The organism is Actinomyces sp. HMT897 (assembly GCF_016626125.1).
Classification (GTDB): Bacteria; Actinomycetota; Actinomycetes; order Actinomycetales; family Actinomycetaceae; genus Actinomyces.
The window spans coordinates 228,310-285,980 of sequence record NZ_CP067336.1; the positions used below are offsets into that span (position 1 = coordinate 228,310).

Here is a 57,671-nt window from a genome sequence, read left to right on the forward strand (position 1 = left end):
ACGACGCGCGCACGCCCCAGCAGGATCCGCACGAAGGTGCGGTAGCGTCGGCGCGCCCCGTGCTCGGCGCTGAGGACCGCCACCCCCTCGCGGGGGAGCTCCTGGCCCAGGCGCGCCGCGAGGGCCTCGGCCTGGGCGGTGGTGGGCACCAGGACCAGGACGCCCCGGCCCGAGGCCAGCGTCGTACGGGCCGCCTGGGCCAGCAGCTCCTCCCAGGGATCCACCTGGGGCCCGCCGGGCAGCACGCAGGCCACGGCGCGCGGGGCGCCCCCGGCGGCCAGGGCGGCCAGGAAGCCGGGGCCGCCGTCGTAGGCCCGCCAGCCCGTGGGGCTGGGGGCGGGCAGGCCCCAGTCAGGTAGCGCGGGAGGGTCGGCGGCGCGCTCGGTGGCCTCGGCGTCGGCGTGGCGGGCGGGGACGGCCAGGCGCACGACGTCGGCCCGGGTCCCGGCGGCACGCTCGGCCACCGCCTCCACCAGGGTCCGGGTGGCCCGGGTCAGGACCGGCAGGTCGGAGACCACCCGCCGCAGGGGGGCGAGCCTGCCCGCGTGGGTGGTGGTGTCCCCCCGCTCCCACACCCAGCCGTGGATCTCCTGGCCCCCCAGGCGCACCACCACGCGGGTGCCGACCTGGGCGGCGGCGTCCAGGCCGGTGGGGACCAGGTAGTCGAAGGTGCGGTCCAGGTGGGGCACCGGGGAGTCCAGCAGGACGCGGGCCACCGGGTGGGACACCCCGGCCAGGGCCACGGGGCGGCGGGCGGGCGCGGGGGCCGCCAGGAGCACGCCCTGCTGCGCGACCTCGCTGCTCACCGGGGCACCACCACGGGGTCTCAGACGGCGTCGGCCAGGGCCCGGGCCCGGTCCGTGGCCTCCCAGGTGAAGCCGGGGCGGCCGAAGTGCCCGTAGGCGCTGGTGGACCGGTAGACGGGGCGCAGCAGGTCCAGGTCACGGACGATGGCCGCCGGACGCAGGTCGAAGACCTCCTCGATGGCCGCCTGGATGCGCTCCACCGGCACCGTGTGCGTCCCGAAGGTCTCTACGTACAGGCCCACCGGGCGGGAGGAGCCAATGGCGTAGGCCACCTGGACCTCGCAGCGCCGGGCCAGGCCGGCGGCGACGACGTTCTTGGCCACCCAGCGCATGGCGTAGGCCCCCGAGCGGTCCACCTTGGAGGGGTCCTTGCCGGAGAACGCCCCCCCGCCGTGGCGGGCCATGCCCCCGTAGGTGTCCACAATGATCTTGCGCCCGGTCAGGCCCGCGTCCCCGGCCGGCCCGCCGATGACGAACTGGCCCGAGGGGTTGACCAGGACGTCCCCCTCGTCCCAGGCCAGCTCCGTGCCCGCACGGGCCTGGGCCTCCAGGACGGGGCGGATGACCTCCCGGGTGAGGGCCGCGCGCAGCCAGTCCTGGGAGCGGTCGGGGTCGTGCTGGGTGGAGACCACCACCGTGGCCAGGCTCACGGGCCGGTCCCCGTCGTAGCCGACGGTCACCTGGGTCTTGCCGTCAGGACGCAGGCCGGGCACGACGCCGCGCCTGCGGACCTGGGCCAGGCGCTCGGCCAGGCGGTGGGCCAGGTGGATGGGCAGGGGCATGAGCTCGGGGGTGTCGGTGCAGGCGTAGCCGAACATGAGCCCCTGGTCCCCGGCCCCCTGACGGTCCAGCGGGTCGGCGGTGCCGCCCTCGCGCACCTGGAGGGCCTTGTCCACGCCCGCGGCAATGTCCGGGGACTGCTGGCCGATGGACACCGACACCCCGCAGCTGCGACCGTCGAAGCACACGTCCGAGGAGTCGTACCCGATGCGCACGATCTCGCTGCGGACAATGTCGGGGATCTCCACGTAGGCCTCGGTGGTCACCTCCCCGGCCACGTGCACCAGCCCGGTGGTCACCAGGGTCTCCACGGCGACGTGGGCCTGGGGGTCCTGCGTGAGGATGGCATCGAGGATGGCGTCCGAGACACGGTCACAGACCTTGTCTGGGTGCCCCTCGGTGACGGACTCAGAGGTAAAAAGGCGCAGGCTGGAGTTCACGCACGCAGTCTAGCCGGGGGCACCGCCGCCGGTAAGACCCCGGGCGCGAGGGGCCGGGAGGAGGACGGGGCGCGGGCCCCTTTTAGGAGCGCCCGGGCAGGTAGCGGGCCAGGAGGCCGACCAGCGCCTGCGCCACCTGCTGCTTGCTGCCCCGGGCGCGGGCGACCTCGTGGCCCTGGGCGTCCAGGACCACGACGGCGTTGGGGACGTCCCCGAAGCCGAGGTTCTCCCCCACCGCGTTGACCGCCAGCAGGTGGGCCCCCTTGCGCCGGGCCTTGGCCGCCCCGTGGGCCAGGACGTCGCCGTCCTCGTCACCGGTCTCGGCGGCGAAGCCCATGACGACCAGCCCCGCCCGGGGCGGGTCCTGCACGAGCCCTGCCAGGACGTCGGGGTTCTCCACCAGGGTGATCACCGGCGGGGGCTCCTCGGCCGGGCGCTCCCCGCCGCCCTCCGGGACGTCGCCGCGGGGCAGGGTGTGCTTCTTGATCTTGGTCGCCTGGGCCCGGGCGGGCCGGTAGTCGGCCACGGCGGCGGCCATGACCACGGCGTCGGCCTGCGCGGCGGCCTGGCGGACCGCCGCCTCCATCTCCACGGCGGTACCCACCTGCCGGACGCCGACCTGCGCGGGCAGGTCGGCCAGGACATCCTGGCCCACGTAGGCGGCCACCAGGGTGACCCGGGCCCCTGCGCGGGCGGCGGCGGCGGCCAGGGCCACCCCCTGGCGCCCGCTGGAGCGGTTGCCCAGGAAGCGCACCGGGTCCAGGGGCTCGCGCGTGCCTCCCGCGGAGACGACGACGTGGCGCCCCCGGAGGTCCTCTCCCCCCTCGGCACCGGCGTCACTCCCGGCCGGCCCCCCGAGGAGGTCGAGGGCCTGGGCCACGACGTCCTCGGGCTCGGGCAGGCGCCCCACGCCGGAGTCGGCGCCGGTCAGGGGCCCGCTGGCGGGGTCAATGACCCGCAGGCCGCGACGGCGCAGGGTGGCGACGTTGTCCACGGTGGCCGGGTTGAGCCACATCTGGGTGTGCATGGCCGGGGCCAGGACCACCGGGGCGGTCGTGGTCAGGACGGTGGCGGTGAGCAGGTCGTCGGCCCGCCCCGCCGCCAGGCGGGCCAGGAGGTCGGCGCTGGCCGGGGCGACCAGGACCAGCTCGGCCCACTGGCCGACCGCCACGTGCTCCACGGCCTGGGGGTCGTCGAAGAGGCCGGTGGACACCGGGTGGGCGCTCACGGCCGCCAGGGCGGGGGCCCCGATGAACCTCAGGGCCGCCGCGGTGGGGACGACCCTGACCTCGTGGCCGGCCCGGCGCAGCAGGCGCACCAAGGCCGGGGCCTTGTAGGCCGCGATCGAGCCGGACACGCCCAGGACCACGTGCCGCCCCCGTCCCTGGCCGGCACCCGCCTCCGGGCCCCGGGAGCGCGGCTCAGAACCGGACGTCATCGGGGTTGACGGTCTCCCCGTCCACGCCCCCGTCCAGGGAGCCGCCGGAGTCCATGGAGATCGTGATCTCGGGGAACGCGTCGTCCTCCTCGGCGGCCCTGCGCGCGGCCTCCAGCTCGGCGCGACGGGCCCGGGCGGCGTCCCCGGTAATGACCTGGAGCTTGTCCGCGGCGATCTCCCGCAGGGCGACGCTCAGGGGCTTGTCCTCGATGTCGGCGTCCACGAGGGGGCCGTAGAAGTCGAACTGGTTGTCGTTGAGCTGCTGGGTGTAGGAGTTGATCTGCCGTGCGCGCTTGGCGGCCTCCACCACGAGCCCGTACTTGGAGTCGACCTTCTCCAGGAGGTCGTCAATGGGTGGGTTGGTAATACCCTCGGGCTGGGGAGAGGTACCGAGCATGTGCGTTCCTTCCGGGTGTGGGCCGAGCGTGTCGGCAGACGCTGCGTCGGGACAGTCTAGTCCGCCAGGCCCAGGATACGCTCCAGCTCGTCGGTGGCACGCGACACGGTGTCATTGACCACCACCTGGTCGAACTCCCCCTCAGCGGCCAGCTCGGTGCGCGCGGTGGCCAGGCGGCGCCCCTGCTCCTGCGGGGACTCGGTGCCCCGCCCGACCAGGCGGGAGACCAGCTCCTCCCAGCTGGGAGGGGCGATGAAGACCAGCCGGGCACCGGGCATGCGGCGGCGTACCTGCCGCGCCCCGTCCAGGTCGATCTCCAGCAGGGCGGGCCGGCCGGCGTCCAGGCGCTGCTGGACCGGGCGGCGCGGCGTGCCGTAGCGGTGGGCGCCGTGGACCACGGCCCACTCCAGCATCTGCCCGTCCGCGACCAGGCGGTCGAACTCCTCCTCGGAGACGAAGTGGTAGTCGACGCCGTCAACCTCACCGGGGCGGGGGGCGCGGGTGGTGGCCGAGACCGAGACGAACAGATCCGGGTGCCGACGCCGCAGCTCGGCCACGAGGGTGCCCTTGCCCACCGCGGTGGGGCCGGCGATGACGGTGAGACGGGACGGGGAGGGGACGTCGCTCATGGGACCATCATGGCCCAGCTACCGGGCCCGCGAGCGCGGCCGTGCCGGGGGCTGGGACGCCCCCGGCACGGCAGGATCGGCTGCGGCTCCTAGCCGAAGCGGCGGACGAGCTCGGCACGCTGGTGGGCGCCTAAGCCGCGCACACGCCGGGACTCGGAGATCCCGACCTCCTCCATAATGGTACGGGCCGTGGTGGCGCCCACACGTGGCAGGGACTGGAGGAGGGCGAGGGCCTTCATCTTGCCCAGGACCTCCTCCTGGTCGGCCTGCTCCAGGAAGGCGGAGAGCCTCATTGAGCCCCCCTTGAGCGCCGCTTTCACCTCCGCCCTGCGTGCGCGTGCCGCGGCCGCCTTGGCTAAGGCGTCGGTCCGTTGCTCAGGTGTCAATGTGGGTAATGCCATGACCTGCTCCTTCTCATTGGGTACGGTGGCCCGATACGATGTTAGGTTACGGCCATGTGAGGGGCACCGCATCTCGAGGGCGTGTTTTCGGGACAGGTGGTGAGGCGCTCCACCCGGTGCGCCGAGGACGCCGGGGCTAAGGGCGCCGGGCCGGCGTGTCGGGGGCGCCGGGCCGCGCGGCCCGGCTCAGGGCCGCAGGACGGCGCCCACCCGGGCGGCCTGCCGGGTGGCCTCGGCGCGTATGGCCCCCGGGTGGGGGCCGGCGCTCAGCACGGCGCGGGATGTCGAGGCCAGGACGTGGCGGCGGGCCGCCCCGAAGACGGCCTCCAGCTCGGCGGCGCCGGCCCCCTGGGCGCCCACGCCCGGGGCCAGCAGCGGCCCGCCCACGGCGGCCAGGTCGATCCCCAGGCGCGTGACGGCGTCGCCCACGGTGGCGCCGACCACCAGTCCCACGCTGCCCAGTGTCCCGGCGGCTACCGCGGCGGCGTTGGCCCGGGCCACCCCGGTGGCCACGGCCGCGGCCACCGCCTGCCCGGAGGCGTCGCGGGCGTGCTGGACGCCGGCACCCTCGGGGTTGGAGGTCAGGGCCAGGACGAAGGCGCCCCGGCCGGTGCGCTCCGCCGCCTCCAGGGCGGGGGCCAGGGAGCCCAGGCCCAGGTAGGGCGAGAGGGTGACGGCGTCGGCCGCCAGGGGGGCGTCGTCGGCCAGGTAGGCCTGGGCGTAGCCGGTCATGGTGGAGCCGATGTCCCCGCGCTTGACGTCCAGGACGCACAGGGTGCCGGTCTGGCGCGCGGCGGTCAGGACCTCCTCCAGGACCGCTATGCCGGCGGCCCCGTGGCGCTCGAAGAAGGCGGACTGGGGCTTGAGCGCGGCCACGTGCCCGCCCACCGCCTCGATGGTGCGCAGGGCGAAGTCCCGCAGGCCGGCGGGCGTGTCCGGCAGGCCCCAGTCGGCCAGGAGGGAGGGGTGGGGGTCGATGCCCACGCACAGGGGCCCGTGGGCGTCCATGGCGGCCTCCAGGCGGGCCCCGAAGGGGCGTGGGGGCCGCCCCGGCACGGGCGTGTGGTGTGTCATAGCCATTCCTCCTGCTGGTGTCCTGCGCGTCGGGCCGCGCGGGCGGCGTCGTGCTCCTGGAGGCTGCGGACGGTGTTCCAGTACTCGCTGGGCCGCAGGCGTACCTCAATGGCCTGGACGGCGGCCTGGAGCTCCTGGACGGTGGTGATAATCGGCTTGTCGGCACCGGTGGTGGCGGCGCGGATGGAGTAGCCGTCCGAGCGCGGTCCCTGCCCCTTGGGTGTGTTGACCACCATGTCCACGGCCCCGGACTCGATGAGTCCCACGATCGTCTGCTCCCCGTGGGGGCCCACGCCCTCGCTGAGCTTGCGCACCACGGTGGCGGGGATGCCGTTGCGTCGCAGCACCTGGGCGGTGCCGGTGGTGGCCAGGACGGTGAACCCCAGCTCGGCCAGGCGGGCCACCGGCAGGATGACCGCCCGCTTGTCCCGGTCGGCCACGGAGACGAAGACCGTGCCCTCACTGGGCAGGCCGCCGTAGGCCCCTGACTGGGACTTGGCGAAGGCCCGGGGGAAGTCCACGTCGTAGCCCATGACCTCGCCGGTGGAGCGCATCTCCGGGCCCAGGAGGGTGTCGACCACCCGGCCGTCGGGGGTGCGGAAGCGCTTGAAGGGCAGCACCGCCTCCTTGACCGCGATGGGGTCGAGGGGGTCGGAGGCGGCGGCGTCGTCGGCGGGCAGGAGGCCGTCTGCCCTCAGTGAGGCGATCGAGGAGCCGGCCATGAGCAGGGCGGCGGCCTTGGCCAGCTGGACCCCGGTGGCCTTGGAGACGAAGGGCACCGTGCGGCTGGCCCGGGGGTTGGCCTCGATGACGTAGAGGGTGTCGCTCATGAGGGCGAACTGGATGTTGATCAGCCCGCGTACCCCCACCCCGGCGGCAATGGCCTGCGTGGAGCGGCGGATCCGGGCGATCTCGGTGTCCGACAGGCTCATGGGGGGCAGGACGCAGGCGGAGTCCCCGGAGTGGATGCCGGCCTCCTCAATGTGCTCCATGACCCCGCCCAGGAACAGCTCGGTGCCGTCGTAGAGGGCGTCGACGTCGATCTCGACGGCGTCGTCCAGGAAGCGGTCAATGAGCAGCGGGCCGGTGCCGTAGGCGCCCCCGGGCTCGGCGGCGGCGCGGTGCAGGTAGTCCGTCAGGCCCGTCACGTCGTAGACGATCTCCATGCCGCGCCCGCCCAGCACGTAGCTGGGGCGTACCAGGACCGGGAAGCCGATGGAGCGGGCCACCGCCAGGGTCTGCTCGTCGCTGCGGGCGGTGCCGTGGGCGGGGGCGGGCAGGCCGGCGCGCTCCAGGACCACGCCGAAGAGCTGGCGGTCCTCCGCGGCGTCGATGGCCTGCGGGCTGGTGCCCAGGACGGGTACGCCCGCGGCCTGGAGGCGTGCGGCCAGGGACAGGGGGGTCTGCCCGCCGAGCTGGACCACCATGCCGGCCACGGGTCCCGCGGCCAGCTCGGCCTCGTAGACCTCCATGACGTCCTCGAAGGTCAGCGGCTCGAAGTAGAGCCGGTCGGAGACGTCGTAGTCGGTGGAGACGGTCTCGGGGTTGCAGTTGACCATGACGGTCTCGTAGCGGTGCGCCAGGGCCATGGTGGCGTGGACGCAGGAGTAGTCGAACTCGATGCCCTGGCCGATGCGGTTGGGGCCGGACCCCAGGATAATGACGGCCTCCCGCTCGCGCGGGGCGACCTCGGTCTCGGTGTCGTAGCTGGAGTAGTGGTAGGGGGTGCGGGCGGCGAACTCCGCCGCGCAGGTGTCCACGGTCTTGTAGACCGGGCGCAGGCCGAAGGCGTGGCGGACCTCACGGACCGTGTCCTCCCCTATGCCCCGCAGCTCGGCGACCTGGGCGTCGGAGAAGCCGTGCCGCTTGGCCCGGGCCAGCACCTGGGGGGTCAGGGCGGGGGCGGCGGCGACGTCCTCGGCGACCTCCTGGAGCAGGAGCATCTGGTCCAGGAACCAGGGGTCGATGCCGGTGGCCCGGGCCAGCTCGGCCACACCGGCCCCCCCGCGCAGGGCCCGCTGGACCTCCAGGAGGCGGTGCTCGGTGGGCGTGGCCGCGCGCCTGACCAGGTCGGCGGTCTCCTGGGGTGTGGGGGCGGGGCCGGACCAGGAGAGGACGGAGCCCTTCTTGTCAATGGAGCGCATGGCCTTCTGGAGGGCCTCGGTGAAGGAGCGGCCGATGGCCATGGCCTCGCCCACGGACTTCATGGTGGTGGTCAGGGTGGGGTCGGCCCCGCGGAACTTCTCGAAGGCGAAGCGGGGGACCTTGACCACCACGTAGTCCAGGGTGGGCTCGAAGGAGGCCGGGGTGGAGCCGGTGATGTCGTTGGGGATCTCGTCCAGGGTGTAGCCCACGGCCAGGCGGGCGGCGATCTTGGCGATGGGGAAGCCGGTGGCCTTGGAGGCCAGGGCCGAGGAGCGCGAGACCCGGGGGTTCATCTCGATGACCACGACGCGGCCGCTGGCCGGGTCCACGGCGAACTGGATGTTGCAGCCGCCGGTGTCCACCCCGACCTCGCGTATGACGGCGATGCCGATGTCGCGCAGGCGCTGGAGCTCCCGGTCGGTCAGGGTCAGGGCGGGGGCCACGGTGACGGAGTCCCCGGTGTGCACGCCCACGGGGTCCACGTTCTCTATGGAGCACACCACCACCACGTTGTCGGCGGTGTCGCGCATGAGCTCCAGCTCGTACTCCTTCCAGCCCAGGATGGACTCCTCCAGGAGCACCTCGGTGGTGCGCGAGTCGGCCAGGCCCTGGCCGGCGATGCGCTCCAGGTCGGCCTCGTTGTAGGCGATGCCGCTGCCCAGGCCCCCCATGGTGAAGGAGGGGCGCACCACCACCGGGTAGCCGCCCAGCTCCCTCACCCCCTGGCGGCACTGCTCCATGGTGCGGGCGATGACGGACCGGGCCACCTGGGCCCCGCAGCGCTCGACGACGGCCTTGAACTCCTCCCGGTCCTCCCCGGCGTTAATGGCCGCCGCCGAGGCTCCAATGAGCTCCACGCCGTAGCGCTCCAGGACCCCGGACTCGGCCAGGGCCACGGCCGTGTTGAGGGCGGTCTGCCCGCCCAGGGTGGGCAGCAGGGCGTCGGGGCGCTCCTTGGCGATAATGGCGGTGACGGTCTGGGGGGTGATGGGCTCCACGTAGGTGGCGTCGGCCACGTCGGGGTCGGTCATAATGGTGGCCGGGTTGGAGTTGACCAGGATCACCCGGATGCCCTCGGCCCGCAGGACGCGGCAGGCCTGGGTGCCGGAGTAGTCGAACTCGCAGGCCTGGCCGATGACAATGGGCCCGGAGCCGATGACCAGGACCGAGGAGATGTCGGGGCGGCGGGGCATGTCAGCTCTCCTCGGGGTCGGTGGTACCAGGGGCGCCGGCGGGGCCGGTCGGGGTGGCGCCGCCCGCGCGCCCGGCCCGGGGCCGGGGGTGGGCGCGCATGAGGGCGACGAACCGGTCGAACAGGTGCTCGGCGTCGTGGGGGCCCGCGGCGGCCTCGGGGTGGTACTGCACGGAGAAGGCCGGCAGGTCCAGGGCGCGCAGCCCCTCCACGACGCCGTCGTTGAGGCCGACGTGGCTGACCTCGACGCGCCCGTAGCGTCCGTGGTCGTAGGGCGCCACCGAGGGGGCGTCCACCGGGGCGTCCACCGCGAAGCCGTGGTTATGGGCGGTGATCTCCACCCGCCCGGTGGCCCGGTCGAGGACCGGCTGGTTGACGCCGCGGTGGCCGTAGGCCAGCTTGTAGGTCCCGTACCCCAGGGCCCGCCCCAGGAGCTGGTTGCCCAGGCAGATCCCGAAGAAGGGAATGCGCTCGTCCAGGACCCCGCGCAGCAGCTCGACCTCGTCCACCGCCGCCCCGGGGTCCCCGGGGCCGTTGGAGAAGAAGACCCCGTCGGGGTCCACGGCCAGGACGTCGGCCAGGGTGGAGGACTGGGGCAGGACGTGGACGCGCACGCCGCGCTCGGCCATCTGCCAGGGGGTGCGGTTCTTGACCCCCAGGTCAATGGCCGCCACGGTGGCCACCGGCTCCCGGCCGGCGAAGGCGCCGGAGGGCTCCACGACGTAGGCCCGGGGCGTGGAGACCTCGGCGGCCAGGGCCGCCCCGGTCATGGGCGGGGCGGAGCGCACCAGGTCCAGGCACACGTCCAGGGCCGCCCGCGAGGGGCCGCCGGGGTCCGCGGCCCCGGCGGGCAGGGCCGCCCCGGAGAAGATCCCGGCGCGCATGGCGCCGCGCTCGCGCAGGTGGCGGGTCAGGGCCCGGGTGTCCACCTCGCACAGGCCCACCACGCCCTGGGCGTCCAGCTCGTCCTCCAGCTCGCGGCGGGCGCGCCAGCTCGAGGCCCGGCGGGCGGGGTCGCGCACCACGAAGCCGGCCACCCAGACGCGGCCGGACTCGGGGTCCTCGTCGTTGACCCCGGTGTTGCCGATGTGGGGGGCGGTCATGACCACGATCTGGCGGTGGTAGGAGGGGTCGGTGAGGGTCTCCTGGTAGCCGGTCATGCCGGTGTTGAACACGACCTCGCCAATGGTGCGGCCCGTGGCGCCGTAGGCGCTGCCGACCAGTACGTAGCCGTCCTCCAGGACCAGCAGGGCCGGGCCGCGGCGGCTCACGCCTCCTCCCGCGCCACCGGCTCGCCCGCCAGGACGGTGGGGCGGCCGTGCAGGAAGGTGGCCACCACCTGCCCGGGCAGCTCCATGCCCGCGTAGGGGGTGTTGGCCGAGCGGGTCCACTGGGCGCGCGGGTCCACGGTGCGGCGCACACCGGGGTCCACCAGCGTGATATTGGCCGGCGCCCCCACCTCGAGCCCCTGGCCCTGGTCGGTCAGGCGGCCGATGCGGGCAGGGGCCGAGGACATGACCCGGGCCAGGTCGCGCCAGGTCATGCGCCCGGGGGCCACCATGGTCTCAATGAGCACGCTCAGGGCCGTCTCCAGGCCGGTCATGCCGAAGGCGCCCGCCGCCCACTCGCAGTCCTTGGACTCCAGGGGGTGGGGGGCGTGGTCGGTGCCCACCACGTCGATGGTGCCGTCGGCCAGGGCGGCGCGCACCGCCTCGACGTCGGCGGCCGTGCGCAGCGGCGGGTTGACCTTGTACAGGGGCGAGTAGGAGCGGGCCAGCTCGTCGGTCAGCAGCAGGTGGTGGGGGGTGACCTCGGCGGTGACGTCAATGCCGCGGGCCTTGGCCCAGCGGATAATGTCCACGCTGCCGGCGGTGGACAGGTGGCACACGTGCAGGCGGCTCCCCACGTGCCCGGCCAGGAGCACGTCGCGGGCGATGACGGACTCCTCGGCCACGGCCGGCCAGCCGCGCAGGCCCAGCTCGGCGGAGACCGCCCCCTCGTGCATCTGGGAGCCCTCGGTCAGGCGCGGGTCCTGGGCGTGCTGGGCGATGACGCCGTCGAAGGCCTTGACGTACTCCAGGGCGCGACGCATGAGGACGGGGTCGGCCACGCACCTGCCGTCGTCGGAGAAGACCCGCACGCGGGCGGCGCTGTGGGCCATGGCGCCCATGTCGGACAGGTGGCGTCCCTCCAGGCCCGCGCTCACGGCGCCCACGGGGTGGACGTCCACCCAGCCGGCCTCCCGCCCCAGGCGCAGCACCTGCTCGACCACCCCGGCGCTGTCCTGCACCGGGGTGGTATTGGCCATGGCGAACACGGCCGTGTAGCCGCCCACGGCGGCGGCCCGGGTGCCGGTGAAGACGGTCTCGGCCGACTCCCCCCCGGGCTGGCGCAGGTGGGTGTGGATGTCCACCAGGCCGGGCAGGGCCACCAGGCCGTCCAGGTCGTGGCGCACCGTGCCCGCGGGCGCCTGGGCGGCGGCGTCGGGGCCGATCGCCGCAATGCGGCCGTCGGCGGTCAGGACGTCGGCGGGGTCCTCGCCGTAGGGGCGGACCCCGGTCAGGAGGTGGGCGGTCACAGCTGGTTCCCTTCGTCAGCCAGGAGGAGGTAGAGGGCGGCCATACGCACCGACACGCCGTTGCCGACCTGCTCGATGACGCGCGAGCGCGGGTCGTCGGCGGCCTCGGCGGTGATCTCCAGGCCGCGGTTCATGGGCCCGGGGTGCATGACAATGGCGTGGTCGGGCATGGCCCGGCGCCGGGTGAGGTCCAGGCCGTAGGCGCGCGAGTACTCGTCGGGGCTGGGGAAGAACCCCCCGCCCGCCGCGCTCATGCGCTCACGCTGGACGCGCAGCATCATGACGGCGTCGGGCCGGACGGCCTGGATGGTGGCGTCCAGGTCGTAGGAGACCGAGCAGGTCCAGTTCTCCATGCCCACCGGCAGGAGGGTGGGCGGGGCCACCAGGGTGACCCGGGCGCCCAGGGTGGTCAGCAGGTCCACGTTGGAGCGGGCCACGCGCGAGTGCAGCACGTCACCGACGATGACGACCTCGGCCCCGGCCAGGTCCCGCCCCTGGGGGGCGGGGCTGCCGTCGCCCGCCCCGGTGCCGGGGACGTACCAGCGGCGCAGGGTCATGGCGTCCAGGAGCGCCTGGGTGGGGTGCTGGTGGGTGCCGTCCCCGGCGTTGAGGACGGGGACGTTGATCCACCCGGCGTGGGCCAGCAGGTGGGCGGCCCCGCAGGCGCGGTGGCGGATGACGACGGCGTCGGCCCCCATGGCCATAATCGTCTGGGCGGTGTCCTTCAGGGACTCCCCCTTGGAGACGCTCGAGCCCTTGGCGGAGAAGTTGATGACGTCGGCGCTCAGGCGCTTGGCGGCCGCCTCGAAGGACAGGCGGGTGCGGGTGGAGTCCTCGAAGAAGAGGTTGACCACCGTCCTGCCGCGCAGGGTGGGCAGCTTCTTGACGGCGTGGCGCTGGGTGGCGGCCATGGCCTCGGCGGTGTCCAGGACCATGACGGCCTCGTCGTGGGTCAGGTCCCTGGCGCTGAGCAGGTGCCTCATCGGGTGGCCTCCCGGGGGTCGGTGGCGGGCAGGATGGTGACCGAGTCGGCCGGGGCCCCGAGCTCGGTCAGGGCGACGACGACCTTCTCGGAGCGCGACGTCGGCAGGTTCTTGCCCACGTAGTCGGCGCGGATGGGCAGCTCCCGGTGGCCGCGGTCCACCAGGACGGCGAGCTGGACGGCGCGGGCCCGCCCGATCGAGCCCAGGGCGTCCAGGGCGGCGCGGATGGTGCGCCCGGAGTACAGGACGTCGTCGACCAGGATGACGGTCCGCCCGTCGATACCGCCCTCGGGCACCCAGGTGGGCCGGGGCACGCGGATGGGGTGGCGTCCCAGGTCGTCGCGGAACATGGTGATGTCCAGGGTGCCCACGGGCACGGCCGGTGCGGCGGTGTCGGACGCCGCGGCCTGGCTGGCGGTGGCCAGGGCGCGTGCCAGGCGCTGGGCCAGGGGCACGCCGCCGCTGGGGATCCCCATAATGACCAGGTCGCTGACACCCCGGTTGCGCTCAATGACCTCGTGGGCGATCCGCAGCAGGGAGCGGGCGACCTCCGGCTCCCCCAGGATCCTCTTGCCCTCCGGCGGTGCGCTCCCGGCGTCTGACAGCTCGGCCATCTCCGGCCTCCTTCCCCGCCTCTCAGGACGGACTTAAAGGGCGTGTGCCAGGGGTCAGGCTACCGCGACCTGGTCCGCTGCGCGCGCCGGAGCGGCAGGGGCGGTGCCGGTGGCGCCAGCGCGGCCGCCTTAGGAGCGCGCCGGCGCCACCTGGTGGGCTACGGGCCAGGGCCGTGCCCCTGGGCCGCGCGGGCGCTCAGGCGTAGGGGACCTGGGGCCCGGTCCCGGTGCCCAGGGCGCGGATCCTGGCGATCAGGACAATGTGCACGACCAGGAGCACGATCCCGGCGACGGCTGTCGCGGCCAGCATGGCGTCCCCCGAGGAGCGGCTGTCCTCGTAGAGCCCGATGGTGAAGATAATCATGACCGCCGGTACACCCTGGAGGACGGAGACGGTCAGAAGGCCGCCCATGAGGCCTCCTGCACCGGCCCAGTGCGCGGGCTGGCGCCCCGCGCCGGCGGCCCTCACGCACGCCGTCAGGGCCAGGCCGAAGGAGACGGCCCAGGCCAGGAAGACCGCCGGGGGCACGACAAGGATGCTCAGGACAATAAACATCCCGGTGGCGAACGTGGCGCCTCTCGACCCGGAGCCGCCGGTAACGGCCATGAGGACCATGCCCAGCACGGTCAGATCCTGGATCACGACGGAGACGGTCCCGGTGACCACCGCCCCCAGCCCCAGCCCGCGGGTGGTCCGTCTGCCCCTCTCGGCGACCTCCTCGGGGCTGGGCGGGGCCACGAGCACGTACGGCTGCACGTAGGGGACCCCGCCGGGGCCGTAGGGACCGGGCCGCCCGTAGGCAGGCGGCGTCGGTAGGTGATAGGCCGTGCCGGGAGACGGCGAGCCGGGGCCGGCGTAGGCAGGTGGCGTGCCCGTGTAGGGCTCGACGGCGTTGTACGGGCTGGCGGTGGGAGAGCGGGACGCGGTTCCGTAGGCGCCGGGCTCGTACGGTGACGGGGACTGTCCCATGCTTCGGCTCCTTGAGGACGTACGCCGCCCTTAAGCGGCAGGACGGGGGCTACGGGGACAGCCTAGACGCTGACCGGCCTTCCCGTACGCCGCCCCGGGTCAGTGGTGGCCGGCGAGCAACTGCGCCAGGCTGAGCGGCCGGCGCCCGGTGAGGCGCTCGACGTCGTCCGTCACGCGGTCGAGGGCGCCGGAGGCGATGGCGGTGTAGGTGGACACCCAGGCGTCGACCTCCCAGTCGGGGGCGCCGTAGACCGAGCGGGAGGCGTAGGCCTCCTCAAGGGTCTGCTCACGGTAGACGGTGGGCCGGCCGGTGGCCCTGGTGATGACGGCAGCGGCCTCGGCCAGGGTGAGGGCCTCGGGGCCGGTGAGCTCGTAGACGGCGCCGTCGTGCCGGCGGTCCCCGGCGACGAGGTCGCCGATGACGGCGGTGGCGGCCCGGGCGACGTCGGCCCGTGCCACCGTGCCCACGCGCCCCTGCCCCGCGGGCCCGGCGATGACGCCGTCGACGGCGAGCTCGGGGAGGAAGTCGGCGTAGAAGGAGTCGCGCAGGAGGGTCAGGCCTACTCCCGAGGCGCGCAGGTGCTCCTCGGTGGCCCAGTGAGTGCGCGCCAGGGTGAAGACGGCGTCCGGCGCGGCGCCAAGGAAGCTCGTGTAGACGACGTGACGCACCCCGGCGGCCGCGGCGGCGTCAATGAAGGTCCGGTGCTGGGCCAGGCGGTCGGCGGACTCGGAGGCCGAGACCATGAGGAGGACGTCGACGCCTGCCAGGGCGGCGGTGGCGGCCTGGTAGTCGCCGTAGGCCGCCACGGCGACGTCCTCGGCCCACCCCGGGGCGCGGGAGGCGTCACGCACCACCAGCCGGGGGACCGGTCCCCTGGCCCGCAGCTGCTCGGCGACCGCACCACCGACCTTCCCCGTGGCGCCGGTCACCGCGACCAGGGGTGATGGGGACTCGTGCTGGGGCAGGCTCATGCGGGCTCCTGTCGGGGGCTGAACGAACAAGGTCCTGGGGTGGCAACAAGGGGACGCACCGCCGTTATTCCCCTCCCGCGGGGCTGGCGACCCGTGTGGCCGGCGCCCGGCCCCACCGGGAGCGGTGCGGGGCGCCGGGGCGGGCCGGTGCGGTGCGGGACCGGCGGCGCCGGGGCTACGGCGGCGGGCCCTCACCGGGCCCCTAGCGCAGGGTGTCGGCCAGGTCGCCGATACGCCCCAGCAGCCCGGCCAGGAAGCGCGGGGAGTCGTCGGTGGAGAGCATCCTGGCCAGGGTCAGGGCCTCGTCGACGGCCACCGGGACGTCCACGTCGTCGTTGTAGACGATCTCCCAGGTGGCGACCCGGGCGATGGCCCGGTCCACGGCCGGCATGCGCTCCAGGACCCAGCCCTGGGCGTAGGTCTCGATGGTCTCGTCCACGTCCACCAGGTGGTCGGCCACGCCGGCGAGGATCTGCCGGGTGTAGGCGGGGGCCTGGGTGTGGTTGGCGGAGAAGACGGCGCGCTCGGCGGCCAGGGCGCGCAGGCGCGCGGCCGGGCCCGCGTCGGCCTCCTGCCCGGGCTCCCCGGACAGGTCCTCGGCCTGGCCGCCCGCCAGCAGTCCCCGCTGGTCGGCCTCGAAGAGGACCTCGACGGCGCGGCGCCGGGCCTTGGTCCGGGCCGTGACCGGGTGCTTGACGGGGCGGGTGCCGGCCCGCGCGGGGCCGGTGGGCTGCTGGGAGGGCATTAGTCCGTGACGCGGGAGATGTAGGAGCCGGAGCGGGTGTCGACCTTGACCCGGTCCCCGGTGTTGAGGAACAGGGGGACCTGGATCTCGGCGCCGGTCTCCAGGGTGGCGGGCTTGGTACCGGCGTTGGAGCGGTCGCCCTGGAGGCCCGGCTCAGTGTGGGAGACGGTCAGCACGACGGCGGCCGGCAGCTCCACGAACAGGACGGTCTCGTCGTGGAAGGCCACGATGACGTCCTGGTTCTCCAGCAGGAAGCGGGCGGCGTCGCCCACGGTGTCACCGGGGACGTAGATCTGGTCGTAGGACTTGACGTCCATGAACACGTAGTCGTTGCCGTCCTTGTACAGGTACTGCATGTCACGGCGGTCCACGGTGGCGGTCTCGACCTTGAGGCCGGCGTTGAAGGTCCTGTCCACGGTCTTGCCGCTCAGGACGTTCTTGATCTTGGTGCGCACGAAGGCGGGGCCCTTACCCGGCTTGACGTGCTGGAACTCAACCACCTGCCACAACTGGCCCTCAAGGTTGAGAACCAGGCCGTTCCTCAGGTCGTTCGTCGTTGCCACGAGCGGTTTCCTCACTGTCGCGTTGCGTCTGGGACGCGCTGATCCTACCGCGCCCGGGTCCGGGGCCCGGGCGGGCCAGGGGTGAGTGTGCTCCCACCTCACATCCCCGCGCAGGGGTGGCGGGCGCTCATGAGCTCGCGGGCGGCGCGCGCCCCGCGCAGGGCGGTGATGGTGGCCAGGCGCTCCTCGGCGTAGGGCAGGGAGACGGTGCGCAGGTAGTTCACCAGCACGTCCTGGCCCTGCTCCTCCAGGGCGGCGATGAGGCTGCGGATGTCGTCGGGGTGGCGGTTCTGGCTCATCTTGGCCTTGCCCCGCACCCGCTCCGTGTCCACGGACACCACCACGATGGCCCGGGCCATGCGCTCGAGCTTGTCCTGCCCCACCGGCTCCAGGCAGTCCCCGTCACCCATGTGGTGGGTCAGGGTGCTGGCGGCCTGGAGGGCCGCCTGGGGGCTGGCGTCGACGTTGACGGCTCCGCTGACGTGCAGGGTGATGTAGTCCCAGGTGGGGACGTTGGGCTTGACCTTGTTGGTGGCGTACCAGTGCGGGGAGACGTAGGCGTCGGCCTCGTCGAGGATGACCAGGCCCGGGGCGGTGACGGGCGTGCGCGCCTGGGGGTTGTTGCGCACCAGGTGGGTGACCAGGCGCCCGCGCTCCTTGTCCAGGTAGAAGGGCACGAAGGTGGCCTCCGGGCCGAAGTCGTGGACGGTCACGAGGTTACCGGCGCGCGGGTGCTCCAGGAGGGTGCGGGCGTAGTCCTCGGGGAGCTCGAAGTGGCGGGGGACGTACATCAGGGCTGCCTCCTACAGGACGACCTTCTCGCGGACCAGCTGGGCGGTGCGGCTGGCCGACAGCCCGGTGGTGTCCACCATGGCATCGGCCAGGTCGCGGCACAAGGCCTCGCGCTGACGCAGGAGGGTGACGAAGGTCCTATGCACCGGCCCCAGGGCCACCGAGCGCGGGGCGTCGAGGCCGTTACGGCGTGCCAGGGCCCGCGCCTGCGCGGTCAGGGCGACCACCGTCCCGCCCCGGGCGCGCAGGGCGTCGAGCGCCCGGAGCACCGCGGGGCTGGTCAGGCAGCCTGAGCCCAGGGCCAGGGCGTCACCGGGGCGCGCGCCCTCCAGGAGCTCGACGGCGGCCCGGGCCTCGGCCTGCCGGTAGACCTCCTCGGCCACGACCACGTGGGCCAGGGCGGGATCCACTGCGAGCCTGGCGGCGGTGACGGCCTCCAGGTCGCGGCAGCGGGCCCCGGGCGCGACGAGCTCGGCGGCCACGGACCGGCACCCGGCCCCCGGCGGTCCAATGAGGACGAGCGCGCCCCAGGGCGCGTCCTGGGGCGTCTCCCGGGGCGCGTCCTGGGGCGTCTCCCGGGGTACGCCCCGGTCCCCGGCGCCCCCCCTGCCCCTCCCGGCGCCGGTTAGGGCGGCGAGGCCGCCGGCCGGGTCGCTCACGGCCTGCTCACGGCCTCGTGGGCGGCCCGCAGCAGCTCCTCCCCGGGGGCGTCCAGGCGCACGGGGCGGGCCACGGCGTCGAGCAGGACCAGGCGCAGGCGCCCGGAGCGGACCTTCTTGTCGCTCATCATGGCGGCGTGGAGCTCCTCCCAGCGCCCGGCCCCCTGCGGGAAGGACACCGGCAGGCCCACGGCCGCCATGGCCCGGCGGTGCAGGTCCAGGGCGGCGGCGTCCAGGCGGCCCAGGCGGTGGGAGACCTCGGCGGCGTAGACGCAGCCCACGGCCACGGCCTCACCGTGGCGCCACCGGTAGCCGGTGACCTTCTCCACGGCGTGGGCGTAGGTGTGCCCGTAGTTGAGGATCTCCCGCGGCCCGGACTCGGTCAGGTCCCGGCCCACCACGGCCGCCTTGACGGCCACCGCCCTGGCCACGAGCTCGGCCAGGGCCGGCGAGCCCGCGGCCAGGACGTCGGGGCCGGCCAGGACCTGCTCCAGGACGAGGGGGTCGGCTATGAGGCCGCACTTGACGACCTCCCCCGCCCCGGCGCGCAGCTCGGGCAGGGGCAGGGTGTCCAGGGCGGCCAGGTCGCACACCACGCCGGCGGGCGGGTGGAAGGCCCCCACGAGGTTCTTGCCCGCGGCGGTGTCGATACCGGTCTTGCCCCCGACGGCGGCGTCGACCATGGCCAGCAGGGTGGTGGGCACCTGGACCACGGGCACGCCCCGCAGCCAGGTGGCCGCGGCCAGGCCCGCCAGGTCCGTGGTCGCCCCCCCGCCCAGGCCGACGACGCAGCCGTCGCGCCCCATGCGGAAGCGGCCCAGGGCCTCCCAGACCTCCTCCAGGACGCCCACGGTCTTGCAGGCCTCCCCGGCGGGGACCTCAATGCGGGTGGCGCGCAGCCCGAGGCCCTCCAGGAGGGCCTCGTGGTGCTCGGCGGCCCCACGCAGCACCGGGGGGTGGACGACGGCCACGCCCCCGGCCCCGGCCCCCCGGGCGTGCGTGACCGCGCAGGCCACCTGGGCGCCCAGGTCGCGGCCGATGAGGACCTCGTAGGGCCAGGCCCCCCCGACCGGGAGGCGCACGGTCTGCCCGCCCCGCAGCCGGTCGAGCTCCCGGGGGTGGTCGTCCAGGGTGGGGACGCGGTCGGGCCCGGCGGGCGGGCTGGCGGGCAGCACGGCGGGCGGGTGAGCGGCTGGCCGGGCGGGCGGGCTGGCAGGCAGCACGGCGGCCGGGCGGGCGGGCGAGGGCAGGGTGACCGGGGACGGGGTGGCCGGCGCGCCCGACGGGGGCCGGAGGGTCCCGGGCCCGGCGGGCGAGGGCCGCGTGCGGCCCGTGGCCACGGCCAGGGCACTGGCCGCCCGCCCGGGCTCGGCCCCCAGGGTGACCAGGACCAGGGCGGCGACCTGCTCGGGGCTCAGGCCGTCGGTCGGGACCGTGTGGGTGGCCACGGAGGCGTACAGGGGGGCGCGCTGCCGGTGGAGGGCCTCCATGCGCGCCAGGACCCCGGCGGCGGTGTCCTGCGCCCCCTGGCTGGCGGCCTCGGCGGTGTCGGAGTCGGCCCCGGCGCAGCGGCCCGCCATGAGGGGCCGGCCGCTGCCGTCACCCACGTGGCGGGCGGCGGTGGCGGGCGCGGCCAGGAGGTAGACGACCGTGCGCCCGGCCAGCAGGGCCCGGTTGGCCGGGCGCAGGACGGCGCCGCCCCCCAGCGCCAGCACGCCCTGGGCGTGCTGGGGGGAGGTCAGGACGGCACGCATGGCCTGCTCCTCGCGGTCCCTGAAGCCCTCCTCCCCCTCGGCGTCAAAGATCTGGGGGATCGTCAGGCGCGCCCGGCGCCGGATCTCGGCGTCGGTGTCGGTGACCTGCACCCCCAGGGCCGTGGCCAGGAGGCGCGCCACCGTGGTCTTCCCGGCCCCGGGCAGGCCCACCAGGACCAGCGGCAGGTGCTCGGCGGCGACGCTCACGCGGGGCTTGCGGTAGGGGTAGCGGCTCATGGTGCTCCTTAGCGGTGGGCCCCGGCGGGGCGGCTCAGGCTGGTCGAGGGCGCGGGGACCGGTACCGCTGGCGGTGGGCCCCGGCGGGGCGACTCAGGCGTCCCAGCTGGTGCGCCGGGCGCAGTGCTCCAGGTAGGAGCGCAGGTTGCGGCGGGCCTCGCCCAGGCTGTCCCCGCCGGTCTTGTCCATGAGGGCGTCGGCCAGGACCAGGGCGGTCATGGCCTGCGCGATCACCGACCCGGGGACGACGGCGGTGGTGTCGGAGCGCTGGTGGACGGCGGTGGCCGGCCGGCCGGTGGCCAGGTCCACGGTGCGCAGGGCGCGGGGCACGGTGGAGATGGGCTTGTAGGCCACCCGCACGCGCACGTCGGCGCCGTTGGACATGCCGCCCTCGATGCCGCCCGCGTGGTTGGCGGCCCGCTGCACGGTGCCGGGACCCAGGTGGAGGATCTCGTCGTGGGCGACGCTGCCGCGCAGCCCCGCCTGCGCGAAGCCGTCGCCGATCTCCACGCCCTTGACGGCCTGGACGCCCATGAGGGCGGCGGCCAGGCGGGCGTCCAGGCGCCGGTCGGCGGAGGCGTAGGTGCCCAGGCCCACCGGGACGCCGGTGGCGATGACCTCCACGACGCCGCCCAGGGTGTCCCCGTCCTTCCTGGCGGCGTCGATCTGGGCCACCATGGCGGCGCTGGTGGCGGGGTCGGTGCAGCGTACCGGGTCGGCGTCGAGCCTGTCGGTGTCGGCGGGCACGGGGGCCGGGACGTGCGGCGGGAGGGTGACGGTGCCGACCTGGACCACGTGGGAGACCAGGGCGATCCCGGCGACCTGGTCCAGCAGGGCCTCGGCGACGGCGCCCAGGGCCACCCGGGCGGCGGTCTCCCGGGCGGAGGCCCGCTCCAGGACCTCACGGGCGTCGGGCAGGTCGTACTTCAGGACGCCGGCGAGGTCGGCGTGCCCGGGGCGGGGCCTGGTCAGGGGCCGGTTGCGGGCGACCTCGCGCGCGTCCCCCCTGCCGGCGTCGCGGGCCAGGACCGCGGGGTCCACCGGGTCCACGCTCATGACGTCCACCCACTTGGGCCACTCGGAGTTGCCGATGACCATGGCCAGGGGGCTGCCAATGGTGCGCCCGTGACGCAGGCCGGACAGGATGGTCAGCTCGTCGCGCTCAAAGCCCTGGCGGGCCCCCCGGCCGTGCCCCAGGCGCCGTCGGGCCAGGGCGGTACGCACCGTCTCGGTGGTGAGCGACACGCCCGCGGGCAGTCCCTCCATGACGGCGGTCAGGGCCTGGCCGTGGGACTCCCCGGCAGTCATCCATCGCAGCATGGGACGATCATCCCACACCCGGGGGGCCCGCCACGGCCTGGGCGTCCGGCCCGGCCGCGCCGGCGGACACCTCGGCACCCCGGCCCTCCCCCAGGGCGTGGAGCAGCGCGGCGCGCATGGGCCCCAGACGGGGGGTCCGTCCGGTCATGAGCTGGACCTGGGGCGCGGCCTGGTGCAGGAGCATGAGCCAGCCCGGGGCCACGACCCCGCCCCCGGCCTGCCAGGTGGCGGCCAGGGCCGTGGGCCAGGGGGCGTAGACCACGTCGAGCAGGGCCCCCGGACGCGGTCTGCCGCCCAGGGCCCGCGCCAGGGGGGCGCCCAGGGTGTCGGCGGCGTGGGCGGACAGGGTGGAGACCACCAGGTCGGCCGCCGCCAGCTCGTGGGCCACCGCGGCGTCGGAGGCCGGATCCCCCGGGGACCAGGTGAGGGTGCGGATCCCCAGGCCCATGCGGTGGGCGGCCGCCGCGGCGCGCCCGGGGCCAGCGTGACGGCGTGCCGCCACCAGGACGTTCGTGACCCCCAGCTCGGTCAGCGCGGCCAGGGCGGAGGAGGCGGTGGCCCCCGAGCCCAGGACCACGGCCCGCGGGCCGGGGACGGTCCCCTGGTGGGCCAGGACCTCCCGCAGGGCCCCGACGATCCCGGCGACGTCCGTGTTCAGCCCCGTCAGGAGGGCCCGTCCGCCCCCGTGGCGCTGGGCCACCACCGTGTTGACCGCCCCCACGGCCCGGGCCAGCGGATCCACCGCGTCCAGCAGGCCCGTGACCGCCTGCTTGTGGGGCATGGTGACCGACAGGCCCTCCCACACCGGCCCGCCCCGGGCGGGGGCCGCGACCTGGGCCAGCAGGTCGGCCAGCTGGTCGGGGGCGAGGAGGCGGGCCGTGTAGGACCAGGTGCTCAGGCCCAGGTCGGCGTAGGCGGCGCGGTGCAGGACCGGTGACAGGGAGTGGGCCACCGGGGAGCCGATGACGGCGGCCCGGTGCCCGGTGCGGTCGGCCGACGCCCCGGCCGCCTCCTGCCCCCGGCGTACCTCAGCCGTCACCGTCGGAGTCCTGGCTGGGGGGCGGCGTGCCCTGGCCGCTGCCGCACATGTCCTTGTGGGCCTCGCAGTACTCGTCGAGCTTCTTGCTGTTGGCGACCTGCTCGTCGTAGGTCGCGGCGAACAGGGTCTTGCCGGTGCCCAGGTCCACGGTCACGAAGTACAGCCAGGGGCCCTCCTGCGGGTTGAGGACCGCGCTAATGGCCTTCTCCCCGGGGCTGCCGATCGGGCTGGGTGGCAGCCCGGGGTACACGTGGGTGTTGTAGGCGTTGGAGGGGTCCTCGATCTCCGCCTTGGTGGGGATGCCCCCGGTGCGTCCCAGCCCGTACAGGGTGGTGGAGTCCATCTGCAGCTTGCCCATGGTCTCCCCCCCGGTGTCGGCCAGGCGGTTCTCGATCACCCGGGCGACCTGGCTGTAGTAGTCGGAGGAGGAGACCTCCCGCTCCACGATGGAGGCCTTGGTGAGCACCGTCTGGTAGGACTCCGCCGGGACGTGGAGGGCGTTGAGGCGTGACACCGTGGTGGAGACCATGGACTTGACCAGCTCGGTGGCGGTGGCGTCCGCGGTGACGTCGTAGGTGGAGGGGGCCAGCCAGCCCTCCACGTTGCCGCCCGCCACGGCAGGCAGGCCAATGGCCGCGGTGTCGGCGAAGGCCTCCTCCACCTGGGCGTCGGTGAAGCCGCCCACCCGCATGAGGCTCTCCTTGACCTGGCGCTTGGTGGCCCCCTCGGTGACGGTCAGGGTGTGGTCCTTGCGCGAGGCGGGGTCGAGCAGGCTCGCCACCGCGTAGGCCGCGGACATGCCCCTCCTGAGCGTGTAGGTGCCCGACTGGATCCCGGAGGCGTTGGAGTTGGCGTTGTAGGCCTTGACGAAGGCGCCGACCGAGGCGACCACCCCGGCCTCCTTGAGGATGCTGCCGATCTGGCTGCCCCCGGCCCCGGCGGGGAGGGTGACGACCACCTTGTCGGCGCTGTCGCCCGCGCCCTCGTAGTCGCTCATGTCCTCCTGGGGGATGGTGTCGTGCAGGAAGTTGAAGGCCTGGTACCCGGCCACGCTGACCACGCTCAGGACGAGGACCAGCACCATGACGCTGACCAGGCGACGGCGCAGGCGCTTCTTGCGCCGGGCCCGCTCCTGGGCCTGGCGCTGCTCGCGCAGGCGGCGCGTGCGGGCCCCCTCGACCCGCGTCCTGGGGCGGGGCGGCGGCTCGGAGGCGAACAGGTCCGAGGCGGGGTCCTCGGCGACCTCCCGGCCGGCCCCGGCCTCGGCCTCCTGACGTTCCTGGAGACGCCGGGCCCGCCGGCTGGTAGCGGGCCGGTCCCCCGCCGGGGGCAGGCCCGAGGCGGGGGTGCCGGTGGTCTCCCGGCCGGCCCCGGCCTCGGCCTCCTGACGCTCCTGGAGACGCCGGGCCCGCCGGCCGGTGGCGGGCCGGTCCCCCGCCGGGGCGGGGGCCGGGCTGGGGGCGCGCGGCGGGTGCTGCTCCCCCGCCGGGGCGGGGGGCTCACCGGTGTGGTGGGTACGCCGCTGGTGGCGGTCCCCCGCCGGGGCGGAGGACCTCCCGGAGGCGCGACGACCGGAGACCTCCTCGTGATGTTGATCACGACGACGTTCTGCGCGGCTCCGTCGCCGTCGCTTCACGTCCTGGCCATGCGGGTTCACGATCTCGTTGAAGAAATCGTCGTTGCTCACGGTCTGACTCCCGGGGTCGGCGGGACAAGCTCACCGGTGGGTGCGCCTGTGTTTCTCTCAGCCTCAAGGGCCTGGTTCAGGATGACGACAGCGGCCGCCTGGTCGACGACCTGGCGGAAGCTCCTCTCGTGACGACCCGACTCGTGCAGGACCTGGTGGGCGGTGACGGTCGAGAGCCGCTCGTCTACCAGCCGTACGGGAACGGGGGGGATGAGACCAGCTAGTCTACGCGCCCAGCGCCTGGCGTCCTTGGTGGAGGAGGTGCTGCGTCCCCGCAGGCTCACGGGCAGGCCCACGACCACCTCGACGGCGGCGTACTGGGCGACGATGTCCGCCGCCTCCTCCAGGTCCGCGCCGTAGCGGTCGCGCCTGAGGGTCAGGACGGGCACGGCCAGTATCGCCTCGGCGTCGCAGCGTGCCACGCCAATGCGTACCCTGCCCACGTCGAAGGCGATCCTGACCCCCCTGCGCATACCGGCCCCTCAGGCCCCGAGCTCGTGGGCCACCGCCTCCAGGGCCGCGTCCAGCGCCCCGGCGTCCTGTCCGCCGCCCTGGGCGACGTCGTCCTTGCCGCCGCCGCCACCGCCCAGGACCCTGGCGGCCACCCGCACCAGCGCCCCGGCCCGCTGCCCCTGGTCCCGGGCCGCCTGGTTGGTGGCGACCACCACCAGCGGCCGCCCGCCGGCCAGGCCGGCCACCACCACGACGGCGGGGTCGGAGCGGCCCATGCGGCCGCGGGCGTCCAGGGCCAGGGAGCGCAGGGCGTCGACGGAGCCGACCTGGCCGACCGCCAGGGAGGCCAGGCGCACCCCGCCCACGTCGCGGGCGGTGGCCACGACCTCGTCGGCCCGGGCGGCCAGGGCGGCCTGCTCGGCGGCCGCGAGCCTCTTCTCGGCCTCCTTCAGGCGGCCCATGAGCGCGGCCACGCGGTCCGGCAGCTCCTCGGCGCGCCCCCCCACCAGGGCGGAGAGCTGGGAGACCAGGGCGTGCTCCCTGGCCTGGAAGCCGTAGGCGCCGTCCCCGACCAGGGCGTCAATGCGCCGCACGCCCGAGCCGATGGAGGACTCCCCCACCACGGTGACGCGCCCGATACGGCCGGTGGTGGGCACGTGGGTGCCGGCGCACAGCTCCTTGGACCAGTCCCCCCCGATGGAGACCACCCGGACCCGCCTGCCGTACTTCTCACCGAACAGGGCCATGGCGCCGGTGGCGCGGGCGGCCTCGATGTCCATGACCTCGTCGGTGACCGGCAGGTCCTCGGCGAGCTTGGCGTTGACCAGCTCCTCAATGCCCTCGACCTGGTCGGCGGCCAGGGCGGAGCCGTGGCGGAAGTCGAAGCGCAGGCGGGAGGGGGAGTTCTCCGACCCGGCCTGGGTGGCGGTGGAGGAGACGACCTCGTGGAGGGCCTTGTGGACCATGTGGGTGGAGGTGTGGGCGCGGGCGATCGCCAGGCGGCGGACGGTGTCGATCTGCGCCCAGGCGCGCTCTCCCACGGTCAGGGTGCCCTCGGTGAGGCGCCCGCGGTGGACGGTCAGCCCCTTGACGGGGGCCTGGACGTCGTCGACCTCGACCGTGCCCCCCTCGGCCAGGCGGATGACGCCCTGGTCGGCGAGCTGGCCGCCCATCTCGGCCCAGAAGGGGGTGCGGTCCAGGACGACCTCGACGTGGGCGGGGGCGGTGGCGGCGGGCTGGGGGACGCCGTCCACCAGGAGGCCCGCGACGGTGGCCTCGGCGCTGGAGTCGGTGTAGCCCAGGAAGACCGAGCCCCCGTCGAGCTCCTTGACCAGGTCCTGGAAGACGCGGATGTCGGCGTGACCGGCCTTCTTGGCCCGGGCGTCGGCGCGGGCCCGCTCCCTCTGCTCGTCCATGAGCGTGCGGAAGGCGGCCTCGTCCACGGCCACGCCCTGCTCGGCGGCCATCTCCAGGGTCAGGTCGATGGGGAAGCCGTAGGTGTCGTGCAGCTCGAAGGCGGAGCGCCCTGACAGCAGGGGCCTGCCGGCGCCCTCCTCCTTGGCCCGGGCCACCGCCGTGTCCAGGATGGTGGTGCCCGCGGCCAGGGTGCGTCGGAAGGCCTCCTCCTCGCCGAAGGCGACGTCGGAGATGGCCGACCAGTTCTCCTCCAGCTCGGGGTAGGAGGCCTTCATGGCGTCCTTGGAGGCCGTCAGCAGGGTGGGCAGGGCGGCCTCCTCCACGCCCAGCAGGCGCATGGAGCGCACGGCGCGGCGGATGAGGCGGCGCAGCACGTAGCCGCGCCCGTCGTTGCCGGGGCGCACGCCGTCACCGATGAGCATGAGGGCGGAGCGCACGTGGTCGGCGACCACGCGCATGCGCACGTCGTCCAGGTAGGCGTCGCCGGCCTCGGGGCCGGCCCCCAGGCCGTAGGTCCGCCCGCTCATGGCCTGGGCGGCGGCGATGACGGGGTAGACCTCGTCGATCTCGTACATGTTGGGCTTGTCCTGCATGACGAAGGCGAGGCGCTCCAGGCCCGCGCCGGTGTCGACGGCGGTCCGGTCGAGCCTGCCCACGAGCTCGAAGTCGTGGCCCCGGCCCTCACCGCGCACGAACTCGTCGAAGACGAGGTTCCATATCTCCAGGAAGCGGTCGCCCCGGGCGTCGGCGACGGGGCCGCCGTCGGGGCCGTAGGCGGGCCCGCGGTCGTAGTGGATCTCGCAGCAGGCCCCGGCCGGGCCGGGCTGTCCGGTGGACCAGGAGATCTCGGCGAAGGGCAGCTTCTGGACGTGCTCGGCCAGCACGCCGACCACCCGGGTCCAGTGGTCGTAGGAGACCTGGTCCTCCTCCCAGATCGTCATCCACAGCCGGTCCCCGTCCAGGCCGTACCCGCCCTCGTCCCGGCTGCCGGTCAGCAGGTCCCAGGCGTAGTCGATCGCCCCCTCCTTGAAGTAGTCCCCGAAGGAGAAGTTGCCGTTCATCTGGAAGAACGTGCCGTGCCGGGTGGTCTTTCCCACATTGTCGATGTCGTTGGTGCGGATGCACTTCTGCACGCTGGCGGCCCGGGGCCAGGGGGCGGGCTCGGTCCCCAGGATGTAGGGGATGAAGGGCACCATGCCGGCGACCGTGAAGAGGATCGAGGGCTCGGGGGAGATGAGCGAGACCGAGGGCCGCACCTCGTGGTCGTGCGCGGCGAAGTAGTCCAGCCAGCGTGAGCGGATCTCGGAGGTTCGCATGCTCGTCCTGTTCGTGGGTGGGGACCCGGGCCGGGGCCCGGGTGCGGTGGTGACTGGTTGGTCAGGCCGGGGTGAGCGTACCCCGGAACGCCGGGCGCCCCGAACCGACAGAGGTCCGGGGCGCTCCGGGCGCTGGGCACGAGGCGCTCAGCGGGAGTAGTACTCGACGACCATCTGCACGTCGCAGATCACGGGGACCTCCTCGCGCCTGGGGCGGCGCACCAGGGTGGCGGAGAGCTTCTCCAGCTCGACCGTGAGGTAGTCCGGCACCGGGGGCAGGACGTCACGGTGGGCGCCGGAGGCGGCCGCCAGGAAGGGGACCATGACCTGGGAGCGGGGGCGGACCTGGATGGTCTGGCCGGGGCGCACCCGGAAGGAGGGGCGGTCCACGACCTTGCCGTCCACCATAATGTGGCGGTGGACCACGTCCTGGCGGGCCTGGGCGATGGTGCGGGCGAACCCGGAGCGCAGGACCAGGGCGTCCAGGCGCATCTCCAGCAGCTCGACCAGGGACTCACCGGTCAGCCCCTTCTCCCCGCGGGCCTCCTTGAAGACGCGCTGGAGCTGGGCCTCGCGGATGCCGTACTGGGCGCGCAGGCGCTGCTTCTCCTTGAGTCGGACGGCGTAGTCGGACTCGGCCCGGCGGCGGGCCCGGCCGTGCTCGCCGGGGCCGTAGGGGCGGCGCTCGAAGTACTTCACGGCCTTGGGGGTCAGCGGGATGCCCAGGGCGCGGGAGAGGCGCACCTGACGGCGGGAGCGGGAGGAGCTCATGGTTCTCTTTCCTGTCGGAGGGGTGCTCGCGCACCGGCGTCTGCCGGCGCGGGGTCAGCCGCGAACGGGCCGGGACCCCAGGAGCACCCGGGCGGAGTAGGCCCGGGTAACCCGAGCACTCTAGCCCGAGCGGAGGATGGCGCGCACGCTGGCGACCCGGCGTGTGAGGCGCTCCTCAAAGCCGTTGGTGGTGGGGCGGTAGTACTCGGTACCGGCCAGGTCCTCGGGCAGGTAGCGCTGGGGCGCCACGTGGTGGGGGTAGTCGTGGGCGTAGCGGTACCCCGTCCCGTGCCCCACCTCCTGGGCCCCGGGGTAGTGGGCGTCACGCAGGTGCGCGGGCACCGCCCCGCCCCTGCCGGCCCGCACGTCCGCCAGGGCCTCCAGTATGCCCGTGGTCACCGCGTTGGACTTGGGGGCGGTGGCCACGGCCAGGGCGGCCTCGGCCAGGACCAGCTGGGACTCGGGCATACCGATCAGGGCCACGGCCTGCTGGGCGGCGACGGCGGTGGCCAGCACGGTGGGGTCGGCCAGTCCCACGTCCTCGGCGGCCTGGATGACAATGCGCCGGGCGATAAAGCGCGGGTCCTCCCCCGCGGCGACCATGCGGGCCAGGTAGTGCAGGGTGGCGTCGGGATCGGAGCCCCGCATGGACTTGATAAAGGCGCTGGCCACGTCATAGTGCTGGTCACCGGCACGGTCGTAGCGCACGGCGGCCACGTCCACGGCGGCCTCGACGTCCTGCACCGTGATGACGCCCGCCTGCGCGCCCGGCCGGGCCTCCTGGTCCCCGGGCCCGTCCTCCCCCGGTCCCGCGGCCCTGCCGGGTGCCCCGGCGCGGGCCTCCAGCACACTGGCGGCGGCGGCCTCCAGGACGGTCAGCGCCTTGCGGGCGTCCGACCCGGCCAGGCGCACCACCTGGTCACGGGCCTGGTCGCTTAAGACCACCGAGCCGCCCAGGCCCCGCTCGTCGGCCACCGCGCGCTCCAGGAGCCGGGCGACGTCGTCGGGCCCGAGCGGGTGGAGGGTCAGCAGCAGGGAGCGGCTCAGCAGGGGGGAGACCACGGAGAAGGCGGGGTTCTCGGTGGTGGCCGCGATGAGCGTGACCCAGCGGTTCTCCACGCTGGGCAGCAGGGCGTCCTGCTGGGAGCGGGAGAAGCGGTGGACCTCGTCAATGAACAGGACCGTCTCCTGGCCGCCGGCGGCCAGACGGTGCCTGGCGTCGCCGACGACGGCGCGCACGTCCTTGACGCCCGCGGTCACGGCCGAGAGCTCCACGAAGCGCCGGCCGCTGCCACGCGCCACCAGGTAGGCCAGCGTGGTCTTGCCGGTGCCGGGAGGCCCCCACAGGACCACCGAGGACACCCCGGCCCCGCCCCGGCCGCTGAGGACGGGGGCCTCCACCAGGCGGCGCAGCGGGGAGCCGGGGGCCAGCAGGTGGTCCTGCCCCAGGACCTCCTCCAGGCTGCGCGGCCTCATGCGCACGGCCAGCGGGGCGTGGGTGTCCACGGGCAGGCCGGCCTCGTCCGTCCCGACGGCGTCAAACAGGTCCATGGCCCGACCCTAGCGCGAGGCGGCGACACCGGCGCCGCCCCCTCCGTCCCCGGGATGCGGTAAGGAGCAGTGCGACACACGTGGGACAATGGCTGCATGCTGCAGTGGCTCGCTCGACATGTCATTAAGGACGCCTGGATCGTGGTGGGGGCCTGGGCCGCCGTCGCCCTGGTGTGCCTCCTTCTAGCCGGCACGGGGCTGGGCGGCAGGAACCTGTTCGAGCGCCTGAGCCCCGGCGACGCCGCCGTGGAGGGCACACAGAGCGCCCAGGGGCAGCAGGTCCTGGACACCCTGTCGGGTGACGGCACGACGGTGAACCTGCTCATTACCGGGGTGGACATCTCCACCCCCGCCCAGCGGGAGGCGGTGAGCGCCGCCCTGGCCGACGCCCACAAGGACCTGCGCACCATGGTCGGTGACGGGAACGTCCTGGATCCCTTCGTGGTCCCCGGGGGCCTGTCGGAGGCGGCCGCCCAGGTGCTGGCCGCCAAGGACCTGGACGGCTTCCTCATGATCGTGACCGTGGACCCCAACGGCTCCACCGTGCTGTCCAGGAAGGACCGGGGCTACCAGGGCTACATCAAGCAGCGTGACGCCCTCGTCTCCCGGGTGGAGGCCCGCCTGGCCCAGGTACCCGACAGCCTCACCGACGTGGACGCGCGGGCAGCGGGCATTGTCTCGGACCACCGGCTGACGGACGCCGCCGTCAACGACCAGGTGGAGCGTGACCTCCTGCACGGCGAGGCCGTCTCCCTGCCGCTGGCCCTGCTGGTCATGGTGCTGGTCTTCGGCGGCTTCCTGGCGGCGGGGATGCCCCTGATCGGGGCCCTGGCCTCGATCGCCTCGACCCTGGGGGTCCTGTGGGCGCTCAGCCTGGGGACGGACCTGCAGTCCTTCGTGGTCAATATCGTCAGCGTCATCGGCCTGGGGCTGTCCATCGACTACGGCCTGCTCATTACCTCCCGCTACCGGGAGGAGCTGGCCCGGGCCCACGCGGAGTCCCAGATGGCGCCCAGGGGCCAGGGGCGCAGGCAGCGGGCGGGGCGACGCGACCCGGTCATTGTGGACTGCATGACCACGACCCTGCGGACCGCCGGGCGCACCGTCCTCTTCTCCGCCCTGACCGTGGCCGTCTCCATGCTGGGGCTGCTGGTCATGGGGACCTCGATCCTGTACAACATCGGCCTGGCCGGCCTGGCGGTGGTCCTGCTGTCCGTGGCGGCGGCCCTGACCCTGGTGCCCGCCGTCCTGGTCATCTTCGGCCGCCGGATGGTGGGCCCCTCGGTCCTCCAGCGCGTCCCGGGGCTGGGCGCCCTCCAGCGTCGGCTCGGTGACGTCACCAGCCACGACGGCGTCTTCGCGGCCCTGGCACGGCGGGTCCACGCCCGCCCGTGGTACGTCCTGGCCGGGTGCCTGACCTTCCTGGTGGTCCTGTGCCTGCCCCTGGGCGGGCTCCACCTGCTGTCCTCCACCACCGAGCTCCTGCCCGAGGACTCCAGCCAGCGTGAGTACCTTGAGGAGCTGTCGAGGAACTACCCCTCGGCCGCCCAGCAGGACGCGACCCTCATTATGGCGGGCACGGGCGAGTCGGTCACCACCTTTATCAACACCGAGGTTGCCACCGCCCCTGGGGTGACCTCGGTGCTGCGCTCGGCCACGGCCGGGCAATACACGGTGGTCTACCTGGATCTGGAGGGGGATCCCTCCTCCCGGACGGCGGAGGCGGCGGTCAGCGCCCTGCGGGCCCTGACCCCCCCCTACCAGACGTGGGTGACCGGCCAGGCGGCCACCCAGCTGGACTTCCGCGAGACGATCTTCTCAGGGCTGCCCTGGGCGCTGGGCCTGATCGTGGTGTCCACCTTCGTCCTGCTGTTCCTCATGACCGGCTCGGTGCTGGTCCCCCTCAAGGCCCTGGTGGTCAACGCCCTGTCCCTGGCCGCCTCCCTGGGGGTGCTGGCGTGGATCTTCCAGGGCGGGCACGGGGCCCGGCTCCTGGGCTTCACGCCGATGGGCGGGGTGGAGACCTACGTCCTGGTCACCGCCCTGGGGGTGGGCTTCGGCCTGGCCATGGACTACGAGGTCTTCCTGCTGGCCCGGGTCAAGGAGTACTGGGACGAGGGCGAGGGCAACGACGCCGCCGTGGAGAAGGGCCTCCAGCGCTCGGGACGGGTCGTCACCAGCGCGGCCCTCATTATGGTGACGGTGTTCCTGGGCTTTGTCACCGGCGACATGCTGGTCATTAAGGAGCTGGGGGTCGCCATGGCCGTCATTGTGGCCCTGGATGCCACGGTGGTGCGCATGCTCCTGGTCCCGGCGACCATGACCCTGCTGGGCCACTGGAACTGGTGGGCGCCGGCGCGCCTGACCAGTCTCTACGAGAGGTACGGGATCCGGGAATAGCCCCCACCCGGGCAGACGGCGAAGGCCCCGGGCGGCGTCGGGGGCCGGTCCGTCCCGTCCCGCTCGGGCCGGGACGGGACGGCGTGGGCCGCTCAGATGACGGAGGTGTCCCCCGCCCCGGCCCGCAGGATCTCGGGGGCGTCCTCGGTGAGGTCGATGACGGTGGTGGGCTCGGTGGAGCCGACGGGCCCCTCGATGACCACGTCAATGAGGTGTCCCAGCGCCTCCTCGATCTCCCACCCGCTGGACTCGGGCTCGGTGTTGCCCGGGCGGATAAAGGTCGAGGACAGCACCGGGGCGCCGAACTCGGTCACCAGGGCCTGGGTGATGGCGTGGTCGGGGATCCGCAGGCCCAGGGTGTGCCGCTTGGGGTTGAGGGTCATACGGGGCACCTCCTTGGTGCCCTTGAGGATGAAGGTGTAGGGGCCCGGCGTCAGGCGCTTAATGAGGCGGAAGGCGTTGTTGCCCACGATGGCCAGGGAGCCGGCCTGGGCGAAGCTGGCGCAGACGAAGGTGAAGTTGTGCTTGCTGTCGAGCTGGCGGATGGCCCGGATCCGGTCCAGCCCCTCCTTGTTCGCCGGAGCGCAGGCCAGGGCGTAGCCAGAGTCTGTGGGGTAGGCGATGAGCCCGCCGTCACGCAGGGTGTCTACCACCTTGCTGACGAGGCGGGCCTGGGGGTTGAGGGGATGGATCTCGATGTAGCGTGACATGCTCGTATTGTGCCCTGACGCCCTGCGTCCGTCGGTCCGACGCACTGGCGGGGGCCGCCTCAGTCCCCGAGCGCGGCGACGGCGGACGCGGCGGACGCGACGGCGTCGTCGAGCCAGTCGGGGACCTGGCCGCCGACGTAGGGGCGCACCATGCCGTAGGGGCACACCCGTGTGGCCGTGTACAGCAGCGCCTCCCGGCGGGGGTCGAGGGCCCCGTAGCGGCGGCGCGCCAGATCCCGGGTCGCGGCATCGACCTCGTCATTGAGGGTGGCGACCTCCTGGCGCAGGCCCGCCGGGGCGTCCCTCAGCAGCTCGGCGCGGTGGTAGAGGGTCATGCCGTAGGCGTCGACGGGGTTCTCCCGGCAGAAGCGGGGGATGTGGACGGCGGCGGACACGACGGCGTCGGCGGCGGGCTCTGAGCGGCAGGCCTCAAGGAAGCCCGCGTGGAAGCGGCGCACGCAGCGCAGCCACAGCCTGATGAGCAGCTCCTCACGGGAGGCAAAACGGTAGTAGATCGACCCCGTGGGCGCCCCGGCGGTCCGGGCGACCTGCATCACCGTGACATTGTGCCCGTGCTCCAGGAGCGCCTGGGCGGCGGCGTCGAGGAGACCGTCCGTGCTGAACCGTGCCGGTCTTGCCATGGTGGAAGCCTAGCGGTAGCGTGTGGCCATGGGTTTTAGAATCAGTAATCTATTTACTGGGGCGCTCCCCCGCCCGCCCTGGGCCAGGGCCGCCTGCTGGGCCTGCCTGGGGTGCGCCCTGCCCTCGGCGTGCTGGCGGGTGGCCATGATGGCCGGGGCGGACGTGGGCTTCAGGGACGCCTACCGCTATCGGGACAGCACGGGCGGGACCGTCTACGTCCTCGCCCTGGAGGTCATCCAGGTCGGCGCCGCCGTGGCGTGCGTGGGGCTGTGCCGGCCGTGGGGGGAGGTGGTCCCCCGCTGGGTGCCCGGCCTGGGCGGCAGGCCGATCCCCCGCCGCCTGCCCCTGGTGCTGGGAGGGGCCGGCGACGCCCTGCTCTACCTCGTCGTCTACTCGGTCGCGTTCCGCTTTGCCAGGGCGGCCCTGAGCGACCCGCCGGGCTGGACCCCCGCCCAGGGCATGAGCCCGGGCCAGACCTGGGTCCTGGCCCTGGCTTACGCCCCCATGCTGCTGTGGCCGGCGGCCCTGACGGTGGCGCTGGTGGGCTACCGGCGCGGACGGGCGTGACCAAGACCGCCCGAGGGGGAACCGGGACCGCCTTGACTCATCAAGAAGCCTTGATATAAAGTTGCCTTTATGCAAGGAAGGACGGCCGGTCCCCAGGACATAGCGCGCGTCGTCGCGCTGTTCAGGACCCTGGCGCACCCGACCCGGGCGTCCATCGTCCACCGCCTGACCCGCTCGCCCGCGGACGTCACCGAGCTCACCACCATGCTCGGCCTGTCCCAGCCGCTGGTCTCGCACCACCTGCGCCTGCTGCGCGAGGGACACCTCGTCCAGGCTGAGCGCGACGGACGACGCACCACGTACCGCCTTGTTGACGACCACGTCGCGTCAATCCTCCTTGACGCGCTCGGACACACCCAGGAGCACGACCATGACTGCCACCATTGAGCACTGCCCCGCCGAGGCCCACCACCACACCCACGGCCCGGACTGCGGCCACCACGCCATTATCCACGGCAACCACGTGGACTACCTGCACGACGGCCACCTCCACCACGAGGACAACGGCCACTACGACGAGTGCACCACCTGTTCCTGCCCGGACTGCTCGGACTACTGCGCCCTGTGCGAGTGCGAGGACTGCACCTGCCCCACCTGCAACCACAACACCTGCAGCTGCGAGCACTGCTCGGACTCCTGCTCCTCGTGCACCTGCCCCGACTGCACCTGCCCCACCTGCAACCACGCCGTCTGAGACGACGCGACGGGCGGCCCGGGACCTGACGTCCCGGGCCGCCCGTGTACCCGCGCCGCCCCCGGCTCCAGCGCCTGCCCGCGTCCGGTGTCAGCAGGCGCCTCAGGCCTTCGCCGAGGCCGTGTCCCTGGTGGCCTCGGGCACGACGTCGACCCCGGCCTCCTTGCGCTGGAGGGCGGTGATCGGGGCGGGCGCCTCGGTCAGCGGGTCGTAGCCGCCCCCGGACTTGGGGAAGGCGATGACGTCGCGGATGGAGGCCGAGTGGGTGAGCAGGGAGACAATGCGGTCCCAGCCGAAGGCGATGCCCCCGTGGGGCGGGGCACCGAACTTGAAGGCCTCCAGCAGGAAGCCGAACTTCTCGCGGGCCTCGTCCTGGCCGATGCCCATGACCTTGAAGACCCGCTCCTGGACGTCGGCCCGGTGGATACGGATGGAGCCGCCGCCGATCTCGTTGCCGTTGCACACAATGTCGTAGGCGTAGGCCAGGGCGCTGCCCGGGTCGGTGTCAAAGGTCTTCAGGCACTCGGGCTTGGGCGAGGTGAAGGCGTGGTGCACGGCCGTCCAGGCCGACCTGCCCAGGGCCACGTCGCCCTCGGCACGGGCCTCGGCCGACGGCTTGAACAGGGGCGCATCCACCACCCACACGAAGGACCACACGTCGTCGTCAATGAGCCCGCAGCGCCTGCCGATCTCCAGGCGGGCGGCGCCCAGCAGCGCCCGGGAGGCGTCCACGTCGCCCGCGGCGAAGAAGATGCAGTCCCCCGGCTCCGCCCCGGCGGCCGCCGCCAGGCCGGTGCGCTCGGCGTCGGTAATGTTCTTGGCCACCGGGCCGCCCAGCGTCCCGTCCTGGGCGACGGTGACGTAGGCCAGGCCCCTGGCACCGCGCTGCCTGGCCCACTCCTGCCAGGCGTCGAGGGTGCGGCGCGACTGCGAGGCCCCGCCGGGCATGACCACGGCGCCCACGTAGGGGGCCTGGAAGACGCGGAAGGTGGTGGACCTGAAGTAGTCGGTCAGGTCCACCAGCTCGCACCCGAAGCGCAGGTCGGGCTTGTCCGTGCCGTACCGCTCCATGGCGTCGCGGTAGGTCATGCGCGCAATGGGGGTGGGCAGCTCGTAGCCGGTCAGGGCCCAGACCTCGTGCAGCACCTCCTCGGCCACGGCGATGACGTCGTCCTGCTCCACGAAGCTCATCTCCACGTCCAGCTGGGTGAACTCGGGCTGGCGGTCGGCGCGGAAGCCCTCGTCGCGGTAGCAGCGGGCGATCTGGTAGTAGCGCTCCATGCCGGCCACCATGAGCAGCTGCTTGAACAGCTGGGGGCTCTGGGGCAGGGCGTACCAGGACCCCGGCACCAGGCGCGCGGGGACCAGGAAGTCACGGGCCCCCTCGGGGGTGGAGCGGGTCAGGGTCGGGGTCTCGACCTCCACGAAGCCGTGGGCGTCCAGGACCCGGCGCGCGGCCTGGTTGGCCGCCGCGCGCAGGCGCATGGCGTGCTGCATGGGGCTGCGGCGCAGGTCCAGGTAGCGGTAGCGCAGGCGGGCCTCCTCCCCCACCTGGCCGACGTCCTCGGCGTGGTCGGAGACCTGGAAGGGCAGCGGGGCCGCGGGGTTGAGGATCTCGACGTCGGTCACGACGACCTCGACCTCGCCCGTGGGCAGGTTGGGGTTGGCGTTGCCCTCGGGGCGCATCGCCACCTCCCCCGTGACCGCCAGGACGTACTCGGCCCGCAGGTCGTGGGCGACCTCCTCACGGATGACCACCTGGGCGATGCCGGAGGCGTCACGCAGGTCGATAAAGGCCACCCCCCCGTGGTCACGACGGCGGTCCACCCACCCGGTGAGGGTGACGATGCGGCCGATGTCGGAGGTGCGCAGGGAGCCTGCGGTGTGGGTTCGCAGCACGGTGCTGGGTTCCTTCCCGGTACGGGGGCACCGGCCCGGTGCCCGCTCGGGGCGCACCGCGAGACGGGCGGGCGCCGTCGGCCATCCTACGTCCGAGGCCGCCGTCGGCCCGCCGGGTGCCCGCTCAGCTCGGGGTGGCCTCCAGCTGGCTGGAGGAGGCCACCCGCGCCGTGGCCACCAGCCGACGGCGGTGGATGGACACCCCGACCCCCGTCGTCGCCAGGGCCACGGCCACAATGAGGACCGAGGCCCCCACCACCGGGAAGTCGCCCGAGCTGCTGGGCGGGGCCGTGGTCGCGCCCACGGAGGTGCCCGTGGGCGAGGTGCTGGCCCGAGGCGTCGAGGTAGGCGTCGGGGTGGAGGAGGCCACCGGGTTGGCGCCCCCGATCACGGTGACCGCGCCCACGGTGAACAGGGGCGACCTGTTGGTGTAGTCCAGGGTCCGGACCGGCGAGGCGGGCACGTCCTGGCCCGCCGACACGCGGAAGCGCAGCCAGTGCTGTCCCTCGCTGACGTAGGCGGGCAGCTCGAAGGCCCCTGAGGAGGTCCCTGAGGCGGAGACGGTCACCTCCATGACGACCCCGTGGGCGGCGTCGTCCGCGGGGGCCAGGGTGCCGTCGTCAATGAGGACCTGGACGGTGGCGCCGCGGGGGAAGCCGGAGAGGGTGTAGGACAGGGTCCCGCCGGTGGCCACCGTCGAGGGGCTCACCGTCGAGGCGGTCCCGGTCGTGGAGGTCTCCGCGGGGGGCGCCACGACAACCAGTCCCTCGGCCGGGGTCGCGGGAACCGGGACGGGCACCGTGAGGGCGACCAGGAGGACCGGTCCGGTGGCGCGCCGCAGAAGTGCCGACAGTCTCACTGGCGCCTCCCCCGCCTGGGGCGTTCGTGGGCCATGACGGTGAAGGACACCGTGCCCAGGGCCAGGACGCCCCCGGCGGCCACCAGCATCCAGTCCGCCGGCCTGAGGATCTGCCTCTGGGTGGTGTCGGGGCGCACGGTGCGCAGGGAGGCCCCTCCGGTCAGGGGCTGGCTGGCGACGCTGCTCACCTCCAGCTGGGCCCAGCCGAGCAGCTCGTTGTTCCGGTCGGCGACGGCGAGCTGGTAGGTGCCCTCAGGCAGGGAGGAGATGTCCACGGTGACGGAGTTGGTGGAGTCGACCTGGATCCAGCCCGCGCTCACCGACCCGGGGAAGGTGAAGACGGCCACCCAGTCGCCCTCCTTCGCCTTGGAGCGGGGCAGGGTCAGGGTGACGGTGTCGCCGTGGCGCCCCCCGGACAGGGATCCCGCGTTGGAGGAGTCCAGGTCCCCGGCGTCGGTGACCGGAGACTGGGGCACGACGTCGGGACGGACCAGGCGCTCCTGCTCGGGGGCCACCTCGGGCTCCTGGGTCAGGCGGTCCAGGAGCGGGGACAGGACGTCGTCGTCCAGGGACAGGTCGACGGAGTCCGCGTCCTCGTCCCGCCCGTCGCGGGGGGCGGGGTCCGGTTCAGGGTCCGGGGGCGTAACCGGCTCGGGGGGCTGGGACGGCGAGGGCGCGTGGGGCTGGATGGACTGGATGCCGGCGTCGTCCTGGTCCGGTGGGGCGGGCGTGGCCCCCTGGTCCGGGGCGGGCTGGGGCTGCGCGGGCTCCGTGGGGGCCGGCTCCGGCGGGACGGCCGCGCCCGGCCCGGTCGGCTCCGGAACGGGTGCCTGAGTGGGCGCCACGGGGGCAGGTGCCTGGGTGGGCTCCTGGGTGGGCTGGGCCGTCTCGCCGGGGGGCGCCGTCGGGGGCGGGGTGGAGGGGTCGGCCGGGTGGTCGCCGGGGGCCGGGCTGGGCGTGGGCGTCACGCTCGGGGCCGGTGAGGGTGAGGGGGAGGGCGTGGGAGCCGGGCTGGGCGTGGGGGCGGGCACAATGCTCAGGCTGCTCACGTTCGCGGCGTGCCGTCCCCTGACCATGACGTCGAGCTGGTAGGTGCCCACCGAGTCGGGGCCGTCGGGGATGGCCTCGCTCAGGTCCAGGGGGACGGTAAAGCTGCCCTGGTGCACCGGGACGTCGTACAGGAGGGTGCGCGACTCGGTGGGGCGGTCGGTGCGCCGCACCTCCACGCTGATCTCCACGGTCCCGTCCACCGTCACGCCGTCCACGCACAGGCCGGTGGCACGCAGCCACACCCGCCTCGCCGAGAGGTAGCGCGGCTCGCCACCGGGGACGGCGTCAGGCCCCAGGACCAGGGTGGTGAGGGGGTCGGGGCAGCTGGGGGCGGGGTCGGGCTCGGGCTCCGCGGCCTGCTGGGTCCCCCTGACCCGGAAGACGTTGCTGGTCACGCTCGTCGTCCCGCTGGTCAGGGTCAGGGAGAAGAGTCCGGTGGCGGGGTTGGCCCCGGCGGCGGGGTTGGCCCCGGCGGCGGGGTCGGCCAGGTGGCTGCCGTCCAGCAGGCGGCTCAGGGTCAGGCTCCCGTAGCGGCTGCCGTTGGCCCGCAGACGCATGCTCCAGCCCAGGGGGTAGGGGGTCACCGCCCCCGTGGCGGGGTCAATGGCGTTGAGGGTGACCGACGGCGCCTTGAGGGTCGCCCCGTGGGAGTCGCACCACCCGCCCGTGCTCAGCCAGAGCGACCCGGCGGGGTCGTAGGTGGGGATCACCTCGTCAGCGGCCCGGGTGGCGTCGGGCTGGAGGACGGTCAGGTTCGGCACGCACCGGCTCGCTATGTCCTGTATGCCGTCGGCCCCGGAGGTCCTGACGGGGGTGTCCCAGGAGTCGCTGACGACCATGACGGTGCCGGGCACCGCCCACGCGGCGGCAGGCAGGAGCACTGTCGTCACCGCGGTCACCACAGCGGTGCGCCGCACGGGGCGCGGCGCGCGACTGGCAGCATGACGAGGGCGGTAGGGGGTCATCGACAGCCTTCGGACGAGGGGAAGCGGGGTGTGGGTAGAAGGTGCACGTTCCTCGTGACCACGTTGGCCCGGAGAGGTACACACCTGCCCACTGTACCGACTTTACCGGCCCGAGCGCACCTTCGCCGCGCCAGAACGGGTCCGGACCGCTCACAGTAACGGGCTCCCGGCCGCCCACGCCCCCTGGGGGCCGCCTTCTTCCCACCTGCCTGACGGCTCCTGTCAGCGGCGGCCGCCCACGCCCTTGGCTGCCTGCGTAGCGCCCGGGGTCGTCCCCCCACCTATCGCCCCCTGGGGGCCGCCGCCCACCTGCCGCGAGCTGCTGCGGCTCGAGAGACACCTCACCGTGTGATGTGGTGCGCGCGGGGGCCCGGCGGGTAGCGGCATCGGCTAGCCTCATGGGCAGGAGCGAACCGTATCCGACCCCGTTCGGGGCTGCCAGGGACTTCCCGGGCAGTACTCCCGTAAGTCTGTGCGTACAGCCTGTCAGCCACCAGCCCCAGGACACCTGGGAGCCGGTGCGTGGCGAGTGTGGTGGGTGGTGCGGCAAGAGTGGAGCGCAACCTGCCCTCCCCCACACTCCGCGTCGGCCCCGCAGGTACTTCAGGGGCCAGATCTGGGATAACTCCATGAGCAATGACACCAACGCGTCCGAGCCCCTGAGCCTGGACGCTCTCTTCAACGCCGAGACCGCGGGCCAGGAGCCCGCTGCCGCCGAGGAGCAGACCGAGCGGGCCGAGCAGACTGAGCGGGCCGAGCCCCTGGCCGTCCCCCACTCCTCGCCCGGCTCCCCCGAGGACTTCGCCTCCCCCGCCTCCTCCGACTCCCCCGAGGACCCCGAGGACGTGGAGCACGAGGACGAGGACGACGACGTCGAGCGCGACGTGCCCGAGGCCGACCCGGAGGACGACTCCGGGGACGACGCCGACGAGGGCGACACCCAGACCGTCGAGGACGACGTCGACGGCCACGCCCCCTTCCTGGACTCCGGGGACGATGCCGACGAGCCCGGTGAGGCCGAGACCACCTTCGCCGACCTCGGCCTGCCCGCGGACCTGCTCAAGGCCGTGACCGACATGGGCTTCGTGACCCCCACCGCGATCCAGAAGGAGGCCATCCCGGTCCTCCTGGCCGGGCGCGACGTGGTGGGCGTGGCCCAGACCGGTACCGGTAAGACCGCCGCCTTCGGGCTGCCGCTGCTCGACGCCGTGGACGCCCGCGAGGGCGTCGTCCAGGCCCTGGTCCTGGCCCCCACCCGCGAGCTCGCCCTCCAGAGCGCTGACGCCATTACCGACATGGCCCACCGCTCCCGCGGCCTGGAGGTCGTCGCCGTCTACGGCGGCGCCCCCTACGGCCCGCAGATCGGTGCGCTGCGCGACGGGGCCCAGGTGGTGGTGGGCACCCCCGGCCGCATTATCGACCTCATTGACAAGGGCGCCCTGAGCCTGGACTCGGTGCGCTACTTCGTGCTGGACGAGGCCGACGAGATGCTGCGCATGGGCTTCGCCGAGGACGTGGAGACCATTGCCTCCTCCCTGCCCGAGGAGCGTCGCACGGCCCTGTTCTCCGCCACCATGCCGCCCGCGATCCAGGCCGTCGCCCGTCAGCACCTGACCGAGCCGGTCCAGATCGAGGTCTCCCCCCAGGCCTCCACGGTGGACACCGTCCACCAGACCTACGCCGTGGTGCCCTTCCGCCACAAGATCGGTGCGGTCTCCCGGGTCCTGGCCGTCACCGAGGCCCAGGCCGCCATTGTGTTCGTGCGCACCAAGTCCACGGCCGAGGACGTGGCCCTCGAGCTGGCCGGCCGGGGCATCCAGGCCGCCGCCATCTCCGGGGACGTCCCCCAGCGTGAGCGTGAGCGCCTGGTCGAGCGCCTGCGCGCCGGCACCCTGGACGTGCTGGTGGCCACCGACGTGGCCGCCCGCGGCCTGGACGTGGACCGTATCGGCCTGGTGGTCAACTTCGACGTCCCCCGCGAGGCCGAGGCCTACGTGCACCGCATTGGGCGTACCGGGCGCGCCGGGCGCCACGGGGAGGCCGTGACCTTCCTGACCCCCAAGGAGAAGTCCAAGCTCCGCCAGATCGAGCGCCTGACCGGCACCCGCCTGGAGGAGATCACCCTGCCCTCCCCCGCCGACGTCTCCTCGCACCGTGCCACCCAGCTCCTGGAGCGGGCCGCCTCGCGCTACGAGCGCGGTCGGCTGGGGATGTACACCTCCCTGGTGGACGACAAGGCCAGGGAGCTGGACGTGAGCGTCGGGGACCTGGCCGCCACCCTGCTGGCGCTGGCCGTGGGCGACGAGGGCCCGCAGCGGCGTGAGGGCGAGTCCTCCCGGGGCCGCGAGCGCCGTGAGGTCACCGTGGACGACGAGGGCAGCTTCGTGTCGGCCTCCTTCGAGGGCGGCCGGGACGGCGCCCGGCGGGGCCGCCAGGAGCGTGGTGGCAACCGGGGCGGGCGCCGCCAGCAGCACGACGGCCCGGGGACCGTCTACCGCGTCGAGGTCGGTCACCGTGACCGTGTCATGCCCGGCGCGATCGTGGGCGCGATCGCCAACGAGGCCGGTATCCCCGGTTCCGAGATCGGTAAGATCGATATCCTCCAGTCCTTCTCCCTGGTGACCGTCTACGCCCCGCTGAGCGAGAGCCAGCTGGAGTCCCTCAGGCACGCGACCTTTGCCGGCCGGGAGCTGCGCATGCGCCTGGACGACGGGCCCGGCCACGGCTGGGGCGGTTCGCGTGACGACCGTGGCGGGCGTGACGGCCAGTGGGACCGCCGCGGCCCGCGCCGGGACTACGACGACCGTGGTGGGCGTCGTTTCGAGCGTGACGGCGACCGCGGGGACCGTGGCTTCCGCGGGCGTGAGGACCGTGGTGAGCGCGGCTTCCGCGGGCGCGACGGCGACCGGGGCGGCTTCCGCGGCGGGCGTGACGGCCAGTGGCAGGACCGCCGCGGCCCGCGCCGGGACTACGACGACCGTGGTGGGCGTCGTTTCGAGCGTGACGGCGACCGTGGTGAGCGCGGCTTCCGCGGGCGTGAGGACCGTGGTGAGCGCGGCTTCCGCGGGCGCGACGGCGACCGGGGCGGCTTCCACGGCGGGCGTGACGGCCAGTGGCAGGACCGCCGCGGCCCGCGCCGGGAGGACCGGGACGGCCGCTCCTACTGAGGCGTCCTGTTACTAGAGGACGTCCGGGCCCGCAGCGGGTCCTGAGATGGCGGCCCGGCCTCTGGGAAAGAGGCCGGGCCGCTGTCGCGCGCGTGGAGGGCCGCCTGGCCCCTCCTGGCTGGCGCGCCTCCTCCTCCCCCGTCCCAGGGAGATGAGGGGGCGATGGGCAGGGCCTCCCCGCGGACGACCGCCCCTACCCCGTTCCCGGGGAAGGGGCGGTCGTCGTGCGCGTTAAGGGGCTAGGCCCTGCGGATCCTGACCGTGCCGAACTCGGTGCGGGCGTTCAGGAACAGCTGCTGGCGCTCCTGGGGCGGCTGGGCGCAGGGGCTCAGGTCCGTGGTGACGCTACCCAGCCGGGAGCTGCAGTCCAGGTGGACGGCGGTGCTGGCGGGGACGCCGACCTTGATCGACCCCAGGGAGGAGCGCAGGTCCAGGTGCCCGGAGGTCGCCCGCTCCACCTTTACCGACCCGGCCTCGGTGCTGGCCATGACGTCCCCGGTGGTCAGGGACAGGACCACCGACCCGGCCTGGGTGGTGAAACGGCCGTCGTTGACGGAGGCCACGCGGATGGAGCCGGCCTCGGCCCGCAGGTCCGCGTTCTGGCAGGGGCCGACCTTAATGGAGCCGGCCATGGTGGTCAGGCGCACGCTCTCCCAGGGCTGCATGGCGTTGATCCCCCCGGCGCTCAGGCGCCCCTCCAGGCACGCCCCCTGGGGGACGGTCACGCGGATGCGCCCGAACCAGTCGGTCCAGGGCAGCAGCCCGGCCAGGCGGTCCCGTCCCGTCGTGGCGGTCTGGCTGACCGTGACCCGCTGTCCGTCGGCCTCCACGGCCAGAATACGGGCCTGCTCCTCGGTGGCCTCCACGGTGATGGAGCCGCCGGCGCCGGGGAAGGTCACCACGCTCAGGGAGGACAGGTCTAGGGCGAGTACCGGCGCCTGCGGCCCGGTGACGTCGAAGGTCCAGATTGGCATGAGGTCTTTCCTTAACTCTAGAGGTGCGGCCGCGGGCCGTCAGGCGAACCAGCCGTTGAGGGTGGGGGCGGAGGTGCGGGCGGCCCGGGGCGGGCGGGAGGACGGGCCCCAGTGGGAGCCCTCCTGGCCCTCGTAGCCGCCGTCCTCGTCGTCCCAGGACAGGACCTCCCTGACGGCCTCCACCAGCCAGGCGTTGACGGAGCGGCCCTGGGCCTGGGCGGCGGCCTCGACCTTGCGCTTGAGGGCGGCGGGCAGGCGCAGGGTGGTGCGGACCTCGGCCTCGTCGTCCTGGGACGGCGTGGGCTGGTCGCCCTGGAGCTCCTCGCCGGGGGCCTGGTCGCCCGGGGCGGGGGCGGCAGGGGGCGGCGGGGGCAGCTCAATGACCTGCAGGTGCGGGGCGGGCCCGTTCATGACCACGCTGACACGGGTGGAGTCGAGCTCGGCGCTGACCTCCTCGGCGACCTCGGTGAGCATCTGGAGGGCCGTCAGGCGCAGGGAGGGCTCAATGGCCACCACGAGCCTCCGGGAGACCTCCTGGGTGGTCTGGTCCCCCAGGCTGGCGGCGTCCTGGAGGGCCTTGGCAAGGGTCTCCGTGTACAGGTTCATATCCATGACACCATGATGACACCACTGTGACACCATATGCAAGTTGAGTGGCTCCGTCGTGACACCACCGTGGTGCGGCTGCGGCCCCGGTACGTCGGTGGGGACGTGCCCGGCGGGGACCAGCGCCCCGGGGTGCCCGGCGCGCACGGGGCCCTGGCCCGTGGTCGTCGAGCCGATCGAGTACCGGGGGGTGCCCGGTGCGCACGGGGCCCTGGCCGCCCGTCAGCCGGGTACGCGGCCGGCCGCGAGGGCGCCCGGTGCGCGGGAGGCCCTGACCTCGTGGTATGAATACGGTGGCCGACCGCTTCGATCGATGAGGACCAGCTTGCCGTGAGCCCTGCACTGACCCCTGCCGTCTACCTGACCGCGGTCGTCCTGCTGGGCTTCGCCGCCACGCTCCTGCGTCTGCCTCCCCTGGTGGGCTTCCTGGCCGCGGGCTTCGTCCTGGGAGCCTGTGATGTGGAGCACCTGGGCTACGTGGAGGTCCTGGGCGACCTGGGTGTGGCGGTGCTGCTGTTCACTATCGGGCTCAAGCTCGACCTGCGGGTCCTGGCCCGTCGGGAGGTCATTGGCACGGCGGTGGCCACCACGCTCGTCCTGGACCTGGCGTCCACGGCACTCGTGGGCGGCCTCGTGGCCTGCGGCCTGACCGCGGACGCCGTCACCCCCACCGGGGTGGCCTGCCTGGGGCTGGCCCTGTCCTTCTCCTCCACCGTCGTGGTGGTCAAGCTCCTGGAGGAGCGTGACGACACCAGGGCGCTCTACGGGCGGATCGCCATTGGCGTGCTGGTCGTCCAGGACGTGCTCGCCGTGGCCTACATGACCCTGGCCGCCGGTCTCACCCCCAGCCCGTGGGCGGCCGCCCTGGTGCTGCTGTGGCCGGCCTCCAGGGTGCTGGGCCACGTCCTGGACCGCGTGAGCCACGGGGAGATGCGCACCCTGTTCGGTATCGCCATGGCCCTGCTGCCCGGCTATCTCCTGTTCACCCTCCTGGGGCTCGACGGCGACCTGGGGGCCCTGCTCATGGGGGCGCTGCTGGCCTCCCACCCCGCCGCCAGGGAGCTCTCGGCGAGCCTGTTCACCATTAAGGAGCTCCTCCTGGTGAGCTTCTTCGTGTCCATCGGCCTGGACGGGTCCCCGGGGGCCGGGGCGGTGGCCGTGGCGCTCGCGCTGCTCGGGCTGCTGCCGCTGCGCGCCCTGACCTACACGGTCGTGGTCCGCGTGCTGGGGATGCGTCGGCGCACCTGCGTGCTGGTGGGGCTGGCGATGACGGCCTACAGCGAGTTCGCGCTCATTGTGGTGGCGGTGGCGGTGAGGCACGGGGACCTGGGCGAGCAGTGGCAGGCCGCGGCCTGCCTGGCCCTGGCGCTGAGCTTCGTGGTCTCCTCGGTGGCCAACCGCGGCCCCGCCCGGCTCGTGCGCGCCCTGACCGCCCACATTCCCCACCGCTGCGACCACACCCTCCACCCCGAGGAGCAGCCGGTGGACCTGGCCGGGGTGCAGACCGTGGTCTTCGGTATGGGGCGGGTGGGGCGGGCCACCTACGCCCGGCTGGTGGCCGACGGGGAGAGCGGCGTGCTGGGTATTGACAACGACGCCTCCAAGGTGGAGCGCCTGGGCCGGGCCGGACTGCGCGTCATGGAGGCCGACGCCACCGACCAGGACTTCTGGGAGCGTCTCGACGCCGTCCACGCCACCAAGGCCGTCCTGGCCATGCCCGAGCCGGGAGCCAACCTCCACGTCCTGGAGTGGCTGGAGCGGTCCTCCTTCGAGGGGCGGGTCATTGCGGTGGCCCGGTGGGACGACGAGGCCGCCGAGATGCGCCGTTGTGGGGTGGACGCCGTCATTAACGCCTACGACGGCCTGGGGGCGGCCCTGGCCGAGGCCGTGGAGACGGTCGGCGCCCGCCCCTAACGCGAGAACGGTACTTATTCCCCGTGAGAACGGTACTTGTTCGTCGCGAGAACGGTACTTGTTCGTCGTGAGAACGGTACTTGTTCGTCGTGAGAACGGGGCCGCTCACAGCGGGCTCACAGGACTTCCTGGCCCGCAACAGTGACCCGCTCTGGGCCCCACGGGTGCCGAGCCCCTCGACCAGGCCGACCAAGCCAGGAGGACCTAGGCCCCACGGGTGCCCGGCCCCCACGATCCCCTGGACGATCCACGACGGGCCCCGCAACCAAGCGATTGTGAGGGCTGGCCCCCACAATCCCCCGGCCTTGGGCGTCCGGTCCTAACGGGTACGGGGGCTTTAGCCCCGGCCCCGTGCGTCATTGCCCACCGTGGCACGGCCCCGGCGGGCAGGGCCAGCGGGCCGTGCTGCCCAGCTGGTAGCGACGCCCGGAGGAGGCGTCAGGCGACCACCACCGTGGAGGTAGGGCCGTCACCCGGGCTGTTCACGCCCGGAGTCCTGTCAGGCACTCGTCAGACCTGAGTGGCCGCACCGTTCAGGGCGGGTCCAGCTGGCCCCCCGAACAAGTACCGTTCTCACGAGCAACAAGTACCGTTCTCACGACGAATAAGTACCGTTCTCGGCACGAACAAGTACCGTTCTCGCGAGCAATAAGTACCGTTCTCACGGGGTCTTGTCCGGAGCCGGCACCCCCGCACCCGGGACCAGGCGCGGGGCCAGGTCCGCGGGGTCGGAGGGGACCCAGGTGGCGGGGTCGGCCTGTACCTGCTCCCCGGAGCGGATGTCCTTGACCGAGTCGGTGGCCGGGGCGGCGCCGTCGGCCCGGCCGGTTCCCGGGAACCAGACGAAGGGGATGCCGCGCTGGTCGGCGGCCTTGATCTGCCTGCCGAGCTTGGCCGCCGTCGGGGAGAGGTCCGCGGCAATGCCCCGGGCGCGCAGGGCGGCCGCGACCGCCTCGGAGGCGGGGCGGTGCTCCTCGTCCATGACGGCCACCAGGACCGTCGTGGGCACCGCCCGGGTGACCTCGACCAGCCCCTCGGCGACGACGCGCGACAGCAGCCGGGAGACGCCCACGGAGATGCCCACCCCGGGGAAGACGCGCTTGCGGCCCGAGGCCAGGTTGTCGTAGCGGCCGCCGGAGCACACCGAGCCCAGGTCCTCGTGGCCGGCCATAAAGGACTCGTAGACGGTCCCGGTGTAGTAGTCCAGGCCGCGGGCGATCCTGAGGTCGGCCACCAGCGCCCCGGGCCGACGCCGCTGGGCGGCGCGCAGCAGGGCGCCCAGCTCCTCCAGGCCCTCGGTCAGCAGCGCGGTGGGCTCGGCACCCTCGAGGGCCGCGACGACGGCGGCGCCCACGGCGTCCGGGTCGGCGCCGGTGACGGCGGCCAGGCGCAGGGCGGCCTGCGCCTGGCCGGGCGTGGTACCGACCTGGCCCACCAGCTCCTCGGAGACGTTCCGGGCGCCGATCTTGTCGATCTTGTCCACCACGCGCAGGACCTCAATGAGCTGGTCGTCCCGGATACCCACCGAGGTGTAGAAGCCTTGGGCCACCTTGCGGTTGGAGACGTGGACGCTCACCGGCGGGACGGGCAGGGCGGACAGGGCCTCGTGCATGACCAGGGCCACCTCCACGTCGTGGTGCAGGGGCAGGGAGCCGTCGCCGACGACGTCGATATCGGCCTGGATGAACTCCCGGTAGCGCCCCTCCTGGGGCCTCTCGCCGCGCCAGACCTTCTGGATCTGGTAGCGCTTGAAGGGGAAGTGCAGGGACCCGGCGTTGTCCACCACGTAGCGGGCGAAGGGGACGGTGAGGTCGAAGTGCAGGCCCAGCTGCTTGCGCGGGTCGGCCACCTCGGCGGGGTCAGCCTGGAGCCGGGAGAGGAGGTAGACCTCCTTGGAGGTCTCCCCCTTCCTGGTCAGCTCGCTCAGGGGCTCCACGGCGCGGGTCTCAATGCCGCAGAAGCCGTGGAGCTCGAAGGTGTGGCGCAGGGTGTCCAGGAAGAGGCGCTCCACCACGTGGCCCGCGGGGAGCCACTCGGGGAAGCCGGAGAGTGAGGACGTCGCTGCTCGTACCTGTGCCATGGGCACATTCTGGCACGGCCGCCCCCCTGGCTCAGCCTGTCTCCCGCATGGCACGCAGCTCCTTCTTCAGGTCGCGGATCTCGTCGCGCAGGCGGGCGGCCAGCTCGAACTGGAGGTCCTCGGCCGCGGCGTGCATCTGGGCGGTGAGCTCCTCGACGAGCCCGGCCAGGTCCCCCGCGGCTGCGCCGGCCAGCTTCTCGCGCACGGTGGCCTCGGCGGCCCGCCTGCGGCGTCCCACGACCGCCCGCTCCTCGTGGCCGCGGTAGCCCCCGGCCAGGAGCTCGTCGGTGTCCACGTCCTCGCGGGCGAGCATGTCGGTGACGTCGGCGATCTTCTTGCGCAGCGGCTGGGGGTCGATGCCGTGGGCGGCGTTGTAGGCCAGCTGCCTGGTGCGACGCCTCTCGGTCTCCTCAATGGCCTCGGCCATGGCGGGGGTGAGGGTGTCGGCGTACATGTGCACCTCGCCGGAGACGTTGCGGGCGGCCCGCCCGATGGTCTGGATCAGGGAGCGCGCCGAGCGCAGGAAGCCCTCCTTGTCGGCGTCCAGGATGGAGACCAGGGAGACCTCGGGCAGGTCTAGGCCCTCACGCAGCAGGTTAATGCCCACCAGGACGTCGAAGCGCCCCAGGCGCAGCTCACGCAGGAGCTCCACGCGCCGCAGGGTGTCGACGTCGGAGTGGAGGTACTCCACACGCACCCCCCTCTCGGCCAGGTAGGTGGTCAGGTCCTCGGCCATGCGCTTGGTCAGGGTGGTCACCAGGACCCGCTCGTCCCGCTCCACCCGGACGCGCACCTCCTCCAGGAGGTCGTCGATCTGGCCCTGGGTGGGCTTGACCACGACCTTGGGGTCCACCAGGCCGGTGGGTCGGATGATCTGCTCGACGACGCCGTCGCTGCGTCCCAGCTCGTAGTCGCCGGGGGTGGCCGACAGGTAGACGGTCTGGCCCACGCGCTCCTCGAACTCGGCGAAGGTCAGCGGCCGGTTGTCCAGGGCGCTGGGCAGGCGGAACCCGTGGTCCACCAGGGTGCGCTTGCGTGAGGCGTCCCCCTCGTGCATGGCCCCGACCTGGGGGACGGTCACGTGGGACTCGTCAACGACCAGGAGGAAGTCCTCGGGGAAGTAGTCCAGGAGGGTGTTGGGGGGCGTGCCCGGGGAGCGGCCGTCAATGTGCAGGGAGTAGTTCTCGATACCGGAGCAGGTGCCGATCTGGCGCATCATCTCCAGGTCGTAGGTGGTGCGCATGCGCAGGCGCTGGGCCTCCAGGAGCCTGCCGCCGCGTTCCAGGGCACTCAGGCGCTCGGCCAGCTCGTCCTCAATGCCCTCGATGGCCCTGCTCATGCGCTCGGGGCCGGCCACGTAGTGGGAGGCCGGGAAGACGAAGACCTGCTCGGTGGGGGCGATGACCTGACCGGTCACGGGGTGCAGGGTGGCCAGGGACTCGATCTCGTCGCCGAAGAACTCAATGCGGATGGCGAGCTCCTCGTACACGGGGATGATCTCCACGGTGTCCCCGCGCACGCGGAAGGTGCCGCGGGTGAAGTCGACGTCGTTGCGCGTGTACTGCATGGTCACGAAGCGGCGCAGGAGCTCGTCGCGGTCAATGACCTGCCCCACCTCCAGGGGCGTCATGCGGTCCACGTACTCCTGGGGCGTGCCCAGTCCGTAGATGCAGGACACCGAGGAGACCACCACCACGTCGCGGCGGGTGAGCAGGGAGTTGGTGGCGGAGTGCCGCAGGCGCTCGACCTCGTCGTTGATGGAGGAGTCCTTCTCGATGAAGGTGTCCGTCTGGGGGACGTAGGCCTCGGGCTGGTAGTAGTCGTAGTAGGAGACGAAGTACTCCACCGCGTTGTTGGGCAGCAGCTCGCGGAACTCGGCGGCCATCTGGGCGGCCAGGGTCTTGTTGGGCTCCAGGATGAGGGTGGGGCGCTGGACGGCCTCGACCAGCCAGGCGGTGGTGGCGGACTTGCCGGTGCCGGTGGCCCCCAGGAGCACGACGTCCTTCTCCCCGGCCTCAAGGCGCTGGGTGAGGGCGGCGATGGCGGCGGGCTGGTCGCCGCTGGGTGAGTAGGGGCTGATGACCTCAAAGGGCCTGGCAGCACGCTGGAGGTCGGTGACGGGGCGCATACCCCGCACCCTACCCGCCAGCCCCGACGCGCCCCCGCCCGTCCTCCCCCGCCCACCGTGAGAACGGTACTTGTTCGTCGCGAGAACGGTACTTATTCGCCGCGAGAACGGACACGCTCACAGCGTCCTCACAGGACGCGTTCAGGCCAGGCATCCCGGCGCACCGCCCGATGCCAGGTGAGGGGCGTTTGGGGCACGGGCTCACAGGACACGTCCCAGGAGGCGGGACGTCCGCTGCTCGGCTGGGGGAGTTGCACGTTCTTTTTACAATCGCCTGTCTCCTGGTGGAGCGGGCCGGTGCGGCGTCCAGGGTGACATTTTGCGCAGAGGGTAACCGATTGCGCAGAAGGTGACCTGGATTCGTTACCTTCTGCGCAAAACGTCACCCTGCGCACAAAATGTTCCGCCCTGCACAAAGCGTCCCCGCACACCGTCCTTGCCCGCGTGGCCAGGAGACCCGGTCCTGCGGCAGACCGGACGGCACCAGGAGAGCGGGTAGTGCCACGGGCACCAGAACCCGTAGCGACCGCCCGCCACCCTACTGCTCGGTGCCGCCCCACTCCACGGCAGTGAAACCGTGCCTCGTCGGGGCCGGGATGAGAACCTGCTCAGGGACGTCCTCCCGGGGTACCGCGCCAATAACGACGTAGACACGGACAAAGGTGTCCGGCACCATTGCCGCGTCGTTACCCACAAAGGTGTACCGAGCGCGCCGCGCGTACTGGTCCGTGGCGAAGGTGACCAGGCACCGACCACGGGTTCTCATACGCGGCCCCCAGTACGTAATGAAGTCAGCTGACTCGCGCTCGCTCAGCCCCAGAAGAGCGAGCTTCTCCTCCAGGAAGACGGTCTCACCACCGGGCTCCACCACAAATCCCTCAGCCTGGGTAAAGGCAGGGGACGACGTTCCCTCCCAGAACAGTGAGGGGTACGTCCGCCCCGCCGAGTCCCTCAGGGTCCCGTCGGGGGAGGCCGTCACCGACCAGGTCGCCAGGCCCCTGGTGCGTACCGGCTCGGGGTAGGCGTAGGTCAGCTCCCCGTCCCACGCCAGGGACACCTCAAGGGCCGTCTCCTGCTGCGGGTACAGGTACAGCACCGGCTTCTTGGACTCGGACCCCCTCCACCTGAGCGACAGCGGCTTGCACCCTGCTGCCAGGGCCAGCCCACCCGCGGCGGCGAGCGCCAGGAGCCCTCTGCGAGTCACCCGGGAAGTACGCACGATATCCCTCCTTGGACTACAGGTCACCCTTATTCTACCGCCGTCCTCCGGGACCACGGCCCTGGTGGGGTGCGGCAGGGGCCGCCAGCACCGGCATAACGGGGCACGGTCAACCACAGCCCCGGTGGGGTGCGGCAGCGGGGGCCGCACCAGGACCCCTGGCACGGCCCCCACCAGGCGCTCAGCGACGACGTCGCAGGAGCACGCCCCCGCCGGTCAGGACCCCGGCCAGGCCCAGCGCCGTCAGGGAGACACCGGTACGGGCCAGGCCCGAGCCGGGCCTGCCACCCTGCTGCGCGGCGGCCTGCGGGGCCGCCCCGGCTGAGGGCCCTACCGCCGGGTCTGCCGCCGGTGCCGCCGCCTGGTCGGTCCCGGTCCCGGGATCCGCCGGGGTCTCAGGCCCGGGGGTCGGGCTGGGCGCGACCCGGGTGTCCTGCCCTGCCACGTAGCGGATGTCCAGGGATCCGCCTCCTGCGGGGCTGGTGGTGTCGGCGCGGAAGGCCACTGTCCTGACCCCCTTGGAGTCAGTGAGTACCTGGACCAGCCCCAGCGTCCCGTCGTCGGAGTTGAGGTGGAAGGAGCGCGGGGTGTAGCCCTCGAAGCGCTTAACGAGCGTCTCGTCGGTCAACGGGTAGCGCATCTCCTGGCCGCGGTGGACCGGGACCTGCTCCTCCACGGGGTTGCCAGCGGCGTCGTTGAAGTACTCGTGGATGAGGTCGGAGGGGGCGCCCTCCATGGGGTGCTGGTAGCGCACCGTGAGGGTGAAGGCCTCCCCCAGCGGCTCCTCGACGAGGGCGTCCATGACGTCCTCAAGGGCCGTGACCTCCTGGGAGACCTGGTCCGCGGTGGCGTAGGCGGCCTGGTCGCGCAGGGTGGCGGCGGTCGCGATCTCGGACATGAGGGCGGCGCGCGTTGCGGGGGTGAAGCCCTTGCCCTCGGCGGGCACACGGGCGATGGCGGCGTCGTACCGGGCGTCCAGGGCGGTGGTGTCCACCGGGGTGTAGTCCTCGGTGGTGGCCGCGGCGACGGCAGCGTCCAGGGCGGCGGCGGCGTTGTCAAAGTCGCGGTGGGTGACGAGCTCACCCTCCCTGGGTGTCTTGAGGGTCACGGCGTCAGGGGTGGCCAGGAGCTTCTGGCCGGTGGCCACGGCCGCCACCAGGGTGTCGTAGCTGGCACGGGTCAGGCGCCTGCCGTCCTTGCCGTTGGCCTCCAGCAGGGTAGTCGCGCCGGCCAGGGACGTGGTCAGGGAGGTGCGGTCGTAGGGGGCCGGGGTCAGGGCGTCGAAGGCGGTGTTGAGGCTGGTCCGGGCCGCCTGGATGTCGGCGTTGGTGGGGGCGTCGGCGCCTCCGGCCCGGGCTCTGGTCACCAGGGCGCGGGCGGCCGCGTCCTGGCTGAGGTAGGTCTGCTTGGTGGTCTCGTCAAGGAGCATGCCGGCGTCCACGGCCGCGGAGTAGGTCGACCAGTGCTCCGTCATGGCCTCCTCCAGCTCGTGGGTGTCCGTCACGGCGGTCTCCTGGGGGACGCTCACCGTGCTCTCCACCCCGCCGAGCGTGAGGGCCACGCTCGTGCCGCGTACGCCCCTGATGGGGCCGTCGCTGGAGAAGACGGTCTTGTCGTAGGTGCCCTTGGGGTCCTCCTCGGACCACAGCAGACGGGATCTGACGTACTCGTTGTGCCTCACGCTATTGGTCTCAAAGGGCAGGTAGTACCGGCCGTCGAACTCCTCCACGCCGACGTCCTGGGAGGAGATCGGCATGGCGACCTCGCCGTAGAGCATGATCTCGCGGGCCTGGCTCAGGGAGTCGTAGCTCAGGGTGGCCACCCAGACGGTGGCCTGCTGCTCACCATATTTTGTGTCATAGATCACCGTCTGTGGCGTGGGCCTTGACCCAGTCCAGGGAGTGGGTGTCGGAGGCCTCAGCGGCCACGGAGGCCGGGGCGAGGAGGGGCGTCGCAGCCATGCCGACGGGGAGCACCAGGGCTGCTCCCAGGGCGAGCGCCAGGGCGCGTGAGCGACGTGCTGCCATAAGGGTCTCCTTGGGGTGTCGGGGTTATGGTGCCCGCATCAGCGCGGACACACAGGTGAGACTAACCTTAGTTCCCGGGACCGTCTATGAGGTCAGGCACGTCCGCCCTGGTCAGCGGCCATTTCCGTAGCCGCGGGCACCAGGACGTCCGCCCAGAGGCGCTCAACCGCGGCACGCAGCTCCTCGCGCGTCCCGCTGTTGTCAAGCACGACGTCGGCCACCGCGCGACGCTGCTCGTCACTGGCCTGGCTGGCCAGGCGGGCCAGGGCCTCCTCCCGGCCCAGGCCCCGGCCCTCCAGACGGGCCAGGCGCACCTCGCGCGGGGCCTGCACCACCACGACGTAGTCAAAGCGCGACGCCGCCCGCTGCTCGACCAGGAGCGGCATGTCGTAGACGGCCACGCGCCCGGCCGGGACCGCGGCCAGGCGCCGCTGCGCCCGGGCGGCGACGAGGGGCAGGACAATGCCCTCAAGACGTGCCCGCTCCCCGGGGTCCCTGAAGACGCGGGCCCCCAGGGCGGCCCGGTCCAGCGACCCGTCCGCCCGCAGGACGTCCCCGAAGGCCGCCGCGACCGCCGCCAGGCCCGGCGTGCCGGGGGCCACCACCTCACGGGCCAGCACGTCGGCGTCCACGACGGTGGCCCCCAGGTCGGCCAGGACGGCGGCGGCAGTGGACTTGCCCGAGCCGATCCCGCCGGTCAGCCCCACGTACAGAGCCCGGGCACCCGCCGGGCCCGAGTACCCGCCGGACCCGGCCGACCCCGCCCCGGTGGGGGCCGTACCGCCAGGAGCCGCCCCGCCAGGGGCCGCCCCGCCCGGCCCCGCACCGCCAGGGGCCGCACCCGTGCCGGGCGCGCTCACCGCCGGTAGCCTGCCGCCCAGGCCAGCAGCGCCTGCGCCAGGACGGCGACGTCCACGTCCGGCGGGACGTGGAGGAACCCGGCGGGCAGGCCCGTGCGCACCCCCGCGTAGAAGGTCGTGTTGCACACGTAGGTGCCTGCGTCCCAGGACTCCTTAGCCTCCAGGCCGGCCTGGGTCAGGACGTCCACCAGCGCGGCGGTGTCGACCGTGGCGAGCAGCCCCTCCGGTCCCCCTGCCTCGACCACGCCCTGCTGTGAGGGCCGACCGTCCTCGTCCACGCCCTCCTGCTCGTTGGCCGCCACGCACTCCACCCGCAGCACCTGGGCGTCCCCGGCCAGTCCCAGGCTCAGCACAGCCCGGGGGCGGTGCACGCGGACGAGCTCACCCAGCTTCGCCGGGGCCCCGGTGAAGCTGACGGGCAGCACCTCGGCCGCCACGTCGTCACCCGGCGCGGCCTGCAGCGCCCGGACCACCTCCTGGGAGGGGTTGACGGCGTGGGGGCCAAAGGGACCGAAGCCGGTGATAAGGACCGGGGAGCTCACAGAAGCGGTCATACCCGCCATTGTGCCCCACGCCGCGGGAGCCCGGGGAGCGCATGCCACGGCACAGTAGTCAGCGTGACCGCCGTACGGGAGCCGGGGAGCACGTGCGCCCCGGGTCCGGCCCGTCTGCGGGCGCGCAAGGCCCACCTACCGTTCTCACGACGAACAAGTACCGTTCTCGCGAGCAATAAGTACCGTTCTCGCGGTGGGCGACCGCCGCGTGGGCGACCGTTACATGGGCGACCAGGTCAGTCCGCCGTCGGTGGAGACGATCCAGGTGCTCTCCCCCGCCCCCACCCAGGAGGGGTAGCCCACCTGCACCTCGATGCGGTGGGAGTCCCCCCGGGCGTCCTGCAGGAAGTGCCCGGCCGGGTCGTCGCCCAGTGCCGCGGGGACGGTCACCTCGCTCCAGGTGGTCCCGTCGTCGGTGGAGACGTAGATCTCTCCCCCGGTGGCCGAGCCCGTCCCCGCCACCAGGACCCCGTCCAGGGCCACGTAGGCGTACGGGTCACCGCGCAGGGCCACCCGGCTCTGGGCCTCCCACCGGCCGTTGCGCAGCCGGTAGGCGCACACCATGCCGTGGCCCTCCAGGACCCGGGTCTGCCTCGCCCCCCGGGCGGCCACGGCGTGGTCCGCGTCCTCCTGGTCCAGGCGCGGGCAGCCCCTCGGGTCGTTGACGCCCAGGGTCGGCCCGGGTGTGGCCGTGGGCCCGGGCGGCCGCGTCGCGGGCGCCATGGGGACAGAGCCCGTCGGGAGGGGAGGTGGAGCGGTCGTGGGCGACCAGGTGGAGGGCAGGTTCGCGGGGGTGCGCCCACAGGTTGCGGACACGTTCTCGTTGTCCCACCGGGCCTTCTGGACGCACGCGATGTACCTGCTGATGAGCTCGTTCCTCTGGGCCCGGCGCTCCGCGAGGAAGGGGCCCACGCCCCTGTGGAACAAGAGGTCGGAGTCTGAGGCCACCGGGTTGGTCTCGGGGTACCAGGTGACCCCCTCCTTGTCGACGTACTCCTCGTTCTCCAGCAGGCCGAGACCGCCCACGTAGCCCATACCCACCAGGACGAGGGAGGCCACCACGACCACGCCGTTGACCAGCTTGACGGGCAGGGCCAGGACGTCGGCGCCCTCCCCCTGCCCCTGGCCGTCAGCAGGGGGCCAGGACCAGACCACGCCCAGCAGCAGCACCGAGGAGATCACCAGGCACAGGCTGAAGGGGCCCGGGGCCAGCACCACGGGCAGGCCCAGGAGCCACGGCAGGCAGGCCAGGCACAGGCAGACCCCGGCGGTCACCGCCGCCCATCTGCGTAGCCGCTTTACCCGGGTGCCCACGACAGCATCATAGGCGTGCGCGCCCTGACGCACACGGATATGCCCGGCCCCCAGGAAGGGGGCCGGGCAGTGAGCGTGGTCCGGCCAGCTGGCTCAGTTGCCGGTCAGCTTCTCGCGCAGGGCGGCCAGCGCCTCGTCGGAGGCCAGCGTACCGGTGGCCTCCGAGGGGGCCGAGGAGTAGGAGGTGGAGCCCGACGCCGGGGCGCCGGAGTCGGTGTCCTCCTCCATGGCCCTGGCGACCTGGGCCTTGTGGGCCTCCCAGCGGGCGTGGGCGGCCGCGTACTCAGCCTCCCAGGCCTCGCGCTGGGCGTCGTAGCCCTCCAGCCACTCGTTGGTCTCGGGGTCGAAGCCCTCGGGGTACTTGTAGTTGCCGTTCTCGTCGTACTCCGCGGCCATGCCGTAGAGGCTGGGGTCGAAGTCGTCGGAGCTGGGGTCCACGCCCTCGTTGGCCTGCTTGAGGCTCAGGGAGATACGACGGCGGTCCAGGTCGATGTCAATGACCTTGACGAAGACCTCGTCACCGACCTTGGCGACCTGCTCGGGCACCTCGATGTGACGCTGGGCCAGCTCGGAGATGTGGACCAGGCCCTCGATGCCGTCCTCCACGCGCACGAAGGCGCCGAAGGGGACGAGCTTGGTGACCTTGCCGGGCACGACCTGGCCGATGGCGTGGGTGCGGGCGAAGGCCTGCCAGGGGTCCTCCTGGGTCTTCTTGAGCGACAGGGAGACGCGCTCGCGGTCGAAGTCGACCTCGAGGACCTCGACGGTGACCTCCTGACCGACCTCGACGACCTCGGAGGGGTGGTCGATGTGCTTCCAGGACAGCTCGGAGACGTGGACGAGGCCGTCCACACCACCGAGGTCCACGAAGGCACCGAAGTTGACGATGGAGGAGACCACACCGGTACGGACCTGGCCCTTCTGGAGGGTCTGGAGGAAGTTGGTGCGGACCTCGGACTGGGTCTGCTCGAGCCAGGCACGGCGGGACAGGACCACGTTGTTGCGGTTCTTGTCCAGCTCGATGATCTTGGCCTCGAGCTCACGGCCCACGTAGGGCTGGAGGTCACGGACACGGCGCATCTCGACCAGGGAGGCGGGCAGGAAGCCGCGCAGGCCGATGTCGAGGATGAGACCACCCTTGACGACCTCGATGACGGTGCCGGTCACGACGCCGTCCTCCTCCTTGACCCGTTCGATGGTGCCCCAGGCACGCTCGTACTGGGCACGCTTCTTGCTCAGGAGCAGACGGCCCTCCTTGTCCTCCTTCTGGAGGACCAGGGCCTCGATCTCGTCGCCGACCGAGACGATCTCGTCAGGGTC

The 57,671-nt window shown here is 73.4% G+C and carries 48 protein-coding genes (2 of these 48 only partly in view); 6 read left to right on the top strand and 42 right to left on the bottom strand.

Annotated elements, in window-relative coordinates; translation table 11 throughout:
* The 26 genes from JJJ15_RS00910 to JJJ15_RS01035 all read right to left on the bottom strand — a co-directional run.
* On the bottom strand, nt 1–806 hold the start of the coding sequence (locus tag JJJ15_RS00910; protein ID WP_246742095.1) for a primosomal protein N'. 1,237 nt of this gene lie to the left of the window's left edge; the window shows 806 of its 2,043 coding nt (coding positions 1–806); its start codon is at nt 804–806; its stop codon lies off the left edge, out of view.
* A 20-nt stretch (nt 807–826) separates the two neighbouring features.
* Complete coding sequence (gene metK / locus JJJ15_RS00915; RefSeq protein WP_200511127.1) at nt 827–2,026, bottom strand: methionine adenosyltransferase; 1,200 nt, start codon at nt 2,024–2,026, stop codon at nt 827–829.
* A gap of 82 nt (nt 2,027–2,108) precedes the next feature.
* Nucleotides 2,109–3,464, bottom strand: a complete 1,356-nt coding sequence (coaBC, locus tag JJJ15_RS00920) for a bifunctional phosphopantothenoylcysteine decarboxylase/phosphopantothenate--cysteine ligase CoaBC (protein WP_200511128.1) — start codon at nt 3,462–3,464, stop codon at nt 2,109–2,111.
* Entirely contained in the window at nt 3,448–3,861 is a 414-nt protein-coding gene (gene rpoZ, locus JJJ15_RS00925; RefSeq protein WP_246742096.1) for a DNA-directed RNA polymerase subunit omega, read from the bottom strand. The genes coaBC and rpoZ overlap by 17 nt, the downstream gene beginning before the upstream one ends.
* A 56-nt stretch (nt 3,862–3,917) precedes the next feature.
* The gene (gene gmk / locus JJJ15_RS00930; protein WP_106109128.1) at nt 3,918–4,490 is read right to left on the bottom strand and encodes a guanylate kinase; all 573 of its coding nucleotides are present in this window, start codon (nt 4,488–4,490) and stop codon (nt 3,918–3,920) included.
* 89 nt (nt 4,491–4,579) lie between these two features.
* Nucleotides 4,580–4,891, bottom strand: a complete 312-nt coding sequence (mihF, locus tag JJJ15_RS00935; protein ID WP_106109129.1) for an integration host factor, actinobacterial type — start codon at nt 4,889–4,891, stop codon at nt 4,580–4,582.
* A 186-nt stretch (nt 4,892–5,077) separates the two neighbouring features.
* Nucleotides 5,078–5,965 (bottom strand): orotidine-5'-phosphate decarboxylase, encoded by an 888-nt coding sequence (gene pyrF / locus JJJ15_RS00940; RefSeq protein WP_200511129.1) that lies wholly within the window; start codon nt 5,963–5,965, stop codon nt 5,078–5,080.
* Nucleotides 5,962–9,303, bottom strand: a complete 3,342-nt coding sequence (carB, locus tag JJJ15_RS00945) for a carbamoyl-phosphate synthase large subunit (RefSeq protein WP_106109131.1) — start codon at nt 9,301–9,303, stop codon at nt 5,962–5,964. The genes pyrF and carB overlap by 4 nt, the downstream gene beginning before the upstream one ends.
* A gap of 1 nt (nt 9,304) precedes the next feature.
* Nucleotides 9,305–10,573, bottom strand: coding sequence for a glutamine-hydrolyzing carbamoyl-phosphate synthase small subunit (carA, locus tag JJJ15_RS00950; protein ID WP_200511130.1), 1,269 nt, complete (start codon nt 10,571–10,573; stop codon nt 9,305–9,307).
* Nucleotides 10,570–11,880 carry a dihydroorotase gene (locus JJJ15_RS00955; RefSeq protein ID WP_106109133.1) on the bottom strand — a complete coding sequence of 437 codons (1,311 nt, stop codon included), beginning with the start codon at nt 11,878–11,880 and terminating at the stop codon, nt 10,570–10,572. The genes carA and JJJ15_RS00955 overlap by 4 nt, the downstream gene beginning before the upstream one ends.
* On the bottom strand, nt 11,877–12,863 hold the full coding sequence (locus JJJ15_RS00960; protein WP_200511131.1) for an aspartate carbamoyltransferase catalytic subunit: 987 nt from the start codon (nt 12,861–12,863) through the stop codon (nt 11,877–11,879). The genes JJJ15_RS00955 and JJJ15_RS00960 overlap by 4 nt, the downstream gene beginning before the upstream one ends.
* Entirely contained in the window at nt 12,860–13,477 is a 618-nt protein-coding gene (gene pyrR, locus JJJ15_RS00965; RefSeq protein WP_200511132.1) for a bifunctional pyr operon transcriptional regulator/uracil phosphoribosyltransferase PyrR, read from the bottom strand. The genes JJJ15_RS00960 and pyrR overlap by 4 nt, the downstream gene beginning before the upstream one ends.
* A gap of 196 nt (nt 13,478–13,673) precedes the next feature.
* Complete coding sequence (locus JJJ15_RS00970; RefSeq protein ID WP_200511133.1) at nt 13,674–14,447, bottom strand: hypothetical protein; 774 nt, start codon at nt 14,445–14,447, stop codon at nt 13,674–13,676.
* Between the two features lie 99 nt (nt 14,448–14,546).
* Nucleotides 14,547–15,419, bottom strand: a complete 873-nt coding sequence (locus JJJ15_RS00975; RefSeq protein WP_200511134.1) for an NAD(P)H-binding protein — start codon at nt 15,417–15,419, stop codon at nt 14,547–14,549.
* 202 nt (nt 15,420–15,621) lie between these two features.
* Nucleotides 15,622–16,164 carry a transcription antitermination factor NusB gene (gene nusB / locus JJJ15_RS00980; RefSeq protein WP_200511135.1) on the bottom strand — a complete coding sequence of 181 codons (543 nt, stop codon included), beginning with the start codon at nt 16,162–16,164 and terminating at the stop codon, nt 15,622–15,624.
* On the bottom strand, nt 16,164–16,727 hold the full coding sequence (gene efp, locus JJJ15_RS00985; RefSeq protein ID WP_106109139.1) for an elongation factor P: 564 nt from the start codon (nt 16,725–16,727) through the stop codon (nt 16,164–16,166). Before efp ends, nusB begins: the two co-directional genes overlap by 1 nt.
* Before the next feature lie 98 nt (nt 16,728–16,825).
* Nucleotides 16,826–17,518 carry an FMN-binding negative transcriptional regulator gene (locus tag JJJ15_RS00990; RefSeq protein ID WP_200511136.1) on the bottom strand — a complete coding sequence of 231 codons (693 nt, stop codon included), beginning with the start codon at nt 17,516–17,518 and terminating at the stop codon, nt 16,826–16,828.
* Between the two features lie 12 nt (nt 17,519–17,530).
* On the bottom strand, nt 17,531–18,178 hold the full coding sequence (locus tag JJJ15_RS00995) for a shikimate kinase (protein ID WP_246742097.1): 648 nt from the start codon (nt 18,176–18,178) through the stop codon (nt 17,531–17,533).
* Entirely contained in the window at nt 18,175–20,169 is a 1,995-nt protein-coding gene (gene aroB / locus JJJ15_RS01000; RefSeq protein WP_200511137.1) for a 3-dehydroquinate synthase, read from the bottom strand. Before aroB ends, JJJ15_RS00995 begins: the two co-directional genes overlap by 4 nt.
* Nucleotides 20,170–20,262: 93 nt before the next feature.
* A complete protein-coding gene (aroC, locus tag JJJ15_RS01005; protein ID WP_200511138.1) occupies nt 20,263–21,489 on the bottom strand; it encodes a chorismate synthase in 1,227 nt (408 codons plus the stop codon).
* 7 nt (nt 21,490–21,496) lie between these two features.
* Nucleotides 21,497–22,528 carry a shikimate dehydrogenase gene (locus JJJ15_RS01010; RefSeq protein WP_200511139.1) on the bottom strand — a complete coding sequence of 344 codons (1,032 nt, stop codon included), beginning with the start codon at nt 22,526–22,528 and terminating at the stop codon, nt 21,497–21,499.
* On the bottom strand, nt 22,518–24,215 hold the full coding sequence (gene mltG, locus JJJ15_RS12795; protein WP_246742098.1) for an endolytic transglycosylase MltG: 1,698 nt from the start codon (nt 24,213–24,215) through the stop codon (nt 22,518–22,520). Before mltG ends, JJJ15_RS01010 begins: the two co-directional genes overlap by 11 nt.
* Nucleotides 24,212–24,688, bottom strand: coding sequence for a Holliday junction resolvase RuvX (ruvX, locus tag JJJ15_RS01020; protein ID WP_106109144.1), 477 nt, complete (start codon nt 24,686–24,688; stop codon nt 24,212–24,214). The genes mltG and ruvX overlap by 4 nt, the downstream gene beginning before the upstream one ends.
* A gap of 9 nt (nt 24,689–24,697) precedes the next feature.
* The gene (gene alaS / locus JJJ15_RS01025) at nt 24,698–27,400 is read right to left on the bottom strand and encodes an alanine--tRNA ligase (RefSeq protein WP_200511140.1); all 2,703 of its coding nucleotides are present in this window, start codon (nt 27,398–27,400) and stop codon (nt 24,698–24,700) included.
* Between the two features lie 147 nt (nt 27,401–27,547).
* Complete coding sequence (gene rpsD / locus JJJ15_RS01030; RefSeq protein WP_200511141.1) at nt 27,548–28,171, bottom strand: 30S ribosomal protein S4; 624 nt, start codon at nt 28,169–28,171, stop codon at nt 27,548–27,550.
* A gap of 120 nt (nt 28,172–28,291) precedes the next feature.
* Nucleotides 28,292–29,722 (bottom strand): replication-associated recombination protein A, encoded by a 1,431-nt coding sequence (locus tag JJJ15_RS01035; protein ID WP_200511142.1) that lies wholly within the window; start codon nt 29,720–29,722, stop codon nt 28,292–28,294.
* 96 nt (nt 29,723–29,818) lie between these two features.
* On the opposite strand from JJJ15_RS01035, the gene JJJ15_RS01040 reads away from it, so the two are divergent.
* Nucleotides 29,819–32,122 (top strand): MMPL family transporter, encoded by a 2,304-nt coding sequence (locus tag JJJ15_RS01040; protein WP_106109148.1) that lies wholly within the window; start codon nt 29,819–29,821, stop codon nt 32,120–32,122.
* 92 nt (nt 32,123–32,214) lie between these two features.
* On the opposite strand, the gene JJJ15_RS01045 is transcribed toward JJJ15_RS01040, so the two are convergent.
* Together JJJ15_RS01045 and JJJ15_RS01050 are read right to left on the bottom strand one after the other, a co-directional pair.
* The gene (locus tag JJJ15_RS01045; protein ID WP_106109149.1) at nt 32,215–32,832 is read right to left on the bottom strand and encodes an L-threonylcarbamoyladenylate synthase; all 618 of its coding nucleotides are present in this window, start codon (nt 32,830–32,832) and stop codon (nt 32,215–32,217) included.
* Between the two features lie 59 nt (nt 32,833–32,891).
* Entirely contained in the window at nt 32,892–33,473 is a 582-nt protein-coding gene (locus tag JJJ15_RS01050) for a TetR/AcrR family transcriptional regulator (RefSeq protein ID WP_200511143.1), read from the bottom strand.
* A 28-nt stretch (nt 33,474–33,501) separates the two neighbouring features.
* On the opposite strand from JJJ15_RS01050, the gene JJJ15_RS01055 reads away from it, so the two are divergent.
* The 3 genes from JJJ15_RS01055 (at nt 33,502) to JJJ15_RS01065 (ending at nt 34,735) form a co-directional block, all read left to right on the top strand.
* Nucleotides 33,502–34,041, top strand: a complete 540-nt coding sequence (locus JJJ15_RS01055; RefSeq protein ID WP_246742099.1) for a hypothetical protein — start codon at nt 33,502–33,504, stop codon at nt 34,039–34,041.
* 69 nt (nt 34,042–34,110) lie between these two features.
* Entirely contained in the window at nt 34,111–34,428 is a 318-nt protein-coding gene (locus JJJ15_RS01060) for a metalloregulator ArsR/SmtB family transcription factor (RefSeq protein WP_106109151.1), read from the top strand.
* Nucleotides 34,412–34,735, top strand: coding sequence for a hypothetical protein (locus tag JJJ15_RS01065; protein ID WP_200511144.1), 324 nt, complete (start codon nt 34,412–34,414; stop codon nt 34,733–34,735). Before JJJ15_RS01060 ends, JJJ15_RS01065 begins: the two co-directional genes overlap by 17 nt.
* A 102-nt stretch (nt 34,736–34,837) precedes the next feature.
* Here the strand turns inward: JJJ15_RS01065 and aspS are convergent, their stop codons facing one another.
* The 3 genes from aspS to JJJ15_RS12800 form a co-directional block, all read right to left on the bottom strand.
* A complete protein-coding gene (gene aspS, locus JJJ15_RS01070) occupies nt 34,838–36,634 on the bottom strand; it encodes an aspartate--tRNA ligase (RefSeq protein WP_200511145.1) in 1,797 nt (598 codons plus the stop codon).
* Between the two features lie 124 nt (nt 36,635–36,758).
* Entirely contained in the window at nt 36,759–37,493 is a 735-nt protein-coding gene (locus JJJ15_RS01075) for a DNA-directed RNA polymerase II (RefSeq protein ID WP_106109154.1), read from the bottom strand.
* Nucleotides 37,490–39,433, bottom strand: a complete 1,944-nt coding sequence (locus JJJ15_RS12800; RefSeq protein WP_246742100.1) for a hypothetical protein — start codon at nt 39,431–39,433, stop codon at nt 37,490–37,492. The genes JJJ15_RS01075 and JJJ15_RS12800 overlap by 4 nt, the downstream gene beginning before the upstream one ends.
* A gap of 704 nt (nt 39,434–40,137) precedes the next feature.
* Between JJJ15_RS12800 and JJJ15_RS01085 the strand changes: the two genes are divergently transcribed.
* A complete protein-coding gene (locus JJJ15_RS01085) occupies nt 40,138–42,675 on the top strand; it encodes a DEAD/DEAH box helicase (protein ID WP_200511146.1) in 2,538 nt (845 codons plus the stop codon).
* 239 nt (nt 42,676–42,914) lie between these two features.
* Here the strand turns inward: JJJ15_RS01085 and JJJ15_RS01090 are convergent, their stop codons facing one another.
* Nucleotides 42,915–43,649, bottom strand: coding sequence for a DUF4097 family beta strand repeat-containing protein (locus tag JJJ15_RS01090; protein WP_200511147.1), 735 nt, complete (start codon nt 43,647–43,649; stop codon nt 42,915–42,917).
* A 39-nt stretch (nt 43,650–43,688) separates the two neighbouring features.
* On the bottom strand, nt 43,689–44,261 hold the full coding sequence (locus JJJ15_RS01095) for a toxin-antitoxin system HicB family antitoxin (protein WP_200511148.1): 573 nt from the start codon (nt 44,259–44,261) through the stop codon (nt 43,689–43,691).
* A gap of 324 nt (nt 44,262–44,585) precedes the next feature.
* Here JJJ15_RS01095 and JJJ15_RS01100 point away from each other — a divergent pair, with 324 nt between their 5' ends.
* Entirely contained in the window at nt 44,586–46,169 is a 1,584-nt protein-coding gene (locus JJJ15_RS01100) for a cation:proton antiporter family protein (protein ID WP_246742101.1), read from the top strand.
* A gap of 661 nt (nt 46,170–46,830) precedes the next feature.
* On the opposite strand, the gene hisS is transcribed toward JJJ15_RS01100, so the two are convergent.
* From hisS to rpsA, 9 genes are all read right to left on the bottom strand, one after another.
* On the bottom strand, nt 46,831–48,249 hold the full coding sequence (hisS, locus tag JJJ15_RS01105) for a histidine--tRNA ligase (protein ID WP_200511149.1): 1,419 nt from the start codon (nt 48,247–48,249) through the stop codon (nt 46,831–46,833).
* Nucleotides 48,250–48,280: 31 nt separating this feature from the next.
* The gene (uvrB, locus tag JJJ15_RS01110) at nt 48,281–50,377 is read right to left on the bottom strand and encodes an excinuclease ABC subunit UvrB (protein WP_200511150.1); all 2,097 of its coding nucleotides are present in this window, start codon (nt 50,375–50,377) and stop codon (nt 48,281–48,283) included.
* A gap of 538 nt (nt 50,378–50,915) precedes the next feature.
* Nucleotides 50,916–51,581 (bottom strand): transcriptional initiation protein Tat, encoded by a 666-nt coding sequence (locus JJJ15_RS01115; protein ID WP_246742102.1) that lies wholly within the window; start codon nt 51,579–51,581, stop codon nt 50,916–50,918.
* 196 nt (nt 51,582–51,777) lie between these two features.
* Nucleotides 51,778–53,463 carry a hypothetical protein gene (locus tag JJJ15_RS01120; protein ID WP_200511151.1) on the bottom strand — a complete coding sequence of 562 codons (1,686 nt, stop codon included), beginning with the start codon at nt 53,461–53,463 and terminating at the stop codon, nt 51,778–51,780.
* Complete coding sequence (locus tag JJJ15_RS01125) at nt 53,453–53,623, bottom strand: hypothetical protein (protein WP_200511152.1); 171 nt, start codon at nt 53,621–53,623, stop codon at nt 53,453–53,455. The genes JJJ15_RS01120 and JJJ15_RS01125 overlap by 11 nt, the downstream gene beginning before the upstream one ends.
* A 92-nt stretch (nt 53,624–53,715) precedes the next feature.
* Complete coding sequence (coaE, locus tag JJJ15_RS01130; protein ID WP_348641482.1) at nt 53,716–54,483, bottom strand: dephospho-CoA kinase; 768 nt, start codon at nt 54,481–54,483, stop codon at nt 53,716–53,718.
* Complete coding sequence (locus JJJ15_RS01135) at nt 54,480–55,037, bottom strand: pyrrolidone-carboxylate peptidase (RefSeq protein WP_200511153.1); 558 nt, start codon at nt 55,035–55,037, stop codon at nt 54,480–54,482. Before JJJ15_RS01135 ends, coaE begins: the two co-directional genes overlap by 4 nt.
* 219 nt (nt 55,038–55,256) lie before the next feature.
* On the bottom strand, nt 55,257–56,351 hold the full coding sequence (locus JJJ15_RS01140) for a hypothetical protein (protein ID WP_200511154.1): 1,095 nt from the start codon (nt 56,349–56,351) through the stop codon (nt 55,257–55,259).
* A gap of 93 nt (nt 56,352–56,444) precedes the next feature.
* Nucleotides 56,445–57,671 carry the 3' portion of a 30S ribosomal protein S1 gene (rpsA, locus tag JJJ15_RS01145; RefSeq protein WP_106109164.1) on the bottom strand. 219 nt of this gene lie beyond the right edge of the window, so only the last 1,227 of its 1,446 coding nucleotides appear in the window; its start codon lies off the right edge, out of view; it ends in the stop codon at nt 56,445–56,447.

Excerpts from the sequence above, each read along its gene's own strand:
- JJJ15_RS01060 (WP_106109151.1), top strand. The coding sequence starts at position 34,111 with ATGCAAGGAAGGACGGCCGGTCCCCAGGACATAGCGCGCGTCGTCGCG.
- aroC (WP_200511138.1), bottom strand. The coding sequence starts at position 21,489 with ATGCTGCGATGGATGACTGCCGGGGAGTCCCACGGCCAGGCCCTGACC.
- pyrR (WP_200511132.1), bottom strand. The coding sequence starts at position 13,477 with ATGGCCGAGCTGTCAGACGCCGGGAGCGCACCGCCGGAGGGCAAGAGG.
- JJJ15_RS01095 (WP_200511148.1), bottom strand. The coding sequence starts at position 44,261 with ATGGATATGAACCTGTACACGGAGACCCTTGCCAAGGCCCTCCAGGAC.
- JJJ15_RS00975 (WP_200511134.1), bottom strand. The coding sequence starts at position 15,419 with ATGAGCCTGCCCCAGCACGAGTCCCCATCACCCCTGGTCGCGGTGACC.
- JJJ15_RS01050 (WP_200511143.1), bottom strand. The coding sequence starts at position 33,473 with ATGGCAAGACCGGCACGGTTCAGCACGGACGGTCTCCTCGACGCCGCC.
- carB (WP_106109131.1), bottom strand. The coding sequence starts at position 9,303 with ATGCCCCGCCGCCCCGACATCTCCTCGGTCCTGGTCATCGGCTCCGGG.
- uvrB (WP_200511150.1), bottom strand. The coding sequence starts at position 50,377 with ATGCGCCCCGTCACCGACCTCCAGCGTGCTGCCAGGCCCTTTGAGGTC.
- JJJ15_RS01035 (WP_200511142.1), bottom strand. The coding sequence starts at position 29,722 with ATGGACCTGTTTGACGCCGTCGGGACGGACGAGGCCGGCCTGCCCGTG.
- JJJ15_RS00970 (WP_200511133.1), bottom strand. The coding sequence starts at position 14,447 with ATGGGACAGTCCCCGTCACCGTACGAGCCCGGCGCCTACGGAACCGCG.
- coaBC (WP_200511128.1), bottom strand. The coding sequence starts at position 3,464 with ATGACGTCCGGTTCTGAGCCGCGCTCCCGGGGCCCGGAGGCGGGTGCC.
- JJJ15_RS01125 (WP_200511152.1), bottom strand. The coding sequence starts at position 53,623 with ATGGCAGCACGTCGCTCACGCGCCCTGGCGCTCGCCCTGGGAGCAGCC.
- nusB (WP_200511135.1), bottom strand. The coding sequence starts at position 16,164 with ATGCCCTCCCAGCAGCCCACCGGCCCCGCGCGGGCCGGCACCCGCCCC.
- hisS (WP_200511149.1), bottom strand. The coding sequence starts at position 48,249 with ATGGCACAGGTACGAGCAGCGACGTCCTCACTCTCCGGCTTCCCCGAG.
- JJJ15_RS01090 (WP_200511147.1), bottom strand. The coding sequence starts at position 43,649 with ATGCCAATCTGGACCTTCGACGTCACCGGGCCGCAGGCGCCGGTACTC.
- ruvX (WP_106109144.1), bottom strand. The coding sequence starts at position 24,688 with ATGCGCAGGGGGGTCAGGATCGCCTTCGACGTGGGCAGGGTACGCATT.
- gmk (WP_106109128.1), bottom strand. The coding sequence starts at position 4,490 with ATGAGCGACGTCCCCTCCCCGTCCCGTCTCACCGTCATCGCCGGCCCC.
- alaS (WP_200511140.1), bottom strand. The coding sequence starts at position 27,400 with ATGCGAACCTCCGAGATCCGCTCACGCTGGCTGGACTACTTCGCCGCG.
- JJJ15_RS01055 (WP_246742099.1), top strand. The coding sequence starts at position 33,502 with ATGGGTTTTAGAATCAGTAATCTATTTACTGGGGCGCTCCCCCGCCCG.
- JJJ15_RS00960 (WP_200511131.1), bottom strand. The coding sequence starts at position 12,863 with ATGAGGCACCTGCTCAGCGCCAGGGACCTGACCCACGACGAGGCCGTC.
- JJJ15_RS01040 (WP_106109148.1), top strand. The coding sequence starts at position 29,819 with ATGCTGCAGTGGCTCGCTCGACATGTCATTAAGGACGCCTGGATCGTG.
- JJJ15_RS01045 (WP_106109149.1), bottom strand. The coding sequence starts at position 32,832 with ATGTCACGCTACATCGAGATCCATCCCCTCAACCCCCAGGCCCGCCTC.
- mihF (WP_106109129.1), bottom strand. The coding sequence starts at position 4,891 with ATGGCATTACCCACATTGACACCTGAGCAACGGACCGACGCCTTAGCC.
- pyrF (WP_200511129.1), bottom strand. The coding sequence starts at position 5,965 with ATGACACACCACACGCCCGTGCCGGGGCGGCCCCCACGCCCCTTCGGG.
- JJJ15_RS01065 (WP_200511144.1), top strand. The coding sequence starts at position 34,412 with ATGACTGCCACCATTGAGCACTGCCCCGCCGAGGCCCACCACCACACC.
- rpoZ (WP_246742096.1), bottom strand. The coding sequence starts at position 3,861 with ATGCTCGGTACCTCTCCCCAGCCCGAGGGTATTACCAACCCACCCATT.
- JJJ15_RS01085 (WP_200511146.1), top strand. The coding sequence starts at position 40,138 with ATGAGCAATGACACCAACGCGTCCGAGCCCCTGAGCCTGGACGCTCTC.
- rpsD (WP_200511141.1), bottom strand. The coding sequence starts at position 28,171 with ATGAGCTCCTCCCGCTCCCGCCGTCAGGTGCGCCTCTCCCGCGCCCTG.
- aroB (WP_200511137.1), bottom strand. The coding sequence starts at position 20,169 with ATGAGCCGCTACCCCTACCGCAAGCCCCGCGTGAGCGTCGCCGCCGAG.
- JJJ15_RS01135 (WP_200511153.1), bottom strand. The coding sequence starts at position 55,037 with ATGACCGCTTCTGTGAGCTCCCCGGTCCTTATCACCGGCTTCGGTCCC.
- JJJ15_RS00990 (WP_200511136.1), bottom strand. The coding sequence starts at position 17,518 with ATGTACGTCCCCCGCCACTTCGAGCTCCCCGAGGACTACGCCCGCACC.